Origin of the sequence: Streptococcus sp. 'group B', from assembly GCF_002073795.1 — a bacterium.
Classification (GTDB): Bacteria; Bacillota; Bacilli; order Lactobacillales; family Streptococcaceae; genus Streptococcus; species Streptococcus agalactiae.
The window spans coordinates 2,084,283-2,141,953 of the sequence record NZ_CP020432.1 but is presented as its reverse complement, the minus strand read 5'-3'; the positions used below and the strand labels follow the sequence as shown (position 1 = coordinate 2,141,953).

Annotated in this window: 52 protein-coding genes and 3 pseudogenes (2 of these 55 cut by a window edge); 46 read left to right on the top strand and 9 right to left on the bottom strand. The window is 35.6% G+C overall.

What is annotated here, in order from left to right; all coding sequences use genetic code 11:
• From pstA to A6J68_RS11130, 9 genes are all read left to right on the top strand, one after another.
• Positions 1-272: the 3' portion of a phosphate ABC transporter permease PstA gene (gene pstA, locus A6J68_RS11175; RefSeq protein ID WP_000427926.1), read on the top strand. 607 nt of this gene lie to the left of the window's left edge; only the last 272 of its 879 coding nucleotides appear in the window; its start codon lies off the left edge, out of view; its stop codon occupies positions 270-272.
• A complete protein-coding gene (gene pstB, locus A6J68_RS11170; protein WP_000041121.1) occupies positions 265-1,014 on the top strand; it encodes a phosphate ABC transporter ATP-binding protein PstB in 750 nt (249 codons plus the stop codon). Before pstA ends, pstB begins: the two co-directional genes overlap by 8 nt.
• Positions 1,011-1,667 (top strand): phosphate signaling complex protein PhoU, encoded by a 657-nt coding sequence (phoU, locus tag A6J68_RS11165; protein ID WP_000621376.1) that lies wholly within the window; start codon positions 1,011-1,013, stop codon positions 1,665-1,667. Before pstB ends, phoU begins: the two co-directional genes overlap by 4 nt.
• Positions 1,667-2,344, top strand: coding sequence for a winged helix-turn-helix domain-containing protein (locus A6J68_RS11160; RefSeq protein ID WP_000638645.1), 678 nt, complete (start codon positions 1,667-1,669; stop codon positions 2,342-2,344). The genes phoU and A6J68_RS11160 overlap by 1 nt, the downstream gene beginning before the upstream one ends.
• Positions 2,337-3,992 carry an ATP-binding protein gene (locus tag A6J68_RS11155; RefSeq protein WP_000162290.1) on the top strand — a complete coding sequence of 552 codons (1,656 nt, stop codon included), beginning with the start codon at positions 2,337-2,339 and terminating at the stop codon, positions 3,990-3,992. The genes A6J68_RS11160 and A6J68_RS11155 overlap by 8 nt, the downstream gene beginning before the upstream one ends.
• Before the next feature lie 154 nt (positions 3,993-4,146).
• The gene (locus A6J68_RS11150) at positions 4,147-6,330 is read left to right on the top strand and encodes a PTS transporter subunit IIBC (RefSeq protein WP_000795059.1); all 2,184 of its coding nucleotides are present in this window, start codon (positions 4,147-4,149) and stop codon (positions 6,328-6,330) included.
• Between the two features lie 53 nt (positions 6,331-6,383).
• Positions 6,384-7,199: an endonuclease/exonuclease/phosphatase family protein gene (locus tag A6J68_RS11145; RefSeq protein WP_001029871.1), complete on the top strand. Its 816-nt coding sequence runs from the start codon at positions 6,384-6,386 to the stop codon at positions 7,197-7,199.
• Between the two features lie 215 nt (positions 7,200-7,414).
• Positions 7,415-8,167, top strand: a complete 753-nt coding sequence (locus A6J68_RS11135) for a response regulator transcription factor (protein ID WP_001019938.1) — start codon at positions 7,415-7,417, stop codon at positions 8,165-8,167.
• Positions 8,164-9,498, top strand: coding sequence for a sensor histidine kinase (locus A6J68_RS11130; RefSeq protein WP_001089365.1), 1,335 nt, complete (start codon positions 8,164-8,166; stop codon positions 9,496-9,498). Before A6J68_RS11135 ends, A6J68_RS11130 begins: the two co-directional genes overlap by 4 nt.
• 88 nt (positions 9,499-9,586) lie before the next feature.
• Here A6J68_RS11130 and A6J68_RS11125 read toward each other — a convergent pair.
• Positions 9,587-9,751: pseudogene (locus A6J68_RS11125) on the bottom strand (cysteine peptidase family C39 domain-containing protein); the annotation flags it as partial.
• Between the two features lie 288 nt (positions 9,752-10,039).
• On the opposite strand from A6J68_RS11125, the gene A6J68_RS11120 reads away from it, so the two are divergent.
• The 3 genes from A6J68_RS11120 to A6J68_RS11110 all read left to right on the top strand — a co-directional run bounded on the left by A6J68_RS11120 (position 10,040) and on the right by A6J68_RS11110 (position 12,290).
• Entirely contained in the window at positions 10,040-10,213 is a 174-nt protein-coding gene (locus A6J68_RS11120) for a hypothetical protein (protein ID WP_000683602.1), read from the top strand.
• A gap of 68 nt (positions 10,214-10,281) precedes the next feature.
• On the top strand, positions 10,282-11,130 hold the full coding sequence (locus tag A6J68_RS11115; protein WP_000926585.1) for an ABC transporter ATP-binding protein: 849 nt from the start codon (positions 10,282-10,284) through the stop codon (positions 11,128-11,130).
• Between the two features lie 5 nt (positions 11,131-11,135).
• A complete protein-coding gene (locus A6J68_RS11110) occupies positions 11,136-12,290 on the top strand; it encodes an ABC transporter permease subunit (protein WP_000623424.1) in 1,155 nt (384 codons plus the stop codon).
• Here A6J68_RS11110 and A6J68_RS11105 read toward each other — a convergent pair.
• Positions 12,285-12,467 (bottom strand): hypothetical protein, encoded by a 183-nt coding sequence (locus tag A6J68_RS11105; protein ID WP_001869123.1) that lies wholly within the window; start codon positions 12,465-12,467, stop codon positions 12,285-12,287. The genes A6J68_RS11110 and A6J68_RS11105 overlap by 6 nt on opposite strands.
• A 51-nt stretch (positions 12,468-12,518) precedes the next feature.
• Between A6J68_RS11105 and A6J68_RS11100 the strand changes: the two genes are divergently transcribed.
• The 8 genes from A6J68_RS11100 to A6J68_RS11065 all read left to right on the top strand — a co-directional run bounded on the left by A6J68_RS11100 (position 12,519) and on the right by A6J68_RS11065 (position 19,996).
• The gene (locus A6J68_RS11100) at positions 12,519-13,553 is read left to right on the top strand and encodes an acyltransferase family protein (RefSeq protein WP_000369170.1); all 1,035 of its coding nucleotides are present in this window, start codon (positions 12,519-12,521) and stop codon (positions 13,551-13,553) included.
• A 246-nt stretch (positions 13,554-13,799) separates the two neighbouring features.
• Complete coding sequence (locus A6J68_RS11095; RefSeq protein ID WP_000823121.1) at positions 13,800-14,225, top strand: PTS mannose transporter subunit IIA; 426 nt, start codon at positions 13,800-13,802, stop codon at positions 14,223-14,225.
• A 17-nt stretch (positions 14,226-14,242) separates the two neighbouring features.
• Positions 14,243-14,746, top strand: a complete 504-nt coding sequence (locus A6J68_RS11090) for a PTS system mannose/fructose/N-acetylgalactosamine-transporter subunit IIB (protein WP_000632642.1) — start codon at positions 14,243-14,245, stop codon at positions 14,744-14,746.
• A gap of 3 nt (positions 14,747-14,749) precedes the next feature.
• The gene (locus A6J68_RS11085) at positions 14,750-15,559 is read left to right on the top strand and encodes a PTS mannose/fructose/sorbose/N-acetylgalactosamine transporter subunit IIC (protein WP_000605775.1); all 810 of its coding nucleotides are present in this window, start codon (positions 14,750-14,752) and stop codon (positions 15,557-15,559) included.
• The gene (locus tag A6J68_RS11080) at positions 15,556-16,383 is read left to right on the top strand and encodes a PTS system mannose/fructose/sorbose family transporter subunit IID (protein ID WP_000841957.1); all 828 of its coding nucleotides are present in this window, start codon (positions 15,556-15,558) and stop codon (positions 16,381-16,383) included. Before A6J68_RS11085 ends, A6J68_RS11080 begins: the two co-directional genes overlap by 4 nt.
• A 137-nt stretch (positions 16,384-16,520) precedes the next feature.
• Entirely contained in the window at positions 16,521-18,170 is a 1,650-nt protein-coding gene (locus A6J68_RS11075) for a sensor histidine kinase (protein WP_001215130.1), read from the top strand.
• Positions 18,171-18,173: 3 nt separating this feature from the next.
• A complete protein-coding gene (locus A6J68_RS11070) occupies positions 18,174-18,947 on the top strand; it encodes a response regulator transcription factor (RefSeq protein WP_000286068.1) in 774 nt (257 codons plus the stop codon).
• Positions 18,948-18,958: 11 nt separating this feature from the next.
• On the top strand, positions 18,959-19,996 hold the full coding sequence (locus tag A6J68_RS11065) for an extracellular solute-binding protein (RefSeq protein ID WP_000660650.1): 1,038 nt from the start codon (positions 18,959-18,961) through the stop codon (positions 19,994-19,996).
• A 221-nt stretch (positions 19,997-20,217) separates the two neighbouring features.
• Here the strand turns inward: A6J68_RS11065 and A6J68_RS11060 are convergent, their stop codons facing one another.
• From A6J68_RS11060 to A6J68_RS11045, 4 genes are all read right to left on the bottom strand, one after another.
• Positions 20,218-20,715, bottom strand: coding sequence for a kinase (locus A6J68_RS11060; RefSeq protein WP_000226643.1), 498 nt, complete (start codon positions 20,713-20,715; stop codon positions 20,218-20,220).
• On the bottom strand, positions 20,715-21,752 hold the full coding sequence (locus A6J68_RS11055) for a M42 family metallopeptidase (RefSeq protein WP_017644915.1): 1,038 nt from the start codon (positions 21,750-21,752) through the stop codon (positions 20,715-20,717). Before A6J68_RS11055 ends, A6J68_RS11060 begins: the two co-directional genes overlap by 1 nt.
• 10 nt (positions 21,753-21,762) lie before the next feature.
• Positions 21,763-22,218 (bottom strand): class Ib ribonucleoside-diphosphate reductase assembly flavoprotein NrdI, encoded by a 456-nt coding sequence (gene nrdI, locus A6J68_RS11050; RefSeq protein WP_001125401.1) that lies wholly within the window; start codon positions 22,216-22,218, stop codon positions 21,763-21,765.
• Positions 22,219-22,374: 156 nt separating this feature from the next.
• Positions 22,375-24,777 (bottom strand): bifunctional 2',3'-cyclic-nucleotide 2'-phosphodiesterase/3'-nucleotidase, encoded by a 2,403-nt coding sequence (locus A6J68_RS11045; protein WP_000033913.1) that lies wholly within the window; start codon positions 24,775-24,777, stop codon positions 22,375-22,377.
• 259 nt (positions 24,778-25,036) lie between these two features.
• Here A6J68_RS11045 and A6J68_RS11040 point away from each other — a divergent pair, with 259 nt between their 5' ends.
• The 4 genes from A6J68_RS11040 (at position 25,037) to A6J68_RS11025 (ending at position 31,493) form a co-directional block, all read left to right on the top strand.
• Positions 25,037-27,253, top strand: a complete 2,217-nt coding sequence (locus tag A6J68_RS11040; protein ID WP_000237872.1) for a RelA/SpoT family protein — start codon at positions 25,037-25,039, stop codon at positions 27,251-27,253.
• A gap of 9 nt (positions 27,254-27,262) precedes the next feature.
• Positions 27,263-27,706, top strand: a complete 444-nt coding sequence (gene dtd, locus A6J68_RS11035) for a D-aminoacyl-tRNA deacylase (protein ID WP_000691436.1) — start codon at positions 27,263-27,265, stop codon at positions 27,704-27,706.
• A gap of 254 nt (positions 27,707-27,960) precedes the next feature.
• Positions 27,961-28,884 (top strand): metal ABC transporter solute-binding protein, Zn/Mn family, encoded by a 924-nt coding sequence (locus A6J68_RS11030; RefSeq protein WP_000822455.1) that lies wholly within the window; start codon positions 27,961-27,963, stop codon positions 28,882-28,884.
• Between the two features lie 26 nt (positions 28,885-28,910).
• Positions 28,911-31,493 carry a pneumococcal-type histidine triad protein gene (locus A6J68_RS11025; protein WP_001080371.1) on the top strand — a complete coding sequence of 861 codons (2,583 nt, stop codon included), beginning with the start codon at positions 28,911-28,913 and terminating at the stop codon, positions 31,491-31,493.
• Between the two features lie 280 nt (positions 31,494-31,773).
• Here A6J68_RS11025 and A6J68_RS11020 read toward each other — a convergent pair whose 3' ends face one another.
• Positions 31,774-32,550, bottom strand: coding sequence for a DeoR/GlpR family DNA-binding transcription regulator (locus tag A6J68_RS11020; protein ID WP_000919187.1), 777 nt, complete (start codon positions 32,548-32,550; stop codon positions 31,774-31,776).
• 208 nt (positions 32,551-32,758) lie between these two features.
• On the opposite strand from A6J68_RS11020, the gene A6J68_RS11015 reads away from it, so the two are divergent.
• The 14 genes and pseudogenes from A6J68_RS11015 to galE all read left to right on the top strand — a co-directional run bounded on the left by A6J68_RS11015 (position 32,759) and on the right by galE (position 47,272).
• Positions 32,759-33,232: a PTS sugar transporter subunit IIA gene (locus A6J68_RS11015; protein ID WP_000458429.1), complete on the top strand. Its 474-nt coding sequence runs from the start codon at positions 32,759-32,761 to the stop codon at positions 33,230-33,232.
• A 1-nt stretch (position 33,233) separates the two neighbouring features.
• Positions 33,234-33,539, top strand: coding sequence for a PTS sugar transporter subunit IIB (locus A6J68_RS11010; RefSeq protein WP_000590541.1), 306 nt, complete (start codon positions 33,234-33,236; stop codon positions 33,537-33,539).
• 39 nt (positions 33,540-33,578) lie between these two features.
• Positions 33,579-34,024: pseudogene (locus tag A6J68_RS11005) on the top strand (PTS transporter subunit IIC); the annotation flags it as partial.
• A gap of 282 nt (positions 34,025-34,306) precedes the next feature.
• On the top strand, positions 34,307-36,757 hold the full coding sequence (locus A6J68_RS11000; protein ID WP_000176340.1) for a sialidase family protein: 2,451 nt from the start codon (positions 34,307-34,309) through the stop codon (positions 36,755-36,757).
• Positions 36,758-37,005: 248 nt separating this feature from the next.
• Positions 37,006-37,430, top strand: a pseudogene (gene lacA, locus A6J68_RS10995) (galactose-6-phosphate isomerase subunit LacA).
• Between the two features lie 20 nt (positions 37,431-37,450).
• Positions 37,451-37,966, top strand: coding sequence for a galactose-6-phosphate isomerase subunit LacB (gene lacB / locus A6J68_RS10990; RefSeq protein ID WP_000686152.1), 516 nt, complete (start codon positions 37,451-37,453; stop codon positions 37,964-37,966).
• A 141-nt stretch (positions 37,967-38,107) separates the two neighbouring features.
• Positions 38,108-39,453, top strand: a protein-coding gene (locus A6J68_RS10980; RefSeq protein ID WP_370657101.1) for an IS3-like element IS861 family transposase whose coding sequence is annotated in 2 segments (ribosomal slippage) — positions 38,108-38,564 and positions 38,564-39,453 — 1,347 coding nt in all. Because the reading frame shifts where the segments join, the coding sequence is not laid out codon by codon here.
• Between the two features lie 6 nt (positions 39,454-39,459).
• Complete coding sequence (locus A6J68_RS10975) at positions 39,460-40,344, top strand: tagatose-6-phosphate kinase (protein WP_001879117.1); 885 nt, start codon at positions 39,460-39,462, stop codon at positions 40,342-40,344.
• A 1-nt stretch (position 40,345) separates the two neighbouring features.
• Positions 40,346-41,323 carry a tagatose-bisphosphate aldolase gene (gene lacD / locus A6J68_RS10970; RefSeq protein ID WP_000524689.1) on the top strand — a complete coding sequence of 326 codons (978 nt, stop codon included), beginning with the start codon at positions 40,346-40,348 and terminating at the stop codon, positions 41,321-41,323.
• Between the two features lie 53 nt (positions 41,324-41,376).
• Positions 41,377-42,273: an aldose 1-epimerase family protein gene (locus A6J68_RS10965; protein ID WP_001018638.1), complete on the top strand. Its 897-nt coding sequence runs from the start codon at positions 41,377-41,379 to the stop codon at positions 42,271-42,273.
• Positions 42,274-42,367: 94 nt separating this feature from the next.
• The gene (locus A6J68_RS10960; RefSeq protein WP_000345944.1) at positions 42,368-43,219 is read left to right on the top strand and encodes a helix-turn-helix domain-containing protein; all 852 of its coding nucleotides are present in this window, start codon (positions 42,368-42,370) and stop codon (positions 43,217-43,219) included.
• 100 nt (positions 43,220-43,319) lie between these two features.
• Complete coding sequence (locus tag A6J68_RS10955) at positions 43,320-44,453, top strand: ABC transporter ATP-binding protein (protein WP_000229966.1); 1,134 nt, start codon at positions 43,320-43,322, stop codon at positions 44,451-44,453.
• 128 nt (positions 44,454-44,581) lie between these two features.
• Positions 44,582-46,189 carry a glycoside hydrolase family 13 protein gene (locus A6J68_RS10950; protein WP_000716721.1) on the top strand — a complete coding sequence of 536 codons (1,608 nt, stop codon included), beginning with the start codon at positions 44,582-44,584 and terminating at the stop codon, positions 46,187-46,189.
• A gap of 87 nt (positions 46,190-46,276) precedes the next feature.
• Positions 46,277-47,272: a UDP-glucose 4-epimerase GalE gene (galE, locus tag A6J68_RS10945; protein WP_000279628.1), complete on the top strand. Its 996-nt coding sequence runs from the start codon at positions 46,277-46,279 to the stop codon at positions 47,270-47,272.
• A gap of 20 nt (positions 47,273-47,292) precedes the next feature.
• Here the strand turns inward: galE and A6J68_RS10940 are convergent, their stop codons facing one another.
• Both A6J68_RS10940 and A6J68_RS10935 read right to left on the bottom strand, forming a co-directional pair.
• Positions 47,293-47,973, bottom strand: a complete 681-nt coding sequence (locus A6J68_RS10940; protein WP_000382776.1) for a response regulator — start codon at positions 47,971-47,973, stop codon at positions 47,293-47,295.
• Between the two features lies 1 nt (position 47,974).
• A complete protein-coding gene (locus A6J68_RS10935) occupies positions 47,975-49,501 on the bottom strand; it encodes a sensor histidine kinase (protein WP_000728122.1) in 1,527 nt (508 codons plus the stop codon).
• Between the two features lie 153 nt (positions 49,502-49,654).
• Here A6J68_RS10935 and A6J68_RS10930 point away from each other — a divergent pair, with 153 nt between their 5' ends.
• The 8 genes from A6J68_RS10930 to A6J68_RS10890 form a co-directional block, all read left to right on the top strand.
• A complete protein-coding gene (locus A6J68_RS10930; RefSeq protein WP_000786048.1) occupies positions 49,655-50,992 on the top strand; it encodes a 2-hydroxycarboxylate transporter family protein in 1,338 nt (445 codons plus the stop codon).
• Positions 50,993-51,016: 24 nt separating this feature from the next.
• On the top strand, positions 51,017-52,180 hold the full coding sequence (locus A6J68_RS10925; RefSeq protein WP_001293700.1) for an NADP-dependent malic enzyme: 1,164 nt from the start codon (positions 51,017-51,019) through the stop codon (positions 52,178-52,180).
• 190 nt (positions 52,181-52,370) lie between these two features.
• Positions 52,371-52,715, top strand: a complete 345-nt coding sequence (locus A6J68_RS10915; protein ID WP_000286789.1) for a thioredoxin domain-containing protein — start codon at positions 52,371-52,373, stop codon at positions 52,713-52,715.
• 76 nt (positions 52,716-52,791) lie between these two features.
• On the top strand, positions 52,792-53,133 hold the full coding sequence (gene yajC / locus A6J68_RS10910) for a preprotein translocase subunit YajC (protein WP_000056607.1): 342 nt from the start codon (positions 52,792-52,794) through the stop codon (positions 53,131-53,133).
• Positions 53,134-53,299: 166 nt separating this feature from the next.
• Positions 53,300-54,052, top strand: a complete 753-nt coding sequence (locus tag A6J68_RS10905) for an isoprenyl transferase (RefSeq protein WP_000469560.1) — start codon at positions 53,300-53,302, stop codon at positions 54,050-54,052.
• 14 nt (positions 54,053-54,066) lie between these two features.
• Entirely contained in the window at positions 54,067-54,861 is a 795-nt protein-coding gene (locus A6J68_RS10900) for a phosphatidate cytidylyltransferase (protein ID WP_000664686.1), read from the top strand.
• 30 nt (positions 54,862-54,891) lie between these two features.
• The gene (gene rseP, locus A6J68_RS10895) at positions 54,892-56,151 is read left to right on the top strand and encodes an RIP metalloprotease RseP (RefSeq protein ID WP_000900651.1); all 1,260 of its coding nucleotides are present in this window, start codon (positions 54,892-54,894) and stop codon (positions 56,149-56,151) included.
• Between the two features lie 91 nt (positions 56,152-56,242).
• A protein-coding gene (locus A6J68_RS10890; protein WP_000814042.1) for a proline--tRNA ligase crosses the window boundary here: on the top strand, positions 56,243-57,671 show its 5' portion. The gene runs 425 nt beyond the window's last position; only the first 1,429 of its 1,854 coding nucleotides appear in the window; it begins with the start codon at positions 56,243-56,245; its stop codon lies off the right edge, out of view.

Sequence of the window (57,671 nt, the reverse complement as noted above, 5' to 3'; positions counted from 1 at the left end):
GTATTTTTGCTGGTATTATTTTAGCGATAGGACGTATCATTGGTGAGTCAGCAGCACTTATTTTCACAGCTGGAACAGTTGCAAAAGTAGTACATTCGGTATTTAGTTCATCTCGTACTTTAGCAGTACATATGTATGCTATTTCGGGTGAGGGCTTATATGTTGACCAAACTTATGCGACTGCGGTCATCTTATTGCTTTTAGTTATTATTGTCAATTTTGTATCTGGACTAGTAGCCAAACGATTAGGAAGTGAGTCGAACAGTGAGTAAATTAGTAATTAATAATTTAGATTTGTATTATGGAGAATTTCACGCTCTGAAGGATGTTAATTTAGACATTGAAGAAAAAGAAATCACAGCCTTTATTGGACCTTCTGGGTGCGGAAAGTCTACTCTCTTGAAAAGTATTAACCGTATGAATGATTTGGTCAAAAATTGCAAAATCACAGGGGATATTACTTTAGAAGGCGAGGATGTCTATAGACAATTGGATATTAACCAATTGCGTAAAAAGGTTGGAATGGTGTTTCAAAAACCTAATCCGTTTCCAATGAGCATTTATGATAATGTTGCTTTTGGTCCAAGAACGCACGGTATTCATTCCAAAGCAGAGTTAGATGATATCGTTGAACGTTCCCTTAAACAGGCGGCTCTATGGGATGAGGTTAAAGATCGTCTTCACAAATCTGCTCTGGGTATGTCTGGCGGACAGCAGCAACGTTTGTGTATTGCGCGTGCTCTTGCTATTGAGCCTGATGTTTTACTTATGGATGAACCCACAAGTGCCTTGGATCCTATTTCAACAGCAAAAATTGAAGAATTGGTTATCCAACTGAAGAAGAACTACACTATTGTTATAGTGACACATAATATGCAACAAGCTGTTCGTATTTCTGATAAAACAGCATTCTTTCTGATGGGAGAAGTGGTTGAATATAACAAAACGAGCCAACTCTTTTCATTGCCACAAGATGAGCGTACAGAAAACTACATTACAGGGAGATTCGGATGATTCGTTCACGATTTGCAAGTCAACTTAATGACCTTAATAAAGAAATTATTTTTATGGGGGCATTGTGTGAGGACATCATTGGGAAGTCCTTAGGTGCTCTAACAAATAGTAATGATGTTTACCTTGACGATATTTCTGAAACTTATCACAAGATTGAACAAATGGAACGGGATATTGAGGAGAGATGTTTAAAACTTTTACTTCGTCAGCAACCAGTTGCCAAGGATTTACGCCGTATTTCTTCTGCATTAAAAATGGTTTATGATATGAAACGTATTGGTGCTCAAGCTTATGAAATTGCGGAAATTGTTAGTTTAGGTCATATTATCCAAGGTGCAGGTTCTGAAAGGGATCAACTTAACAGCATGTCTAATAATGTCATTAGTATGCTGACTAAGAGTATAGATGCTTTTATTTATGACAATGAAGAACAAGCGCATCAAGTAATTGAACAAGATAGGACAGTTAACCAGGAATTTGATACAATAAAGAAACAGTTAGTGTTATATTTTTCGGTACAGGATGTTGATGGTGAATATCCCATAGATGTTTTAATGATCGCCAAGTACCTAGAGCGTATTGGTGATCATACAGTAAATATTGCTAAATGGGTGCTTTTCTCAATAACAGGTAACCTAGATGGAGAAGCGTAATGATATATTGTGTTGAAGATGATGCTGATATTCGCGAAATGATGCTCTATACTTTGCAAATGGCAGGTTTTACAGCTCAAGGATTCTCGAGTTCAGAGCTTTTTTGGGAAGCTGTTCAGGAGAAAGTTCCAGACTTGATTTTACTTGATATTATGTTGCCGGGAGATGATGGTTTGACTATTTTAGAGCGTTTAAGGAGAAAACATCAAACGGAAATGATACCAGTAATCATGACAACTGCTAAAGGTAGTGAGTATGATAAAGTTAAAGGGTTAGATCTTGGAGCAGATGATTATCTCGTCAAACCTTTTGGGATGATGGAAATGATTTCACGAATAAAAGCAGTCTTGAGACGTAGCCGCCAAGTAGATTCAAAAGCTCATATTATCATTGGAAATTTAGAGATTGACCCGACTAATTATTGGGTCAAAAGGGGAACGGAAAAAATCCACTTAACCCTAAAGGAATTTGAGTTATTAGTATTATTCTTCCGTAATCCCAATAGAGTCTTTACAAGGCAAGAACTTCTGGATAAGGTTTGGGGAGAACAATTTTTAGGAGAAACTAGAACTGTGGATGTTCACATTGGGACACTGCGAACAAAACTTGGTGAGGATGGCTATTTGATCGCTACAGTAAGGGGAGTTGGATACCGTTTGGAGGAAAGACATGACTAAAAAAATTTTCCGTACAACTTTATCCGCTAGTTTGGGAATTGTTTTAGTTACAATTTTGATGATTATGGGATTTCTCTATAATTACTTCAATCGCATTCAGCGAGAACAGTTGAGAACACAAACGGCACTGGCGTCACAAGGAATTTCCTTTGAAGGTAAAGATTATTTTGAAAATCTTAAAACTTCAAATGTGCGTATTACTTGGGTAGATAATAAGGGACAAGTGCTTTATGATACCCAATCAGATGCAAAACATATGAAAAATCACGCCAATCGTCAAGAAATTAAAGAAGCTATCAAGAGTGGTTATGGTGAGAGCACGAGGTGGTCAGCGACACTTACTGAGAAGTCTATCTATGCTGCGCAACGTTTAAATAATGGAACGATAGTTCGTTTATCAGTTGCGCAACAAACTATTTTTTATCTTCTCCTTGGTATGATGAGTCCCTTAGCAATTATCATCTTACTTGCTATTATTTTATCTGTATTAATTGCACGATATATAGCAAAAAAAGTATCAGAGCCTTTAAACAATATTGACTTAGATCATCCTTTATCAAATGATAGTTACGAGGAGATAACACCATTATTAAGGCGTCTTGATAGCCATCAGGCTAAGATTCAACATCAAAAACTGTTATTACAAAAGCGTCAAAAAGAATTTGATACCATTATTTCTAAAATTAAGGAAGGAATGATTCTTTTAGATGATCAAGCAAGAATCGTTAGTATCAACGCAGAAGCTTTAAAGTTATTCCAAATTAATGATGATTGGCATGGGCGCTTTATGATGGAAGTTAGCCGAGATTTAACTCTCAAAGACTTAATTGATCAAGGACTAAAAGGGAAAAAGAAAGAGGCTAATATTGACATTGAAAATAATCATTACCGCGTCTTGGTAAGACCAACTACAGATAACAACCGAGTAACAGGATTGGTTGTTCTACTGTTTGATGTGACTGACCAACTCCAAATGGAACAACTTCAACGTGAATTTACTGCCAATGTCTCTCATGAATTGAAAACCCCGCTTCATGTTATTTCTGGTTACTCAGAACTGTTAGCTAATCAAATGGTTCCAAACGAAGAAGTCCCACAATTTGCAGCTAAAATTCATAAAGAATCTGAACGATTAGTTAAATTGGTTGAGGATATTATCAACCTTTCTCACCTTGATGAACAAGAAAAATTACCGCAAGAGACAGTAAATCTGTATGACTTAACACAAAAAGTTTTAGAAGGTTTACAAGCTAAAGCAGATAAGAAGCACATACAAATCAATTTTAATGGAGAAGAAGCTATTTTGCGAGGGAATCCAGTTTTATTGAATTCCTTGGTGTACAACTTGTGTGACAATGCTATCACCTATAATCATGAGAAAGGTCAAGTAAATGTGACTTTGAAAAATTCACCTGATACAATTACCTTAGAAGTTAGTGATACGGGACTAGGCATTGCAGAGAAGGACAAAAAACGTATTTTCGAACGTTTCTATCGCGTCGATAAAAGTCGCTCAAAAATAGTTGGAGGGACTGGTTTAGGTTTGTCTATTGTAAAGAGTGCTTTAGATTTTCACAATGGTAGTATAAAAGTGGACAGCCATTTGGGGCAGGGAACAACAATGACCGTTTTACTTCACAAACAATAAAAACTCACAAATAAAAGTCTAGATGATATTATCTAGACTTTTTTAGTAATTCAGAAAAAATATATAAGTAAGGGTTTACAAAAAACAAATAAGTGCTATAATAAAACCATAACGCAAACGTTTGCACTATTAAGTGCATAAAAGGAGATTGAAGATGAAAAATAATGTCAAACAGCTCTTTAGTTTTGAATTTTGGCAGAAGTTTGGGAAGGCTTTGATGGTTGTTATTGCTGTTATGCCAGCAGCAGGATTGATGGTTAGTATTGGTAACTCCATTAGGCTATTGGATCCATCAAATGTTTTATTAGGGCGCATAGCTAATGTTATTGCTCAAATTGGTTGGGGAGTTATTGGTAACTTACACATCTTATTTGCATTGGCTATTGGTGGTAGCTGGGCTAAAGAACGTGCCGGTGGTGCTTTTGCGGCTGGCTTATCCTTTATTCTTATTAACCTTATTACAGGGAACTTTTTTGGTGTGAAAACAGATATGTTAGCAAACAGTAAAGCAACTGTTCAAACGGTATTTGGTGCGACCATCAGAGTTTCAGATTACTTTGTTAACGTTCTTGGACAACCTGCTCTTAATATGGGTGTATTTGTCGGTATTATTTCAGGTTTCGTTGGTGCAACTGCCTTTAATAAATATTATAACTATCGTAAATTACCAGATGCTTTAACTTTTTTCAATGGAAAACGTTTTGTTCCATTTGTTGTTATTTATCGTTCAGTCATTGTTGCATTAATTTTATCAGTATTTTGGCCGGTTGTTCAATCAGGTATCAATGGCTTTGGTAAGTGGATTGCAAGTTCACAAGACAGTGCTCCAATATTAGCACCATTTGTCTACGGTACGTTAGAGCGTTTATTGCTCCCATTTGGTTTACACCATATGTTAACTATTCCAATGAACTACACGCAACTAGGTGGCACATACACTGTCCTTACAGGTGCAACTAAAGGAGCACAGGTGTTGGGACAAGATCCACTGTGGTTAGCATGGGTTGGTGATTTAATCAACTTAAAAGGCTCAAATTCAAGTCAATACCATCACTTATTGACAAGTGTCACTCCAGCACGTTTTAAAGTGGGGCAAATGATTGGTGCTTCAGGTATTTTGATGGGATTATCTTATGCTATGTATCGTAACGTTGATAAAGATAAAAAATTGAAATACAAGTCAATGTTTATTTCAGCAGCAGCGGCTACTTTCTTGACAGGTGTTACTGAGCCAATTGAGTACATGTTCATGTTTGCAGCAATGCCACTCTACCTTGTATATGCTGTCGTTCAAGGATGTGCGTTTGCTATGGCAGATATTGTTAACCTCCGCGTTCATTCATTTGGTAATATAGAATTTTTAACACGTGTTCCCATGGGAATAAAAGCGGGCCTTGGTGGTGATATTTTCAACTTTGTTTGGGTGACACTTCTTTTTGCAGTATTGATGTACTTTATTGCAAACTTTATGATTAAAAAATTCAATTTAGCAACAGCAGGACGTAATGGTAATTATGATAACGAAGAGGTTGATAATGCTCCTTCAACAGCTTCTGGTTCTGCTGATGCAAATTCTCAAGTTGTACAAGTTATTAATTTACTTGGTGGTCGTGATAACATTGAAGATGTAGATGCATGTATGACTCGTCTTCGTGTCACAGTTAAAGATGGGAATAGCGTGGGTTCTGAAGCAGCTTGGAAAAAAGCTGGTGCAATGGGATTGGTGTTAAAAGGTAATGGCGTTCAAGCTATTTACGGACCTAAAGCAGATGTCCTTAAATCAGACATTCAAGATTTGCTAGATTCAGGTACAGTGATTCCAATAGTTGATTTAGAAACAGGCCAGCCTGTAGCAGCAACCCAAGTTACAACTTATAAAGGAATAACAGAAGAAATTGTTTCGGTGGCTAATGGTCAAGTAGAAGCATTGGATGTTGTTAAAGACCCTGTCTTTTCTCAAAAAATGATGGGTGATGGCTTTGCTGTGGAACCAACTGATGGCAATATCTATGTTCCAGTTTCAGGTACAGTTACTAGTGTCTTTCCAACAAAACATGCTTTTGGTTTATTAACAGAAAGTGGCCTAGAAGTTTTAGTACATATCGGTCTAGATACAGTAGCTCTTGATGGTCAACCATTTGAGGTTAAAATTTCTAGTGGTCAAAAAGTGGTAGCAGGCGATCTTGCTGTAGTAGCAGATTTGGAAGCTATCAAAGCAGCTGGTAAAGAGACAAGTGTGATTATCGTCTTTACAAATGTTTCAGATATAAAAACTGTTAAACTTGAAAAATCAGGTCCACAAATAGCTAAAACAGTTGTGGCAAAAGTCGAACTGTAACAAACGATAGGAGCTGGGCAAGTCTCAGCTTCTTTCTGATGAAAGGATACTCTATGGCAAAATGCTTAACGTTAAATACTCATTCATGGATGGAAGTAAATGCTCTAAAGAAATTATTTGATTTAGCAGAGCATATCTTCCGTGAAAAATATGATATCATCTGCCTACAAGAGGTGAACCAGAGCATATCTTCCCCTCTTGCTACGAGTAGTCCAAATTATCATCCGATTGAAGGTACACCAGCTCTTCATCAAGATAACTTTGCCTTGCAATTAGTGCATTACCTAAATCTTCAAGGTCTACACTATCATTGGACATGGGCTTATAATCATATTGGTTATAGTAAGTACCATGAAGGGGTAGCGATACTTTCTCTGAAACCATTAAAGCCAGATGATATTTTAGTTTCAGCTGTAGACGATGAGACTGATTATCATACTCGTCGTGCTCTGGTAGCTGAGACCACTCTGAATGACAAAGTCGTTACAGTAGTTAGCCTCCATTTATCATGGTTTGAGAAAGGATTTGCGGAGGAGTGGAAACGACTAGAAACTACCCTACTTGAGGTAGAAACTCCACTTTTACTCATGGGTGACTTTAATAATCCTACTGGAAATCAGGGTTATGAACTTGTTCTTAATAGTCCATTAGCATTAAAGGATAGCCACCAAATAGCCAATCATGTATTTGGAGACCATACTATTATGGCTGATATTGATGGTTGGGAAGGGAATAAAAAGGCTCTTAAAGTTGACCATATTTTTACTAGCGAAGACCTTTCAATCAGTTCAAGTCAAGTAGTTTTTGAAGGTGGTGAAGCACCTGTCGTTAGTGATCATTACGGCTTGGAAATTACGTTAAATCTTTAGATTAATCTATTTAATATATTAAAAGCATCCTAAATTTGTCTATAAAACAAAACTTAGGGTGCTTTTTGAAAAATATGTCACATTATTTAACTTCTTACGAAGTTTGGAATGCATGAGAAAATATGATAAAATGATAATAACTATTATAGGTGATTTTAATAAATAATTTAATCAATTGGTTTATCTATTAGAACAATTAATACGAGGAGACGAGAGTGAATATTTTTATTTTAGAGGATAATTTTATTCAACAGGCACGTTTAGAGAGAATAATTGAGGAAGTTAAAATTAGGAGAAGTATACACAGTAAAATGGTAAATACCTTTGAAAAACCAGTTCAATTATTGGAATCAATCTGTGAAAAAGGTATGCATAATTTATATTTCTTAGACATTGAAATAAAAAATGATGAGCAGAGGGGCTTAGAGGTCGCAAAACAAATTAGACAAATTGATCCTTATGCTCAGATTGTTTTTGTTACAACTCATTCGGAATTAATGCCTTTAACCTTTCGTTATCAGGTATCAGCTTTAGACTATATCGATAAAGGACTTTCACAGGAAGCATTTAGCAGAAGGATTGAAGACGTTTTACTATATGCTAATAATGCTTGCAGTAAAAACTTACTAGAAGATTCTTTTTATTTTAAATCACGCTATAGTCAAGTACAAGTACCTTTTAACGATATCCTTTATATAGAAACGTCATTAAGGTCACATAGAGTTGTCCTTTATACTGCAAAAGACAGAATGGAATTCACAGCCACTTTGGGGGATATTTTAAAACAAGAACCTAGGCTCTTTCAATGTCATCGCTCTTTTTTAGTAAATCCCTTGAATATTTTTAAAGTGGATAGGTCAAATAAACTAATCTATTTAAAAAATGGTTCGAATTGTTTGATTTCTCGTAATAAAATAAAAGATATTATGGTAGTAATAGAGGAAAATCAAAGAGGTAGAGGAATATGAATTCTACTCTATCCATCTTAGAGATAGCTTTAACGATAATATTAACAATATTTCTCTTTTCTAAAATCAGTGGACGTCAATTGACTTTAATAGAGATTGGAATTTGTATTGCTCTGAGATTAGGACTTGTAATTTTATTTATAGCAGCTAATACTATTATTAATCTTTCATTTCTAAAGTACTGGCTTCTCCCCATCTATATGTTAAGTCTGGCTTTCTTGTTGCTAAGACCTATATCTAAAACTTTAGTAGTCTTTTATGGCTTGTTTCCAATTGTTCTCAGAAATCTTTGTTCACGTTCTTTAGCTTTTTTTGTCTTTCCTTTGTTTAATATTGATTTTCATACAACCAACCAGGGGTTTTGGGGATATTTTGTTGATGTCTTGTCTACTCTTTGTGTTCTCCTATTTTTAAGATGGATGCAATACGACTTTAAAACTTTGCGAAGTAGTGAAGTTTCGCCCATAGATAAGAGAATTCTCCAATTTACGAATGGTTGTATGGTCAGTTATTACTTACTGATGCAGTTTTCAACTTATTTGGAATATGAATTAGCCATCAATACTGTTATTTACCGGCAATTTTTGCTTGTTGTTTATTGGATTATATTTACGGGAGCAATAGCCAGTTTAGACCGGAGACTTCGAAATTCTTTACAGGAGAGGTTAGCTGTTCAAAGAGAACTCCAATTGGCTAATATGATAGATTATAGCCACCATATTGAGGGGTTGTATAAAGAAGTTAGGAGCTTCCGACATGATTATAGTAACATGTTAACGACCTTGAAACTAGGGATTGATAATGAAGATATATCTATTGTCAAATCAGTTTATCAGTCTATCTTTAAAGAATCTAATACACATTTCCGACATCCTAAGTATAATATAGACCGGTTGGTTAATGTAGATAACCCAGCCTTAAAAAGTCTTTTAGCAGCCAAGCTTTCACAAGCGATAGACAATCATATTATGGTATCTATAGAAGTACCAGACAGTATTAAACCTCAAGGGATGGAACTGATTGATTTTATTACCATTGTATCTGTTTTATGGGATAACGCTATTGAGGCATCTTTAGAGACAGACGATCCTAAGATAGCCATGTCTTATTTTACATTAAAACATAAACAAATTTTTATCATAGAAAATTCAACTAAGGAAAAGGCAATAGATACGTCAACGATATTCAATTATGAGATAAGTAGTAAGGGGCGGAATAGAGGAATAGGTCTTTACAATGTCAGGGGAGTTATCAATCGTTATCCAAATATTTCTATTGCAACAAGTAGCCAAGATTTTAGTTTCTGCCAAACTTTCGAAATCATATTATAGTTTTAAAAAGTTCAATTTATCTAAGTTTATTATTTTCTTAATACCATCAATCCAACCACCACCAGTGATATTATTTAGTTGTTCCGGCGATAATTCCTGAAGCTGTAGTTCCATCTCGATTAGTTTTGGCTAGTTCTCGTAAGTGGTTTAATAAATATTTTGAACCATAGAACTTTGCGATTGAAGCAAGTGCAGTTACTCCACAATCCTTAGTATCAACCTGACGCACCAATGCTTTTTTGTACGTCAACATTGTGTAATTCCTTTCTTCGTTATCGTATTAATATTTTGCCATAAAAATATATACTTATTAAAAATAGCTTAAACAGCTATTGCAACGCGTCCAATGGTTTCTATAAGGATATAAAGGTAGATAGTACTTTTCTGTTTTGAGGCGATTCAACGACATTTCAGGGAATAAACGTTTCTATTTTTATTTGAATGCTATATTAAATGTGTCAAGTTGCAACAGACAAAAATTTTATATAGGAGATATTCAAAATAAATGTAAAATCAATTGAACAATTAGAAGTTATGGATAATGAAGCATTATCACATGTTGAAGGTGGCCTTGGTCATAGATGGGTATACAGTAAGAACCGGTAAACATACTTATACAAGTGCATGGCATCTTTCTGAAAATACTGCTGCAGCAAATGCAAGAAATCGTATGGGCCTTTACCCTGGAAGCGTTTGTCGTGTCTATCTTGTATAATTGATTTTTTATTTAAGCGATAGGGAATCTTCCTTGCCGCTTAAGTTTGTATAGGGAGAGACAATACTATGTTATTACAGCTAGATAATATCACTAAAAGCTACGGAAAAAAAATAGTACTTAACCAGATTTCCTACCAGTTTACTCCTGGTTTGTATGGACTCTTAGGAGCAAATGGTACTGGCAAAACAACCTTATTAAATTTGATGAGCCACTTTACATTCGCAGATAGTGGGAATATTTATTGGAATGGACAGGAGCAGTCGGAAGAATTTTATCGTCACATTGGTTTTTTACCGCAACATTTTCGCTATTATGATCAATTTACTGGCATTGCTTTCTTAAATTATATCGCTACCTTAAAAGGTGTTGATAAAAAGAAAGCTAAACCAGAAATTCCTAGATTACTAGAGCTTGTTGGTTTAGGTGATGTAGGTAAAAAGAAGATTTCATCATATTCCGGTGGTATGAAGCAACGTTTAGGCATTGCTCAAGCACTTATCAATGACCCTGAAATACTTATTCTGGATGAACCAACTGTTGGACTTGATCCTAAGGAACGGGTTAAATTTCGCCATATTTTGAGTCAGTTATCCACCAATAAAATTATCATTTTATCAACGCATATTGTGTCGGATGTGGAAGCTGTTGCCAAAGAAATTATAGTATTAAAAAATGGTAAATTTATCGAACAGGGCAACACCGCACAGTTGTTGAAAACTATTGAGGGAAAAGTGTGGGAAATAACGACTGAACCAGATTTATCTCAGATACCCAATATTGCTATTGTTAATGAAAAAGTCATTTCAGATAGTCTGGTATTTCGTGTAGTGAGTGATATTTGTCCGAGTGATTCGGCACAGTTGGTTGTTCCGACTCTAGAAGATTTCTACATCTATCATTTTAGAGGGGAGTAAGTAAGATGATATCAATTTTTCCTTTTGAATTAAAAAAACTTCTACAACGTAAGGCAGCATTGGGGGCTTTTATTATCTTCCTTCTTGCTATTTTTGGTCTATTTTACCAGCATTTTTTTGTTGGGCAAATTAGTGGCTATTCTGCAGATAAAATACATGGTCGAGAAGCGGTTGCAATTAATCGTAGAATAGCTGAAAAATATTCAGGGGATTTATCTGAAGAACGAGTAACAAATATTATTAAAAACTATGTTAATCCGCCAGCAGGACGCCCCCCTATATTTGATGTTTTTAGTTATTATGTGGCAGACACTTTTGATCGTGATTTTTTAATTTACTATAACCAATTGAAAGATGATAAAACAATTGATTTTAATAAAATAAATATTAAAGATCAAAAACAGTTGGGTTCTGCGCTACCACTAAAACAACTAAAGCTAGGTAACTTTGCTCCTTGGAATCAACTTTTTGAAGTAAGTAATAGTACTTATATTTTAATTGTCTTATTTACTCTATTCTTATCAGCTCCTCTTTTTTCAGGAGATAGGGCTAAGAAGATTAATCCTATACTACTGACGACTCGGTATGGACGTGGTCAGTTGACCTGGGCTAAGTTAGCTAGTACAATGACCATCGGTATTTCCACATTTATCCTAGCATATGCCCTCATTCTGACGGTATTTGCAGATTATTTTGGTTTTAGTGGTTGGGAGACAAGTGTTCAACTGAATTTATACTGGACATCACCTTTGGCTAATATTATGGGATTTCCTGTACCTATGACAATATCAACTGCTTTTGTTCATATTATTGTCTTACAATTTGTTGGACTCCTTTTTATAGCCAGTCTTAATTTCTTTATATTAAGTATCACAAATTCGCCATTAACATCTTTTGCTGTTTCAACGCTTGCCTTTTTTGCTCCTAGCTTTTTAATGGCTATGTTTAATAAAGGTGTGATAAACAAGTTATTAACTATTTTCTCAGTATCAACGACAGACACTTCAGCTTTACTTTTAAAATTATCACGTAATGGTAGTCATGGCTTTTTCTTTGATAGTTTTTCTGCTAATGAAATCTGTCTGATTAGTCTACGTATGTTAATTGCAGTGTTATTGATAGCTTATACCTATCGTTTAATGCGACGAAGAAGTTTATAGTTCCCACTGGTTATCTGAACAAGAAATTATTCTAAGCTGATTTTCTTTTGCGAAATCAGCTTTTTTATTTCCTAATATGGTTGATAAGGTATTAACAATAATTATCAGATACCATTTAAGGCGTTTCAATGACTTTTGGGGATAATTGAGATATTCTTCTGAAGAGATTGGTATCATAGTAATGATAACTTATAGAAAGTAATGTTAAGGATGAAGAGAAGTCAGTGCATGGATAATAAGCAGCATAATACATCAATGATTAGCTTGCTACAATATCTTTTTTCCATACTGGTCATTTTAGTTCATAGTGGAAGGTTATTTAGTCAGGATGTCATTCATTTTACCTTTAAAAGTTTCCTAGGTCGGATGGCTGTTCCTTATTTTTTGATTTGTACTGCTTTCTTTTTGAGAGGTCGTATACAGCAAGGTTTGTGTAATCACTCCTACTTTCGTAAACTGATTAAAAAGTATAGCATGTGGACTATCATTTATTTGCCTTATGGTTATTTCTTTTTTGAATCTCTAAATATAGCGAAGATTTATTTGCTGCCGGGTTTTATTGTGGCATTTTTGTATTTAGGTATGTCACATACTCTTTGGTACATCCCTGCTGTTATTCTAGGTTGGTTCATTATTCAAGGATTATTGAAGTATGTAGGAACTAGGGGGACATTTATCACAGTTGTTGTACTCTATTGTATTGGAGCAGTAGAGACCTATTCTGTCTTTGTACAGTCAACAAAATTTTATCCCCTGATGTCCACTTATATGTCAATTTTTCAGACAACACGAAACGGATTATTTTACACTCCAGTTTATCTTCTAGCAGGATATTTACTCTATGATTATTTTAATACTGACCTATTTACCAAATCGCGTGGTCTTAAGTATATTCTCTTCCTTTTACTTCTAGCTTTAGAGAATGTTCTTATTTATTTTAATCAAGGGTTGGATAAAAATTTCTTCTTATTAGCTCCTTTATGTGCAGTATTCTTATTTAACTGGAGTATACGTACATCACTGTTTAAGGGCTATCGTTTAAGTCCTTTAAAACAGTTGAGTGTCTATTATTTCTTCCTTCACCCTCTTTTTGTTGGCATAGTGTCTTACTGTTTAAAATCAACTTCCTTAGTTGCACACCATCAAGGAAAAGTGATTTTTGTGGTGACCTTGGCATTAACACATGCTTGTGCTCTACTCATAATAAAGGTTGTTAATAAGATACCCTATCAAAAAATTATTCCATTATCTCTTTCGAAATAGTGATTCATATAAGAGAAAGTTTAAAGTTATAGTGATGTAAAGGTTGTGTAAACTATTAGGATACATGACCTTTTTATTGTTCTGTTTTTAAATATTAATTATATAGAATAGTCCACACATAGAGTAGAATAGTCCATTTTTAAACCGTTTTCATTTGTTAGAATGATAGTAAAGGTTATCTTATTCAAAGTATTGATAAAACTTTCAGAACTAATTTAGGGTAATGTAATAAATAGGAGGAGAAAGATGAAGCGGAAATTCCTAATCGGCAGTCACGGAAAACTTGCGAGTGGGTTGCAGAGTTCTATTGATATTCTGACAGGCAAGGGACAAGAGATTCAGACAATAGATGCTTACATTGATGATAGTGACTATACCAAGTCTATTGTAGAATTTATTGATGAGATTGCACCAGATGAACAGGGGCTTATTTTTACAGATTTGTTAGGTGGCAGCGTTAATCAGAAAATGGCGACTGCTGTAATGAATAGTGGGAAAAATAATGTTTTTTTAATAACGAACAGCAATTTAGCGACCTTGTTGTCATTACTATTTTTGAAACCTGAAGAGGAATTAACTAAAGAAGAAATTGTAACCGTTATCAATGAATCTCAAGTGCAGCTGGTAGATCTCAGCTTTAAAGCGTGTTCAGAAGATGACTTTTTCGATTAATAATTAGGAGGAAAAAAATGATTACTCAAATTCGTGTTGACGACCGTTTGATTCACGGGCAAGTGGCAGTTGTATGGACTAAAGAATTAAATGCACCACTTTTAGTGGTGGCTAATGATGAGGCTGCCAAAAATGAAATCACACAGATGACTCTTAAAATGGCTGTGCCTAATGGCATGAAATTATTAATCCGTTCAGTTGAAGAATCAATAGCTCTATTTAAAGATCCACGCGCAACTGACAAGCGCATTTTTGTGATTGTCAATTCTGTTAAAGATGCCTGTACAATTGCTAAAAATATAACCGATTTAGAAGCAGTAAACGTCGCTAATGTAGGACGCTTTGATAAGTCTGATCCAGCTACAAAAGTCAAACTAACATCAAGTCTCTTATTAAATCCAGAAGAGTTGGAAGCCGCAAAAGAATTAGCCAGCTTACCAGATTTAGACGTCTTTAACCAAGTATTGCCTTCAAATACTAAGGTTAACTTGAGTCAGCTAGTCAAACAAAGTGAGGTATGACATATGATAATGCCAGCGACGATGGCAGCTTTAGCTGTGTTGATTTGTTTTGGGGGAAATTACTTAACAGGTCAAAGTATGATGGAGAGACCACTTGTAGTTGGTCTTGTAACAGGAATGCTACTAGGTGATATTAAGGTTGGTATCTTAATGGGTGCTTCCCTAGAAGCGCTATTTTTGGGAAACGTTAATATTGGGGGTGTTATTGCCGCAGAGCCAGTAACAGCAACAGCGATGGCAACAACTTTTACCATTATTTCAAACATTGATCAAAAAGCAGCAATGACTCTAGCTGTTCCGATTGGAATGTTGGCAGCATTTGTTGTTATGTTTTTGAAAAACGTCTTCATGAATATCTTTGCACCGATGGTGGATAAAGCCGCAGCCGCAAACCATCAAGGTAAACTTGTGATGCTTCACTATGGTACATGGATTATTTACTATCTCATTATCGCTTCTATTTCTTTCATTGGTATTTTAGTAGGTAGTGGGCCTGTTAATAGTTTTGTCCATCATATTCCTCAAAACCTGATGAATGGCTTGAGTGCGGCGGGAGGCCTCCTTCCAGCTGTTGGTTTTGCCATGCTGATGAAATTATTATGGACAAATAAATTAGCTGTTTTTTACTTGCTTGGTTTTGTTTTAACAGCTTATTTAAAATTACCAGCGGTTGCAGTTGCTGCCCTAGGAGCAGTTATTTGCGTCATTAGTTCACAACGTGATATAGAATTAGACGCAATTACTAGAGGTGCGATCAGTAAACAGACAACCTTTGACTCTAAAGAATCAGAAGAGGAGGACTTCTTCGCATGAAATCACAGGATAATTTGACTAAAGAAGACCGTAAAATGCTTCGCTCAGTCTTCTGGCGCTCATGGACGATGAATGCCAGTCGTACTGGGGCAACACAATACCACGCAGTAGGAGTTATTTATACTTTACTACCAGTCATCAATCGTTTTTATAAGACTGATAAGGATAAAGCAGAGGCACTGGTCCGTCATACAACATGGTTTAATGCCACCATGCACATTAATAATTTTATTATGGGTCTTGTTGCATCTATGGAAAAGAAAAACAGTGAAGATCCTGATTTTGACGCTAGTGCTATCACCGCAGTTAAGGCTTCTTTGATGGGACCTATATCTGGTGTTGGTGATTCATTCTTTTGGGGAATTCTAAGGGTTATTGCGGCAGGTATCGGTATCTCCTTAGCAAGTACAGGCTCAGCCATGGGAGCTGTTGTCTTTCTACTCTTGTATAACATTCCAGCTTTTCTGATTCATTATTATAGTCTCTATGGAGGTTACTCTGTAGGTGCAGGGTTTATCAAAAAATTGTATGAATCAGGTGGTATTAAAATTGTTACTAAGACTTCAAGTATGCTTGGTTTAATGATGGTAGGCTCAATGACTGCTTCAAATGTTAAATTCAAGACAATCTTAACGGTAGCAGCTAAAGGAGCTAAGGAAGCAGCTTCCATACAAAGTTACCTTGACCAATTATTTGTTGGCGTAGTGCCACTGTTGGTAACGATATTAGCCTTCTGGCTTCTACGTAAAAAAGTCAATATCAACTGGATCATGTTTGGTATTATGGTGTTAGGTATTGTACTTGGTCTCTTAGGTATTTGCTAATAATCTCCTAGCATTAAAGGTAAGTGGAACAAGACGATACTTGTTTAGCTTATCTTTTTTTCTTTTGAAAGTTATTGTATGAAAGGAGTTGACTATCTTTATTGGATAGCTATTTGCTATAATAAAAGGAGATGGAAATGAGAGGATATAGAATGGAAGAACGCTTTAAGAAACGACTACAAGATGATATCTCTAAACATTTTTCCCGCCAGTCTTTAATTTTATCCTTGTTATTGATTGCACTTTTCGTCCTTTTTTCTTTAGCGCCTCAGCAGATAGGCCTTTATAAAGATGTTAATTCAGTTTCCTATAGTTATAAGCAATTGATTCAAAAACATGATACCTTATTAGATGACTTAGGTAAAAATAGTTTGAAACCATTTGTCTCAGGACACTTAGGAAGTGCTGATTTGAGTAAGCAATATTATCATTTAAGGAATCATTTACAAAGTCAAACAGAACTTTTAGTATTCTCACCTAATCAAGAACTTTTGTTTGCTAGTAATTCACATTTAGGTAATTTTTTTAGTAAGTCTATTTACATTAGTGAAGTTTTAGATAAGGCTAAAATAAATCAAAGGCTACTAAAAATTATTGTAGATAGTGAGGGAGGGCATTACCTTGCACTCATTAAGCCAATTATAGTTAATAAAAAAGTTTCAGGTTATGCCTTTTTATTGATGAATGGGAAAGACTTTTTACTTCCAACGAAGGCTATTAACTCAGACTTGATTATTGCCGATCAGCTAAATAATAGCTTTACTTTTACTAATCGTGATTTTATCTCCTCTAGTTTAGATAAGGTAGATAGTCAATTCTTAACTAGATATTTTAGTTTTCACGATCATCGAGCTTTTGTTGTTAGGAAAGTAGCTCTGCAAGATAATATCCTACTTTATATGTATCGTCCCCTGATACCAGTAACTCTGGTCGTCCTTTTTTCTCTAGTATCATCAGTTATTATTTTTGTGATTTTACGACGAAAATCTAGAGTTCTAGCCGATCGCATCGCAGTAAAAAATTCTGGCGCCATAAATCAAATGGTGCTAGATATGGATGCCATTTCCCGCCAAGAAAAATCTAGTATTGAGCTTGATAGTCAAGATGAATTTCAATATCTATCTGTTCAAATCAATCAGATGGTTTCACGGTTAAAAGATTTACATGAGAAAACTCTCGATTTGGAAACACAAAAGTTGCTGTTTGAAAAGAGGATGTTAGAAGCTCAGTTTAATCCTCACTTCCTTTATAATACCCTTGAGACAATTTTAATAACCAGTCACTATGATTCACAATTAACAGAAAGAATCGTTATACAACTAACAAAATTATTGCGCTATAGCCTTAGTGGTAGCACAGAGGCAGCTGTGCTTAAGGATGATTTAGCAATCATTGAATCCTACCTTTTGATTAATCAAGTGAGATTTGAAGAATTAACTTACACTATTTCAGTATCTCCTGAACTTGAACACATGCGTGTACCAAAACTTTTCTTGTTACCGCTAATTGAGAATGCTATTAAATATGGCTTAAAAGAACGTCATGATGTAGCAATAAACATAGATATTTGGCAAGATAGTGATGGAATTTGGTTTACTGTTTCAAATAATGGATCGGGTATTAGTTTGGCTAGGCAAAAAGCTATACGTACAATGTTAAGATCAAATCACTCGCATCATGGGCTTATTAATTCTTATAGACGATTACAATATCAATTTTCAACAGTATTGTTAGAGTTTACGAAGACAGATGATGCTTTTCGAGTTAGCTATATAGTAAAGGAGTGAGTTATGTATAGATTACTTATCGTTGAGGATGAGCACCTTATTCGTAAGTGGTTGCGCTATGCTATTGATTATCAATCATTGAATATTTTAGTGGTTGGTGAAGCAAAAGATGGTAAAGAAGGAGCTCAATTAATTCAGGAAGAGCAGCCAGACATTGTTTTAAGTGATATTAATATGCCAATTATGACAGCATTCGATATGTTTGAGGCAACCAAAGGACAATCTTATGCCAAAATTATTTTATCTGGCTATGCTGATTTTCCAAATGCGCAATCAGCTATTCACTATGGCGTTCTTGAATTTTTGACAAAACCACTAGAAAAGCAAGCTTTGATTGATTGTTTAAAAACAATTATGGCTAGAATTGAGGAACATAAGGAGAAGCACCTACAAGAGCATACAGAATTGTATTTACCTCTACCACAAGCTAATGACCAAGTTCCTGAAGTTATTAAAGATATGCTAGCATGGATTCATAGCCATTTTCATGGGAAAATTGTGATTAGCCAGTTAGCTCACGATTTAGGTTACAGTGAAAGTTATCTTTACACAGTCACTAAAAAGCACCTTCATATAACTTTGAGTGATTATATAAATCAATATCGTATTAATCAAGCCATTCAGTTGATGTTTAGAGAACCAGACCTAATGGTTTACCAAATTGCAGAAGCTGTTGGTATTTATGATTATCGTTATTTTGATAGGGTTTTTAAAAAGTACTTGGGTCAGACAGTAAAAGCGTTTAAGGAAGAACATATTTTTAAACAGATGGATTAGGTAGGTGAAAGATGAAAGAAAAACAGTCGAAAAGGCTTATTTATATACTACTGATTGTTCCCATTATCTTTATAAGTGTTTTTACATACAGTATTAGCCAGCCTTCTAAACTACTTCCACCAAAAGAATTAGTTATTCTAAGTCCAAATAGTCAAGCCATTTTAACAGGAACGATTCCAGCTTTTGAGGAAAAATACGGTATAAAAGTTAAGCTTATTCAAGGTGGGACAGGGCAACTAATAGATAGATTAAGTAAGGAGGGTAAGCAGTTGAAGGCGGATATTTTCTTTGGAGGAAATTATACGCAATTTGAAAGTCATAAGGCATTGTTTGAGTCTTACGTATCAAAGAATGTTCATACTGTTATTCCAGACTATATCCATCCGAGTGATACGGCGACACCTTATACTATAAATGGGAGTGTCTTGATTGTAAATAACGAATTAGCTAAGGGACTTACCATCAAGAGTTATGAAGATTTATTACAGCCTTCCTTAAAAGGTAAAATTGCCTTTGCAGATCCGAATACTTCCTCTAGTGCTTTCTCACAACTCACTAATATACTCTTGGCCAAGGGTGGTTACACCAATCCAAAAGCGTGGAACTATGTTAAAAAGCTACAACATAATATTAATGCTATCAAATCTTCTAGCTCTTCAGAAGTTTATCAATCAGTTGCAGAAGGAAAAATGATTGTGGGGTTGACTTACGAAGACCCTAGTGTCAATTTGCAAAAAAGTGGTGCCAATGTTTCTATTGTATACCCGACAGAAGGGACAGTTTTTGTCCCATCTTCGGTTGCAATTATAAAGAATGCTCCTTCTATGAAAGAAGCAAAGTTATTTATTAATTTTATGCTTTCTTTAGATGTTCAAAATGCCTTTGGGCAGTCAACGAGTAACCGACCTATTCGTAAAGATGCCCAAACAAGTAATGGCATGAAAGCTTTAAAGGATATCGCTACTCTTAAAGAAGATTATCGCTATGTCACTAAGCATAAGAGCCAAATCCTTAAAACCTATAATCGCATTCGTAGAAATGCTGATTAAATGAAAATATAGAAAAACTCCTCGGAATCATTGATTCCGAGGAGTTTAATCATCGTCCTCGTCGCTTTCGAAATCTTTTTTCCAATAACGATAAAGACTAATGCATGCCAGAAATCCGGCTATAATAGGAACGATAATAAATAAGAGGTCAATCACTGTATCCATGGGCAATATACTCCAATGATAAGAAGTCATTATTGTTTATAGTGCGTACAATAATGTTAAGGTAAAACGTCGGTCATTATAAGTTTTTTGACATCCTCTAAACTCATAGATTTTGTTAATATTTTTTCAGGTATCTCTTTTAAGAAGTCTTTCTCAAGCCACCACCTTGCAAGAGAATCTTCTCCAAATTCTAAAGATTTAAGTCGAGTTGAATGTCTTTTAACAGTTTCTTGAAAGCTTAAATCATAGTAATAAGCATAAGTATTGTTGGGGTTATGTTTTAAAATATGTTTCCAAACAGGCGTATACCAATCAGAACGAAGTATGCCTTCAAGGATGATGTAGGAACAGTTATGGTAACCATAATTTAGTAAATTGATCAAAAGGGGAATGGTAGTAGTATTTTCACCATCCTTAGTTCCTAACATCTCTCTACGAAGGTAATCCTGAGATAAGAGAAGGGTATCTTCCCCTAATTCGGCTTGAAGTTGTTTAGCTATTGTAGACTTTCCGCTAGCTGAATTTCCCCTGATAATAATGAGCGTGGCTACCATTAGTTCACCATATTGCTTTTGAGATAGGCATCCACTAAGAGTTCAGTTGCTTGAATAGAATCGATATGGGTACGTTCATAAGAATGACTAGATTCAATACCTGCACCAAGTAGCGCGTGTTTAACTTCCGCACCAGCACGCATGGCAGCGGAGTCGTCACTACCATAATAAGGATAAATATCAAGTTTATAAGGAATATTATTGTTTTCAGCTAGAGAAACAAGATGTTGACGTAATTCATAATGATAAGGACCAGAAGCATCTTTAACACAGATAGAGACAGTATATTCGTCAGTTTCTTGATCGTCTCCCATAGCTCCCATATCAACTGCTAGATATTCTACAGTTTCATTTGGGATGCTTGAATTTGCTCCATGTCCTAGCTCTTCAAAGGCACTAAAGTAGAAATGAGTAGTATAAGGAAGTTGAATGTCTTCTTTCTTGTAAACAGAAAGAAGTTCCATTAGGATACCAGCGGATACCTTGTCATCTAGGTAACGTGATTTAATAAAGCCGCTGCCTGTTATGATTGTACGCGGATCAAATGAAATGAAATCACCGACCTGGATGCCTAAAGCACGTGTTTCGTCAGCAGTTGTTACTTTCTCATCTAAACGAATTTCCATATTTGTTTGATTACGTTCAGCAGTTCCAGCATCTTTGTAAACATGGACACTAGTTTGATGAATAAGAGCAGTTCCAGAAATTTCTTTACCATTTTTTGAGAGGTGTATAGTACAGTTTTCTCCTTCAATGGCATTGTATGTGTATCCGCCAATAAGGTCAATTTTTAACCGACCATCTGGTTTGATGGCCCTAACCATAGCACCAAGTGTATCAAGGTGAGCAGTTATCATGCGATGTTTAGTATTATTTTTTCCTTTTAGAGAAACCATGACGCCTCCCTTGTTTGTGCGAATTGGTGAGTAGCCAAACGCTTCCAATTCTTTGATGATATAGGTCATGATTGTTTGGGTAAACCCTGTTGGTGAAGGGATTGATGTCAGGGTTTTAATGTAGTTTAATGTTGTTTCCATACTATTTCCTTTAGGCTTTAAAGTTCGATAATGTTTCAACGATAATATTTGCGATACGTTCAACGTCGCTAGAAGTTCCTCGCAATTCAAAGTCTCCTAACATAGGAAATCCAAACCGTTCAGAGTATTGTTTTGCAGTTAAACAGTACTGATTGTTAAAATTTCTATTTCCAGAGCCAACAATTCCGATACAATTTTTGACATTATTGTGTGCAGCTATAAAATCACCAAGTGGAATGGTAAGAATTTCTTGATCGCCATTGTCAATGCCATTTCCTCCCTCGAGGTAAGTGGGTAATAGTGCTACGAAAGGTTGGTCAACAGGAAAGGTTTGATGATTTTGTTCCTTGATATTAATAGTCGAAACCTGACAGTTATGCCAAGTTGACAGTTGTTCACTAAGACGTTTGACAAAGCTTTGAGTATTGCCGCTAAGACTGATATAGACTAGGGTTAATTTAGGCATTTAGTACTCCTTAAATCTAAATTTCTTGTTATCAGTTTAGCAAAATCATGTCAGATAAACAAGCTAGAGTGGTATCTCAATATCTGACTGTTTAGAGAGAAAATCTATTGTTGAGACTAAAAACTGAGGTTGATTGGCCTCAGTTTTTAGTGATGACTATATTTGTTTCTTTTTAAGTAAATTTCCCACGAGTCCAAGTATTGCGACGCCAAAGAAAGCCAGATAAGATTGTTTTTCTTGTCCAGTTTTAGGTAATGTTTTTTCTTTCTGTTGTGTATAGATAGTGCCTGCGATATTTGGAGAAGCTTTTGCTTTTGTATAAGCAGTTGCAACCATGTGGTGAATTTTTTGTTTCTCTATTTGGCTTAACTTTTCTTGATGTGATGGCTCAGTAAGGTCTACTTTTTCTTGTTCAGTATAGACAAATCGATAATCACCAAATCCTTCATCTTTGGTAGAACTAGCGATATACTGAATATCCTTGCTATTAGTAACAAGATTTTTAGCTTTATCGGCTGTTTGGAATCGTAAATCAAGGCCTTTAATAGACTCTGTGAAGCCCCAGTTATTATCAGCTGTAGGATTGATGGTTTTCTCTGAAATAATATAGTTTATAATAGTTTGGCGATTTTCTAAGTTCAGCAAACGGTTCATTGTGGCATTTTTAGCCCCAGGGAAGGTACCACTAGCACGGTAGTTATTGGTCACAATCATAAACTCTTGTTTGTCTGCAACAGGCTTACCATTGTACATTAAATCGCGTACTCGACTAGCTTGACTATTAACAACTTTTCCATCTTTGTTGTATTTATTAGGTTGTGTAATATCAAATTTATAAGTCAAGCCATCAATAACGTCAAAATTATAGGTACGATATTCGGTATTGATAATATTTTGCGGTGCTTTATTGTTAGGGTCAATTTGGTTAAATTGACCAGCGGACATTTCTAACCATTCACGTAAGTCTGCTCCGGTCACTTTTAAAAGTGCAGTAACATTATCATAAAGGTAAAGATCAGCTACGTTTTTAATTGCAACAGGTCCAGCTGGAATATCAGTATATGCGGTAGCATCGCCACGTGTTCCGGCTTTAAATGGTGCTGCAGCAGATAGAAGTGGTAAATTTGCCTCAGGTGTTCCTTTTAATTCATTTGCAACGTACCAACGTTGAGCGTTGTTAACAATTTGAACTGAAGGGTCATCTTTAACTAGTGCAAAGTAACTTGTAATTGGCGCAGTTGTTGTACCTACTTGTTGGCGAACATAGTTGATAGTGCCATCGTGTGCTTCCTTAGCCAATGCAATGATACGCTCGTCAGCAGTTGTTGAGTTCATATCAATTTTACGGATTTTAGCACTGCTTTCGGAGACTTGCCATTTTCCATTAGTATAACTAAGTCCTAAATCAATAATACCAAGGTGATCCCCGTACTTGCCTGCCATTGTAACAGGTGTTCCATTTATTTTTCCATTGATACCATCAACTCCAGTGTATTTTTCATAGAAGCCAGTACCGTTACCTGATGGAAATTCAGCGTGTGAGTGTCCCGTAACAACGGCATCCACTCCCTTGATGCTGGCAATTTGATAGCCAACGTTTTCTTCACCTTCTTCATATCGATCATCTCCAATGCCAGAGTGTGATAAAACGAGAATGACATCTGCTCCTTTAGCACGCATAGTAGGAACGATTTCTTCGATTGCTTTAACTGAATCTTTGACAATAACCTTTCCCTCTAAGTTAGCCTTGTCCCAGTTTAAGATTTGAGGAGGTACAATTCCTGTAATTCCAATATTTAGTGCAACAGCTCTTCCTGTTGAATCTTTGAAGGTTTTAGTAATGATGTCATAAGTTTTAAAAACTGGTTGATGTGTTTTGAAATCCAAAACATTTGCGTTGAGGATTGGAAGGTTGGCTGTAGCAATGATTTTTTTGAGGTAATCTAAACCGTAATTAAATTCATGATTACCTAGTGTTGATGCATCATAACCAAGAGCATTCATGGCTTGGTACATAGGATGTTCTTCATTTTCTGCGACAGGTTTAACGATTGCTTTATAAGTTCCTAAAGGTGTCCCTTGAATGACATCTCCGTTATCAACTAAGACGGTATTAGGATTTTCTTTTTTTGCTTCTTCGATAAGGACAGCAGTTTTTGCTAACCCTATTTTTTGAGATTCTTTATCTTGATAATAATCATAGTTAACTAAATTGGTGTGTAGGTCTGTGGTTGACATGATGCGAAGGTCAACTTTTTCACCTTCAATAGGTTTGAGATCACCAGTTGTGGTTTCTGTGGCAACAGGCTGTGGATTTTGATTATTGGCAGTGGTATTTGTGCTTGTGGCTGTTGAAGCATCAGTTATTGCAGTTGGAGTAGAAGTAACGTTTGACTTTTCCTCTGCAATTGTGCTAGTGGGGGTAGTTGATTCAACCTTTGTAGCGGTTGAACTTGGTGTTGTAACAATGTCTTCTGCTTGAACAGCTAAACCACTTGTTGTTGTAGCTGTTAAGACAGTTAAAGCGAATATGCTTTTTGAAAAATAATGTTTTGACATAAATCTCCTCCATTAAAACATTACATGTATATTATCCTAATCTAAAAACTATTATAGCTTATTGAAAACGTTTAATCAATCTCATTTACGAATTATTTTTAGTAATTACACTAAAAACAATCGTTTATTTATAAAGGATAACTTGGTTAGACACATTTACTTGGTATTTAATTCTTTTTGAGCCTCTAACTTCTTTTATTTTTAGGTTAAAAAGTGATAAAATAGGTACAATCTATCACTATGATTAAAGAGGATAACTATGGTCAAAGAAATTAATTTAACAGGAGAAGAGGTTGTTGCAATCACATCCCAGTACATGAGTGAGACGGATGTTGCTTTTGTAAAATTTGCCTTAAATTACGCAACCGCAGCTCATTATTATCAAGCAAGAAAGTCGGGCGAGCCCTACATTATTCATCCAATTCAAGTAGCAGGTATTCTTGCAGATTTACACCTTGATGCCGTTACGGTAGCTTGTGGTTTTTTACATGATGTTGTAGAAGATACGGAAATTACCCTTGATGAGATTGAAACTGATTTTGGCAAGGATGTTCGCGATATTATTGACGGTGTAACAAAATTGGGTAAAGTGGAGTACAAATCTCATGAAGAACAGTTAGCAGAAAATCACCGTAAAATGTTAATGGCTATGTCTAAGGATATCCGTGTTATTTTGGTTAAGCTCGCTGATCGCTTACATAATATGAGAACCCTTAAACACCTCAGAAAAGATAAACAAGAGCGTATTTCACGTGAGACTATGGAAATATACGCTCCTTTAGCGCATCGTTTGGGGATTAGTCGTATCAAGTGGGAATTAGAAGATTTATCTTTTCGTTACTTGAATGAGACGGAATTTTATAAGATTTCTCATATGATGAGTGAAAAACGTCGTGAACGCGAAGAGTTGGTTGATATAATTGTCGATAAAATCAGATCCTATACTGAGGAACAGGGTTTATATGGTGATATTTATGGTAGACCAAAACACATTTATTCTATTTACAGAAAAATGCGTGATAAAAAGAAACGCTTTGATCAGATTTATGATTTAATTGCGATACGCTGTATTATGGAAACTGCTAGTGATGTTTATGCCATGGTGGGGTATATCCATGAGTTATGGCGTCCGATGCCAGGAAGGTTTAAAGATTATATTGCGGCACCAAAGGCCAATGGTTATCAATCTATTCACACGACGGTTTATGGACCTAAAGGGCCAATTGAAATTCAGATTCGAACTAAAGAAATGCATCAAGTTGCCGAGTTTGGTGTTGCAGCCCATTGGGCCTATAAAAAAGGAATCACCAGTAAGGTTAATCAAGCAGAGCAATCGGTTGGTATGGGATGGATTCAAGAATTAGTTGAGCTTCAAGATGAATCAAAAGACGCCAAGGATTTTGTTGACTCTGTTAAGGAAGATATCTTTACAGAACGCATCTATGTTTTTACCCCAAATGGTGCTGTTCAGGAATTGCCAAGGGAATCTGGACCAATTGATTTTGCTTATGCTATTCACACGCAAGTTGGAGAAAAAGCTACTGGCGCTAAAGTAAATGGACGTATGGTTCCATTGACTGCTAAGTTAAAAACAGGAGATGTTGTTGAGATTATCACAAACCCTAATTCATTTGGACCAAGTCGTGACTGGATTAAGATTGTTAAGACCAATAAAGCTCGCAATAAAATTCGTCAGTTCTTCAAAAACCAAGATAAAGAAACTTCTATTAATAAAGGTAGAGAATTACTGGTTGATTATTTCCAAGAACAAGGTTATGTGCCTAACAAATATTTAGATAAGAAACATATTGAAGAAATCCTTCCACGTGTCAGTGTTAAAAGTGAGGAAGCTTTGTATGCAGCCGTAGGTTTTGGTGATTTGAGTCCGATTAGTATTTTTAATAAACTGACGGAAAAAGAACGCCGTGAGGAGGAACGTGCTAAGGCTAAAGCGGAAGCAGACGAACTTATTAACGGTGGCGAAATCAAAACCGATAAGCGTGATGTTCTCAAAGTTAAGAGTGAAAATGGTGTTATCATTCAAGGAGCTTCAGGTTTATTAATGCGTATTGCAAAATGTTGTAATCCCGTTCCTGGAGATCTCATTGAAGGCTATATAACTAAAGGTAGAGGCGTGGCTATCCATCGTTCAGATTGTCAAAATTTAAAGAGTCAGGAGAACTACGAACAACGTTTGATTGATGTTGAGTGGGATGATGATGGATCTAAAAAAGAGTACATGGCTGAAATCGATATTTATGGTTTGAATCGTAGTGGCCTCCTTAATGATGTTCTTCAAACCTTATCAAATGCAACAAAGCTAGTATCGACAGTAAATGCACAACCAACAAAAGATATGAAATTTGCTAATATTCATGTTAGCTTTGGAATTTCAAATTTAGCACAATTGACAACTGTGGTTGATAAAATCAAAATTATCCCAGATGTTTATTCTGTTAAACGTACGAATGGTTAGGAGAGCAAAATGAAAATCATTATTCAACGTGTTAGTCAAGCAAGTGTTTCTATTGAAGATGATGTAGTCGGATCTATTGAGAAGGGTTTAGTACTTCTAGTTGGGATTGCTCCAGAAGATACAACAGAAGATATTGCTTATGCAGTTCGTAAAATTACTAGCATGCGTATTTTTTCTGATGATGAGGGGAAAATGAACCTTTCAATTCAAGACATTAAAGGAAGCGTCTTATCTATCTCACAATTTACACTCTTTGCAGATACCAAAAAAGGAAATCGTCCAGCTTTTACTGGGGCAGCTGATCCTGTTAAAGCGAATCAGTTTTATGATATCTTTAATCAAGAATTAGCAAATCATGTTTCGGTAGAAACAGGTCAATTTGGAGCTGATATGCAAGTCAGTCTGATTAATGATGGACCAGTAACTATCGTTTTAGATACTAAAAATAAATAAAAAATCAAAGAGTTGGGCAAAATGCTTGGCTCTTTTTATTGTGGTTCTAATTATACTCCTTAACCCATTCATGTTTATAAAAAGATTCACTGTAGCTTGGAAAGGCATGAATAAAGGTTGTTGATATGAAATTAAGTGCACTTAACAATATTAAAAATAGAAAAATATTAGATTTATGGTTTTTCGTTGACACTAAAATAAGAATACTCTAAAACGTTAACTGGTTAAGTACTTTTTATTTTAAAGGAGGTTTAATGAAAAGGATACGGAAAAGCCTTATTTTTGTTCTCGGAATAGTTACCCTAATTTGCTTATGTGCTTGTACTAAACAGAGCCAGCAAAAAAATGGCTTGTCGGTCGTGACTAGCTTTTATCCAGTATATTCCATTACAAAAGCAGTTTCTGGTGATTTGAATGATATTAAAATGATTCGATCACAGTCAGGCATTCATGGTTTTGAACCCTCATCAAGTGATGTTGCTGCCATTTATGATGCTGATCTATTTCTTTATCATTCGCACACACTAGAAGCTTGGGCGAGACGTTTGGAACCTAGTTTGCATCACTCTAAAGTATCTGTAATTGAAGCTTCAAAAGGTATGACTTTGGATAAAGTTCATGGCTTAGAAGATGTAGAGGCAGAAAAAGGAGTAGATGAGTCAACCTTGTATGACCCTCACACTTGGAATGACCCTGTAAAAGTATCTGAGGAAGCACAACTCATCGCTACACAACTAGCTAAAAAGGATCCTAAAAACGCTAAGGTTTATCAAAAAAATGCTGATCAATTTAGTGACAAGGCAATGGCTATTGCAGAGAAGTATAAGCCAAAATTTAAAGCTGCAAAGTCTAAATACTTTGTGACTTCACATACAGCATTCTCATACTTAGCTAAGCGATACGGATTGACTCAGTTAGGTATTGCAGGTGTCTCAACCGAGCAAGAACCTAGTGCTAAAAAATTAGCCGAAATTCAGGAGTTTGTGAAAACATATAAGGTTAAGACTATTTTTGTTGAAGAAGGAGTCTCACCTAAATTAGCTCAAGCAGTAGCTTCAGCTACTCGAGTTAAAATTGCAAGTTTAAGTCCTTTAGAAGCAGTTCCCAAAAACAATAAAGATTACTTAGAAAATTTGGAAACTAATCTTAAGGTACTTGTCAAATCGTTAAATCAATAGGTAGTTATATAAAGAAAGGACGCAGGATGAATCGTAAAAAAACAGTTATTATTAGTGCTTTATCAGTAGCTCTATTTGGTACTGGTGTAGGTGCTTACCAATTAGGTAGCTATAATGCCCAAAAATCAGACAATAGTGTTTCTTATGTGAAAACAGATAAATCTGATAGCAAAGCACAAGCAACAGCTGCAAATAAAACGCCCGACCAAATCAGTAAAGAAGAAGGCATATCTGCAGAACAAATCGTTGTTAAAATTACTGATGATGGTTATGTAACTTCTCATGGAGACCATTACCATTATTACAATGGGAAAGTGCCATATGATGCCATCATTAGTGAAGAATTGATTATGAAAGACCCTAGCTATGTCTTTAATAAAGCTGATGTCATTAATGAAGTCAAAGATGGTTATATTATCAAAGTTAATGGTAAGTATTACCTCTATCTTAAAGAAGGTAGCAAACGAACAAATGTTCGTACAAAGGAACAAATCCAAAAGCAACGCGAAGAATGGTCTAAGGGTGGTTCTAAGGGAGAATCAGGAAAGCATAGTAGTGCAAAAACTCAAGCTTTATCAGCCAGCGTACGTGAAGCGAAAGCTAGCGGTCGCTATACTACAGATGATGGTTATGTTTTTAGTCCAACAGATGTTATTGATGACATGGGAGATGCCTTTTTAGTACCACATGGCGATCATTTCCATTATATCCCGAAAGCTGATTTATCTCCATCAGAGTTATCAGCCGCACAGGCATATTGGAACCGCAAGACTGGCCGATCAGGTAATAGCTCAAAACCATCAAATTCAAGTTCATACATTCATGCAAGTGCACCAAGCGGTAATGTATCAACAGGAAGACATGCTAATGCCCCTATTTCTATTCCAAGAGTCACTCACGCAAATCACTGGTCAAAACCAGCTGGTAATCATGCTACGGCACCAAAACACCATGCACCTACAACCAAACCAATCAACAAAGATTCTGCTTTAGACAAAATGTTGAAACGTTTATATGCTCAACCGTTATCTGCTCGTCACGTAGAAAGTGATGGTTTGGTTTATGACCCAGCACAAGTTAATGCTTTCACAGCAATCGGTGTTTCTATTCCGCACGGTAATCATTTCCACTTTATTCACTATAAGGATATGTCTCCATTAGAGTTAGAAGCAACAAGGATGGTGGCAGAGCATAGAGGACATCATATTGATGCATTAGGGAAAAAAGATTCTACAGAGAAACCAAAGCATATTTCTCATGAACCTAATAAGGAACCTCACACAGAGGAAGAACACCATGCAGTAACACCGAAAGACCAACGTAAAGGCAAACCAAATAGCCAGATTGTCTACAGTGCTCAAGAAATTGAAGAGGCAAAAAAAGCTGGTAAATACACAACATCTGATGGTTACATTTTTGATGCTAAAGATATTAAAAAAGATACAGGTACAGGTTATGTCATTCCACATATGACACATGAGCATTGGGTACCAAAGAAAGATTTATCAGAGTCGGAATTAAAAGCAGCTCAAGAATTTCTTTCAGGAAAATCTGAAGCAAATCAAGACAAACCAAAAACAGGTAAAACAGCTCAAGAAATCTATGAGGCAATTGAACCAAAAGCAATTGTTAAACCTGAAGATTTATTATTTGGAATTGCACAAGCGACAGACTATAAGAATGGTACATTTGTAATTCCTCATAAAGATCATTACCATTATGTGGAATTAAAATGGTTTGATGAAGAAAAAGATCTTTTAGCTGATTCAGATAAGACATATTCTTTAGAAGACTATTTAGCTACGGCTAAATATTACATGATGCACCCAGAAAAACGTCCTAAAGTTGAAGGATGGGGTAAAGATGCTGAAATTTATAAGGAAAAGGACTCTAATAAAGCAGATAAACCAAGTCCTGCACCAACTGATAATAAATCAACATCAAATTCTAGTGACAAAAACTTAAGTGCTGCAGAAGTATTCAAACAAGCAAAACCAGAAAAAATTGTACCGCTTGATAAAATTGCTGCTCACATGGCATATGCAGTTGGATTTGAAGATGATCAATTGATTGTTCCTCATCATGATCATTATCATAATGTTCCTATGGCATGGTTTGACAAGGGTGGTTTATGGAAAGCACCAGAAGGCTATACATTACAACAACTCTTCTCAACAATTAAATACTACATGGAACATCCTAATGAATTACCAAAAGAAAAGGGTTGGGGACACGACAGTGATCATAACAAAGGCTCAAATAAAGACAATAAAGCCAAAAATTATGCTCCAGATGAAGAACCTGAAGATTCAGGGAAAGTAACTCACAACTATGGTTTTTATGATGTTAATAAAGGTTCAGACGAAGAAGAACCAGAAAAACAAGAAGATGAATCAGAGCTAGATGAATATGAACTAGGAATGGCACAAAACGCTAAGAAATATGGTATGGATAGACAATCTTTTGAAAAGCAACTCATCCAATTATCAAATAAATATAGTGTAAGTTTTGAAAGCTTTAATTATATTAATGGTAATCAAGTTCAAGTTACTAAAAAAGATGGCTCTAAAGTGCTTGTTGATATTAAAACACTAGCAGAAGTGAAATAATAAAAGAGTTGAATAAACTTAGCTGACAACTAAAAACAAACAAGTCACCGCACTTGTTTGTTTTTTAGTTATGATTTCTAGCGTGCGAAGATTTTAATGATATATCTAATTCTTCTTTTGAACAACCATTGTTTTACGCTTAAAAGAGAGTTAATGTATTTTTGTTTGAGGAAGTTTTCTTGTTTTGACTTTTATAAAACGACTAAAGTTATAATCACTAAATAAAGAGCCACTACTAAAAGCTGTATAACAGGTTTCTAGTAGTGGCTCACTTGTTTTATTACATGTAATTGTTATTAGTTAAAATTTTGGTGAAGCTACTGTATTGCTCCTTAACAACATTATCAATATTATGATCTGTTAATACAAAATCAATATCGTCTAATTGATAAAAAGTATAAAAATCATATTTACCAAATTTTTGGCTATCAACTAAAAGGAATTTTTCAAAGGAATTATTAAGAGCAATGCGCTGGATTTCACCTTCTCCCTCGTCATAAGTAGCGATAGACTTTTCAAAAACACCATTACTACTAACAAAAGCTTTTGAAAAATTAAGTGATTTAATAGAGTTAATAGTAACAGAACCGACAAAAGCACCAGTAATTTCTCTGTACTCTCCTCCTACAAGGATAAGGTCAAGTGTTGAACTTTGATTCAGAATATTGAAAACAGGAAGGCTATTGGTTACTACCCTAATTTTAAAATCAAGTAATTGCGTAGCTAATTTCTCTAAGGTTGTTCCAGGCCCAATAAAGATTGTTTCACCATCATTGATGAATTGTTTTGCAAATTGGGCAATTTCTAATTTTTCATTTGTTTGAATATCGTATTTTTCAGTGTTTGATTTTTCATAATTTTGTGGAATTGGTGCTGCGTTTACTTTTTGTGCACCACCATGGATGCGTATTAACAGTCCTGCTTTATCTAATTCATCCAAGTCACGCCTAACAGTCATGTCTGATACATCAAGTTCTTCCATGATTTCATTAACAGTGACAATACCATTTATATTGACTTTTTCTATTATTTTTTGTAATCTTTCTCGCTTTAACATAATAATCTCTCCTACCTCTTCATTGTATATATCATACCATAAATAGAGCTAAAATAATAATAATTTTGAAAAAACAAACAATAATAAACAAAAATAAATAAAAAACGTCTTGTGATGTTTTATTTTGTTTTGTATAATATTGATGTAGATAAGTTGATAAGGCTTGTTTGCCTTACAACAAAATGTAACCGCTTAACTAAAAAGAAAGGTGTTTGCTGTGACTCAAGATATTTTATTTATTGATGCCCATTCTCAGGAAGAATTATTTGACTTAGTATCAAAAGCATTGATAAAACAACACTATGTTAGTCCTGACTACCGACAGGCAGTAAAAGAAAGGGAGAGAGAGTTTCCAACGGGGTTAAAAATTGATTTAAAAGATGGGACTCCTATTCAATATGTTGCTATTCCACACACTGAAACGCAGTATTGTCTAGTAGATAGAATCTTTTATGTCAAAAATAGTCAGCCAATTACTTTCAAACATATGATTAATCCAGAAGAGGAGTGTAGGGTTCAGGATTTTTTCTTCATCATTAATAGTAGGAATAGTAACCAAAGTGATATTTTATCTAATTTGATTACCTTCTTTATTACAAAAGGAAACCTAGATCGGCTACATGAGCTTGGCGACAATAAGGAAAAAATTAATCATTATTTAATAGAAAAAGGAGTGTTTTAACATGATCAAAATATTAGCAGCTTGTGGTGCAGGCATAAATTCAAGTCATCAAATTAAAGATGCTATCGAGACACAATTAGGAGATAGAGGTTACAATGTACATTGTGATGCTGTTATGGTTAAGGATATCACTGAGGAAATGGTCAACAAATATGATATCTTTACTCCTATTGCTAAAACTGATTTAGGTTTTAATGTACCAATTCCAGTTGTAGAAGCAGGATCTATTCTTTATCGCATACCAGTTATGAGCGAACCGGTCTTTACTGCTTTAGAACAAGTTATCAAAGAACACAACCTATCATAACATATTTAAAATTGGAATTAGTCTTAAAGGAGAAGGAACATGCAGGTATTTTTAAATATTGTCAATAAATTCTTTGATCCAGTTATTCATATGGGTTCGGGAGTTGTGATGCTAATTGTCATGACAGGTTTAGCCATGATATTTGGAGTGAAGTTTTCTAAAGCACTTGAAGGTGGTATTAAGTTAGCTATTGCTCTTACGGGTATTGGTGCTATTATTGGTATTTTAACTGGTGCTTTTTCCGAATCACTTCAAGCTTTTGTTAAAAATACAGGAATCAATCTAAGCATTATTGACGTTGGTTGGGCTCCATTAGCAACTATTACATGGGGATCACCATATACGCTTTACTTCTTATTAATCATGCTTATTGTCAATATTGTTATGATTGTTATGAAAAAAAAACGGATACCTTAGATGTTGATATTTTTGATATTTGGCATTTATCTATCACAGGTCTTTTAATTATGTGGTATGCTAAACAAATGAAACGCCGTAATGCAGAATATGCAGCTAATCAAAAATAAATAGAATAAACAAAAACCTAGGAAATATCACATTCTCCTAGGTTTTTGATATATTAAATATTTTAAAAATAATATATATAATTAATTTTCGCTCATTTTAATAATAAAAAACTAGTAAAATTATAAAAATATATTGAAAATAGTGATAAGTTGGTATACAATCCTTTTTGGAAACATTACTGAACTCCCATTTTTCTAGAGTTGATGTATGCAATCAATATTTTAAGACTTGGAGTTTCTATGACATTAACCTTTGGGAAACCTTCTATAACGATACGCCGTCTAGGAGTGATAACTAGTACATATATGATGCTAGGTTTTATCTTATTATGTGGACTTTTGCATCCTAGTACAATTTATAGTGAGGAAATAAAATCTGATATAAACTCTTTTATATCAATAGATGATGAAAAAACTACTGCTCCCATATTTGACTCTACTTTAGATAAGCTTACTAATTCAACAGAGGAGAGGCAGTTAGAATTAGATTCTGATACATCGGACGGTTTAATAGTAGATGATCAAAAAGATAAAGATATGGTAGTAGTCTTAGGTGATTCTGACAGTCAAGAAAAATTGTCACCTCCTCTAAAATCGGAAATAGCGACAGAAGAAAATCGTAAACAGGCAAATTTAGCAGAACTAAATGCAACTCAACCTAATAATAGAACTACCTATATTATACCCGAAAGCAGTCATTCCATTGCAGAACAACAGAGATTCCTGATAGAATCAAAGGGTTCTTCGGTTGCATTACTTAATAGCGATGAATTTAGAAAGACAGCGGGAGAGGATAGAGGTTTTGAAAGGGATAAGTTGAGGTCTTTGGATATCATTCCTAAGGGAGATTTATCGACAAGTAATGTCATAGGTAATACGGACATTGCTAGTCAGATATCGTTGGGCTTTAAAAAGAATGCGATGCAGGAACACCATCTTACTAAAACATTCTCTCAAAAGGATGGAAAGTTATCGTCTGTTATAGAGGGGATGCTTGCTATTGGCAAAGAGAAAGTAGAGAAAGAAATAAAATATAGTGGTAATTTATGGCAAAAATTAAAAGCTAAGGCACACTGCCTTGTTTGCTGTGTTGATAATTTGAATTTTGAAGATATAAAATCTTATTTTCAATATTATTGTCATCTAAACCATCAGCTCAAATTACCTAAAGGTGCTATACTTTCTGCTAAAACAGAAGTATATAGGGGAGGAGATTTTGGGAGAAAAAATAAAGATAATGTGTTTGGTTACCGTATCCCCTCATTATTGAAAACCCAAAAAGGAACTTTACTTGCGGGAGCTGATGAAAGAATTGAGCAAGCTTGTGATTGGGGAAACATAGGAATGGTTATTCGCCGTAGTGAGGATGATGGTGTCACTTGGGGAAAAAGAGAAACTATTGTCAATCTCCGTAATAACCCTAGAGTTCCGCTAGTTACTAGTGGTGACTATAGTGGCTCACCTATTAATATGGATATGGCATTAGTTCAAGATACTAGCTCCAAGACGAAACGTATTTTTTCAATATATGATATGTTTCCAGAAGGAAGAGGCGTTATTAGTATTGCTAACACACCTGAAAAAGAATATACCCAAATCGGAGGACAGTCTTATCTTAATTTATATAATAATGGAAAGAAATCGAAGGTTTTTACTATCCGTGACAAAGGTATTGTATATAATTTTAAAGGGAAAAAGACTGATTATCATGTTATAACAGAAACTACTAAAAGTGACCATTCAAATCTAGGGGATATTTATAAGGGAAAACAGCTACTTGGAAATATATATTTTACAAAACATAAAACGTCACCATTTCGTTTAGCAAAATCAAGCTATGTGTGGATGTCATATAGCGATGATGATGGTAGGACATGGTCATCACCTAGAGATATAACAGCAAGTCTTCGTCAGAAAGGCATGAAATTTTTGGGAATAGGACCTGGAAAAGGTATAGTTTTAAAATGGGGGCCACACGCTGGTCGTATTATTATTCCTGCCTATTCTACGAATTGGAAATCTCATCTAAGAGGTTCACAATCTTCACGCCTAATTTATTCAGACGACCATGGAAAAACGTGGCATACTGGAAAAGCAGTTAATGATAACCGTATACTTTCTAATGGTGAAAAAATTCACTCCTTAACAATGGATAATAAAAAAGAACAAAATACAGAATCCGTACCCGTTCAATTGAAAAATGGGGACATTAAGTTATTTATGAGGAATCTAACTGGTAACCTAGAAGTAGCCACAAGTAAAGACGGCGGGGAGACTTGGCAAAACCATGTTAAACGATATAAGGAAATTCATGATGCTTACGTCCAACTATCAGCTATTCGCTTTGAGCATGACAAAAAAGAGTATATTTTATTAGTGAATGCTAATGAGCCAGGGAAGAAGTGCCAAGATGGATATGCACGTCTAGCGCAAGTTAATCGAAATGGTAGTTTTAAGTGGTTATATCACCATCACATTCAAGATGGTTCGTTTGCTTACAACTCTGTTCAACAACTTAATAATGATCAATTTGGTGTCCTTTATGAACATAGAGAAAAACATCAAAATAGTTTTACTTTAAATTACAAAGTTTTTAATTGGAGTTTTCTTAGTCAAAATACAGAGAAGCAAGGCACTTTATGGGAGAAAATGGCAGCAAATTGGCATGTTTTGTTTAAATTTTATTTATGATTATGGCTTGCGGAATAACCGTTCCTACAAATAAAAATAATGAGAAGTATCAAACTTCGTGATAGCTAGCTAGTAGTGAATTCTAGTTGCCATAGTTATCACGGAGTTTTTTTGTTTATTTCAAACAAAAACAAAAACAAAACATTGACAAAAACAAAAATAAGATATATGATGATATTACAAACAAAAAACAAACAATATCTTCCAACTACATACAATTGTATTAAAAGTGAAATAAGGAGAAAGAAATGACAATTATTATTGGGGCGGATGCGCATGGTGTTGAACTTAAGGAAGTGATTAGACAACACCTTACACGTTTAGGTAAGGAAATTATTGATTTAACGGATACTAGCAAAGATTTCGTTGATAATACCTTAGCAATCGTTGCTAAAGTGAATCAAAAAGAAGATAACTTAGGAATAATGGTTGATGCTTACGGTGCTGGTCCTTTTATGGTAGCCACTAAGGTTAAGGGGATGATTGCAGCAGAAGTTTCAGATGAACGCTCAGCTTATATGACTAGAGCTCATAATAACGCTAGGATGATTGCTTTAGGTTCAGAGATTGTTGGTCCGGGGTTGCTAAACATATAGTAGAGGGTTTTGTTGATGGGACTTACGATGCAGGTCGTCATCAAATTCGGGTCGATATGTTGAATAAAATGTGCTAAGCGTAAGAGAGGTAAAGCAGATGAAAATTGCGGTCGGTTGTGATCATATTGTAACTTATGACAAAATTGCAGTTGTGGATTATTTAAAAACAAAAGGGTATGAGGTTATTGATTGTGGAACTTATGATAACATCCGTACTCACTATCCTATTTATGGTAAGAAAGTAGGAGAAGCTGTCGCTAGTGGAAAAGCCGACTTAGGTGTATGTATTTGTGGAACTGGAGTTGGTATTAATAATGCTGTTAATAAAGTTCCAGGAATTCGCTCAGCTCTGGTACGTGATTTGACATCAGCTATCTATGCTAAAGAAGAATTAAATGCTAACGTTATCGGATTTGGTGGGAAAATTACTGGTGGGCTGTTAATGACAGATATCATCGAGGCGTTTATAAGAGCTAAATATAAACCAACAAAAGAAAACAAAGTATTAATTGAAAAGATAGCCGAGGTTGAGACTCATAATGCCCATCAAGAAGAGAATGACTTTTTCACAGAGTTCTTAGATAAATGGAATCGTGGTGAATATCACGACTAAGGAGATATCTATGATTTTAACAGTAACTTTGAACCCTTCTATTGATATTTCGTACTGCTTAGAAAACTTTAACATGGATACTGTAAATGAACTGCACCCCAAAAGTTAGACAAAAAATCTAACGATTGGGGTGCTTTTCTGATGAAATTAAGTTATGAAGATAAACTAGAAATATACGAGTTAAGAAAGATCGGGATGTCCTGGTCTCAGATTAGTCAACGATATGATGTTCGTATCTCGAATCTTAAATACATGATAAAACTCATGGATCGGTATGGTGTAGAAATCGTCGAAAAAGGTAGAAATGAGTATTATCCACCTGAATTAAAGCAGGAAATGATAGATAAAGTCTTGATTCATGGTTGTTCTCAACTCTCTGTTTCTCTTGATTATGCTCTCTCTAATTGTTCTATACTCACAAATTGGCTTTCCCAATTTAAGAAAAATGGTTATACTATTGTTGAGAAAACAAGAGGGAGACCGAGTAAAATGGGACGTAAGCGTAAGAAAACTTGGGAAGAAATGACAGAGCTCGAGCGACTTCAGGAAGAAAATGAGCGCTTGAGAACGGAGAATGCCTTTCTAAAAAAGTTGAGGGATTTGCGCTTGAGGGACGAAGCCTTACAGAGCGAACGGCAGAAACAATTAGAGAAATGGTCACAGGAGGATTCCGACTAGACCTCTTACTTGAGATAACTAAGATAGCTCGTGCAACTTACTATTATCAACTAAAGAAACTGAATAAACCAGATAAAGACAAAGCAATCAAATCTGACATTCAATCCATTTATGATGAACATAGAGGAAACTATGGCTATCGTCGGATTTATTTAGAACTGCGAAATCGTGGCTTTGTCATCAACCACAAAAGGGTGCAAGGCTTGATGAAAAGTATGGGCTTGACTGCTCGTATTCGTCGTAAGCGCAAGTATGCCTCTTACAAAGGTGAGGTTGGTAAGAAGGCTGATAACCTGATTCAACGCCAGTTTGAGGGGTCGAAGCCCTATGAGAAGTGCTATACCGATGTGACGGAGTTTGCTTTACCTGAAGGGAAACTTTATCTATCGCCTGTTCTTGATGGCTATAACAGTGAGATAATTGATTTTACCCTGTCTCGGTCTCCTGCCTTGAAACAGGTTCAAACCATGCTTGAGAGGGCTTTTCCTGCGGCTTCATACAGCGAAACCATTCTCCACAGCGACCAAGGCTGGCAGTACCAGCACAAGTCCTACCATCAATTTCTGGAGGACAAAGGCATTCGTCCTTCTATGTCACGGAAGGGGAACAGTCCTGACAACGGTATGATGGAATCTTTCTTTGGGATTCTAAAGTCTGAGATGTTCTATGGCTTGGAGAAGTCTTACAAATCACTTGATGACCTTGAGCAAGCTATCACAGATTACATTTTTTACTACAACAACAAGCGAATCAAAGCAAAACTAAAAGGACTTAGTCCTGTGCAATACAGAACTAAATCCTTCACTTAAAATAAATTGTCCAACTTTTGGGGGTCAGTACAAAATCGGGTTACCGACGTCTCCAAAACACCTGGTGGTAAGGGATTAAATGTGACTCGTGTTCTTTCTCAACTTGGCGATAATGTAGTGGCAACTGGTCTATTAGGGGGGCATTTTGGAGATTTCATCCGAAGTGGCTTAGATGCATTGGAAATCAGACACCAATTTTTAAGTATTGGTGGAGAAACACGTCATTGTATTGCAGTTTTACATGAGGGTCAGCAGACTGAAATTCTAGAAAAAGGTCCACATATTACTAAAGATGAAGCAGGCGCCTTTTTGAATCATCTAAAACTTATCTTTGATGCTGCAACTATCATAACAGTATCAGGAAGTTTACCAAAGGGACTCCCCTCAGATTATTATGCTAGGTTAATCTCCCTAGCGAATCACTTTAATAAGAAAGTTGTTTTAGACTGTTCAGGAGAAGCATTACGTTCGGTTTTAAAATCTAGTGCTAAGCCGACCGTCATTAAACCTAACCTTGAAGAATTAACACAATTAATTGGAAAGCCAATTAGCTATAGTTTAGACGAATTAAAATCTACCTTACAGCAAGATATTTTTAGAGGAATTGATTGGGTTATTGTTTCCTTAGGTGCTAGGGGAGCTTTTGCTAAACATGGGAATCACTACTATCAAGTGACGATTCCAAAAATAGAAGTTATCAATCCAGTTGGTTCAGGGGATGCAACGGTTGCAGGAATCGCGTCTGCTTTAGAACATCAACTAGATGATATAAATTTACTTAAGAGAGCTAATGTCTTGGGTATGCTTAATGCACAAGAAACATTAACAGGGCATATCAATCTGACCTACTATCAAGAATTAATCAGTCAAATCCAAGTGAAAGAGGTATAGGATGGGATTAACGGAACAAAAACAAAAACATATGGAACAATTGAGTGATAAAAATGGTATTATTTCGGCCTTGGCTTTTGACCAACGTGGAGCATTGAAGCGATTAATGGCAAAATATCAATCTGAGGAGCCCACTGTTTCTCAAATAGAAGCACTTAAAGTTTTGGTAGCTGAAGAATTAACCCCTTACGCTTCATCAATGTTGTTAGATCCAGAATATGGGTTGCCAGCTACGAAAGTTTTAGATGACAATGCCGGTCTTTTACTTGCGTACGAAAAAACAGGTTATGATACCAGTAGTACCAAGCGACTCCCAGACTGTTTAGACATTTGGTCTGCGAAACGCATTAAAGAAGAGGGGGCAGACGCAGTTAAGTTCTTACTTTATTATGATGTTGATAGTTCGGATGAAGTAAACGAAGAAAAAGAAGCTTATATTGAACGGATTGGTTCTGAATGTGTTGCAGAAGACATTCCTTTTTTCCTTGAAATTTTGTCATATGATGAAAAGATTACGGATAGCTCAGGTATTGAGTATGCCAAAATTAAGCCACGTAAGGTTATTGAAGCTATGAAAGTTTTTTCAAATCCTCGATTTAATATTGATGTCTTGAAGGTGGAAGTGCCTGTCAATATGGACTATGTAGAAGGTTTTGCGCAAGGAGAGACTGCTTATAATAAAGCGACAGCTGCGGCTTATTTTAGAGAACAAGATCAGGCGACACTACTCCCCTACATTTTTTTGAGTGCAGGAGTTCCTGCTCAGCTTTTTCAAGAGACTCTTGTGTTTGCTAAAGAAGCTGGTGCTAAATTTAACGGTGTCCTTTGTGGTAGAGCAACTTGGGCTGGAAGTGTTAAAGAGTATGTTGAAAAAGGAGAAGCTGGTGCACGTCAATGGTTACGTACAATAGGTTTTCAAAATATTGATGAACTAAATAAAATTTTGCAAAAAACAGCAACTTCTTGGAAGGAAAGATAATTGCTAGAGAAAAGTTGGTAAAGCAATTATTGCTCTTTATGAAAGGAAAAATAATGGCTATTACGATACAAAATCATGAGTTGCAAGTGACATTAAAAGCGTTAGGTGCAACAATGACTTCTATTACAGATAGTCAAGGCGTTGAGTACCTTTGGCAAGGGGAACCCACTTATTGGGGTGGGCAAGCTCCTATTTTATTTCCTATATGCGGAAGTGTTCGAAATGATTGCGTCATTTACAGACCAGCTCAAGCTCCACATTTTACGGGTATCATACCAAGGCATGGCTTTGTACGTCACAAAACATTCGACTATGATTACATATCGGATTCTTCTGTTCGTTTTACAATTAAAAGTAGTGAAGAAACGTTGATAAATTATCCTTATCGTTTTAGTTTAGAAATAACTTACACCTTAAGAAATAAAAGCATTGCCATTACATATATTGTCAAAAACTTAGAATCAGAAAAAAATATGCCATATGCTATCGGAGCTCACCCAGGCTTTAATTGCCCTTTGTTTGAAAAGGAAGTATTTAGTGATTACTATCTAGAGTTTGAACAGTTTGAAACTTGCACAATTCCTGAGTCGTTTCCGGATACAGGCTTGTTAGATTTACAAGCTAGACATCCTTTTTTAGAAAATCAAAAACAATTATCTCTTAATTATGCTTTATTTGAAAAAGATGCTATTACTTTAGACCAACTACGATCTAAGACGGTCTACTTAAAATCTAGAAATCATGCAAAAGGAATCCAACTTGACTTTGATGATTTTGAGAATCTTATTCTTTGGACAAGTAACAATGGTGGTCCTTTTTTGGCTTTGGAACCCTGGAGTTCCTTGTCAACTTCTATTGAAGAGTCTGATATTTTAGAAGATAAACAAAATATCGTACGGCTTAATCCAAAGCAGTCGAAACAGCATTCTATTCGGATCACTATTTTATAACAGAAACTTTCTGAGGAGACATTCTCCTCTTTTTCTGTGCTCAAAAAGAGGTTATAAATATGATATAATGAACAAAACTGTAGTGGAGGATGCCATGGATTTTAAGGAACTGTTTCCAGAAGTTATTACTAAACAGGAAGTTAAACAGAGTGAGGATTATATCATCGTTGAGCAAGATGGTCATGTCCTCCACTTTCCAAAATCTTCGCTAACTAAGCGTGAACTATGCTTATTACAAATGACACAAAGCCTGGAAGAGGCGAGTTCAGTGGATTCTCAGAATCCTTGGTACCGCTATCTAGTTGAAGGTCGTGGAAGGTTGCCCCAATCTCATTCGGCAGTCCAATTTATTTTTATTGAGCATCAATTTACCTTATCAGAAGAACTTAAGGATTTCTTGTCGCCTTTAGTAATAAACGTAGAAACAATTATGACAATTAATCAAACCCAAAGTGTCATGATTTTAAATCAGGATAATTTCTTTAATGCTACGGAATTACTAACAGATATTTTACCAACGATTGAAAATGACTTTAACACGCGTTTAAGATGCTATTTTGGAAATAGTTGGACGCATCTACAAGCAGTGGACTGGAAAGAATTATATGAAGAAGAATATAAACTTTTTACGCTTTTTCTTAGTCACAAGGCCGAACAACATTACTGTCGATTTCCAAAGATGGCTTTATGGGCTTTGGCAAATCAATCGCCCATGCCTTCTATTAAAGCAAAATGTTTACAACATATCCTTGATACGAGTGATACTTCGGCTATAATAAAAGCCTTGTGGCAAGAGCAAGGGAACCTTGCTAAAACGGCTAAGGCACTTTTCATTCATCGGAATTCATTGCAATATAAATTAGATAAATTTACCCAATCTTCGGGGCTTAATTTAAAAATATTAGATGATTTAGCCTATGCCTATTTAATTTCGATGGATACCTAAAATTTAGTTAGTTTGCACAAGAAATTTAGGCAAGGTTACCATTATATGAAAACCCTTTCTTTGCTATAATAAAATCACAATAATAAAAGAGGTCAATCTAATGGTAGAATTAAATTTAAATCATATTTACAAAAAATATCCAAGTGCATCGCATTATTCTGTTGAAGACTTTGACTTGGATATTAAAGACAAAGAATTTATTGTTTTTGTTGGACCATCAGGTTGTGGGAAATCAACAACACTTCGTATGATCGCAGGTCTTGAAGATATTAGTGAAGGTGAGCTCAAGATTGATGGCGAAGTTGTCAATGACAAATCACCTAAAGATCGTGATATTGCTATGGTTTTCCAAAACTATGCTCTTTATCCACATATGACTGTTTACGATAATATGGCTTTTGGGCTCAAATTGCGTAAATTCTCAAAACAAGAAATTGATAAGCGCGTTCGTGAAGCAGCAGCTAATATTGGCCTTACTGAATTCTTAGAGCGCAAACCTGCGGATTTGTCAGGTGGACAACGCCAACGTGTTGCTATGGGACGTGCTATTGTGCGTGATGCCAAAGTGTTCTTAATGGATGAGCCTTTATCTAACTTAGATGCTAAATTACGTGTTTCAATGCGTGCTGAAATTGCAAAAATTCATCAACGTATTGGTTCAACAACTATTTATGTTACCCACGACCAAACAGAGGCGATGACTTTGGCAGACCGTATTGTCATTATGTCAGCTACTAAGAACCCTGATGGTGATGGTACAATTGGTAAAATTGAGCAAGTTGGTTCACCACAAGAACTCTATAATCTTCCTGCTAATAAATTTGTTGCGGGATTCATCGGTAGTCCATCTATGAACTTCTTCAAAGTTAAAGTTGAAAATGGTATGATTATTAGTGAAGATGGTCTTCGAATCGCTATCCCTGAAGGTCAAGAAAAACTTTTAGAATCACGAGGCTATAAAGGAAAAGAATTGATTTTTGGTATTCGTCCAGAAGACATTTCAAGCAATCTTCTTGTCCAAGATACTTATCCAAATGCCAATGTTGAAGCAGAAGTTTTAGTTTCTGAATTACTCGGTAGCGAAACTATGCTTTATGTTAAGTTAGGTCAAACAGAATTTGCTTCTCGTGTTGAAGCGCGTGACTTCCATAATCCAGGAGAAAAAGTTAACCTAACGTTTAATGTTGCTAAGGGGCATTTCTTTGATGCAGATACTGAACAAGCTATTCGTTAAGGTATAAGCGATATTCATAAAAAGGTTGGGTTCCAGCCTTTTTATAATGTTATTTGCGCAAACGCTTGCACTAAAAGAGGAAAAACGTTAAAATAAAAGATGAATGAATTATTGATAGGAGAAGAATAATGAAGAAACACTGGTGGCATAAAGCTACGATTTATCAAATTTACCCACGTTCATTTATGGATTCAGATGGTGATGGTGTGGGGGACATTAAAGGGATTACTAGCAAACTAGACTACCTTGAAAAATTAGGGATTACTGCTATCTGGTTATCACCTGTTTACCAAAGTCCAATGGATGACAATGGTTATGATATTTCAGATTATCAAGCCATTGCAGATATTTTCGGTGACATGAATGATATGGACCAACTGTTACAAGAGGCAAATCAACGCGGGATTAAAATCATCATGGATTTGGTAGTGAATCATACCTCTGATGAACATGCTTGGTTCGTAGAAGCGCGAGAAAACCCTAATAGTCCTGAACGTGATTTTTATATTTGGCGAGATGAACCTAACGATTTGACTTCTATTTTTAGTGGCTCAGCTTGGGAATATGATAAAGCATCAGGTCAATATTATTTGCACCTTTTTAGCAAACGTCAGCCTGATCTCAACTGGGAGAATGAAGCTTTACGTCATAAAATTTATGATATGATGAATTTCTGGATTGATAAGGGTATTGGTGGTTTCCGTATGGATGTCATTGATTTAATTGGGAAAATTCCAGATAAGGGCATTACTGGTAATGGACCAAAACTCCATGATTATCTTAAAGAAATGAACAGAGCTAGTTTTGGAAAGCATGACTTATTGACGGTGGGTGAAACTTGGGGAGCAACGCCAGACATTGCAAAACAATACTCAAATCCCGATAATGAAGAATTATCTATGGTCTTTCAATTTGAACATGTAGGTCTTCAACATAAACCTGACGCTCCTAAGTGGGATTACAGTGACGGATTAGATGTTCCAGCATTGAAAGATATTTTTACAAAATGGCAAACACAATTGGAGCTTGGCCAAGGTTGGAATTCTTTATTCTGGAATAATCACGACCTTCCTCGGGTGCTCTCGATTTGGGGAAATGATAGTGATAACAGAAAACAATCTGCCAAGGCTCTAGCAATCCTACTACATTTGATGCGTGGAACGCCTTACATCTATCAAGGTGAAGAAATTGGTATGACCAATTATCCATTTGAGTGTTTAGCAGATGTAGATGATATTGAATCCCTTAACTATGCTAAAGAAGCCATGGATAATGGGGTATCTGAAGCAACAATTTTAGATAGTATTCGTAAAGTCGGTCGTGATAATGCTCGTACTCCAATGCAGTGGAGTCAAGGACATCAAGCTGGTTTTACTAACGGTACCCCATGGCTAGCAGTCAATCCCAATTATCAGGAAATTAATGTGGAGGCAGCGTTAAATGATACGGAAAGTATTTTTTATACTTATCAAAAATTAGTTGCTTTACGTAAAGAACACGACTGGTTAGTTGATGCTGATTTTAAACTTTTGGAAACAGCAGATAAGGTATTTGCTTATGTTCGTCAAACAGATAAAGAACGTTATTTAATAGTTGCAAACTTATCCGATCAAAACCAATCTTTTGAATTTCCAGAAGCTGTTAAAGAAACTATTATTTCAAATACAGAGGTTCAAGAAGTACTATCAAGTAACACTCTCAAGCCGTGGGATGCCTTCTGCATAGAGCTATTCTAATTTCGGTAGATATTTGCAAAAAAAGCTTATTCTCAGTATAATGAGGTAACAAATGATGTTAAAAGAGTATTGAAATAGGAGAAAAATATGGCAGTTCTGATTTTAGGTGGCGCCGGTTACATTGGCTCGCATATGGTTGATCAGTTAATCACACAAGGAAAAGAGAAAGTTATTGTTGTTGATAACTTGGTAACAGGTCATCGTCAAGCGGTGCATTCAGATGCGATTTTTTATGAAGGAGATTTATCCGATAAAACGTTTATGCGTCAAGTTTTTAGGGAAAATCCTGATGTAGATGCTGTTATCCATTTTGCGGCATTTTCACTAGTTGCTGAGTCAATGGAAAATCCTTTAAAATATTTTGATAATAACACTGCTGGAATGATAAAACTTTTAGAAGTAATGAATGAATGTGATATCAAAAATATTGTCTTTTCATCAACAGCTGCAACATATGGTATTCCAGAACAAGTTCCTATTTTAGAAACAGCTCCTCAAAATCCTATTAATCCTTATGGCGAAAGTAAGCTTATGATGGAAACAATTATGAAATGGGCTGATCAAGCCTACGGTATTAAGTTTGTCGCTCTACGTTACTTCAACGTTGCTGGAGATAAACCGGATGGCTCAATTGGGGAAGATCATAAACCAGAAACACATTTGTTACCAATCATTCTTCAAGTTGCTCAAGGAGTACGTGACAAAATAATGATTTTTGGAGATGATTACAATACTCCAGATGGAACTAATGTTCGAGATTATGTGCATCCATTTGATTTGGCAGATGCTCATATATTAGCAGTTGATTACCTTCGCCAAGGGAATGAATCAAACGTGTTTAATCTCGGATCTTCGACAGGTTTTTCTAACCTTCAGATGTTAGAGGCGGCTCGTCGTATTACTGGGAAAGAAATTCCTGCTCAAAAGGCAGCTCGTCGTCCAGGAGATCCAGATACGCTTATTGCTTCCTCAGAGAAAGCTCGTCAAATGCTTGGGTGGGAGCCTAAATTTGATAATATTGATAAAATTATTTCATCGGCATGGGCATGGCATTCTAGTCATCCAAATGGCTACGAAGATTAAAAAAACTTAGGTCTACAGGCCTAAGTTTTTTTTATAAGCTTATAAACTTTGTAAGGACGACCGACCTTAGTATAAATTTGCTGACTTGTCAGAAGGCCTTTTTCTTCCATATAGGCAATATATTTCCTAACAGAGACATGAGAAAATTGACTGCATTTTGCTAACTCTTGGATAGTGAAAGGCTGCTCTAACTCTTGAATGGCATCAAGAATATGCTGATAGGTAATTTCAGAGAGCCCTTTCTCATCAAGTTTAACCTCTCCCTCTAGCCATCCAGAATCTATTTTTTGAAAGTGATCGATGTTGTCTTGATAGATTTTATCAGCTTCAAATGTATGATAATGATTTAGGAATTTTTCAATACTAGACTCAAAGCGTTCAAATGTAAATGGTTTTATCAGGTAATCTACAATACCTAAATGAAATGCTTCTTTGACAGTGTGCGCCTCGTTGGCTGCTGAAATAACAATGACTTCGGTATTTTGGTGTTGATTGCGTAATAACTTTAATAATTCTAGACCATTGCCTTCTTTAATATGAATATCTAAAAGAACAAGTTGGATTTTAATGTCATTAAGATAAGCAATAGCTTGTGTTTGACTAGCAGTTGAATAGATGTTTTGAAAATAATTGAGTTTTTCAAGGTAATTGCGGTGGATAAATTCCACCATAGGATCATCTTCGATAATTAATACGTCCATACTAAGACCCTTCTGAGTAGATAATATTTGTTCTTATAATAACCTTATTTTGTTTTAAAGAGATCTTATAAGTAGCTCTTGAATCTACAAGTAACTGTTGAAAATAAGCGTCGTTGAAATACTGATGGTAGTCATTGAGTAACCACTTCTCATTCTCCCATTGATAATCTGTTTCAATGAGGTTATTTTGATAATTTAAACGTAAAGAAACTAAAGTCGTTGAATTTAATAGCGTGAGTATCTTCGTATTAATATATCTGTGGAGCAAGAGATAGTTATTAACATCCTCAACAGTTGACTTGGTAGGGATTTCTACTAAAATTTCTGTGGATAGATTGATGTGTTTTTCTGCGAATTTTTCTCTTTCGCCAATAATGAAACTAGCCAGTCGAGGCTCTCTAACTAACATTGATAAGCGTGCTAAAAATTCATTTTGTGGCTCCAATAATTCTTTTAAATAAATTTTCAACTCGTCGTAGTATTCGATGTCTGCAAGTCCATAAATAACATGAAGTTGATTCATAAATTGATGTGTTTGGGCCTGTAGAGCAGAAGCATAAGCTGTAGTGTGTGCTAATTGATCCAAAGTGAAAAGTGTTTCAGTAACATTCCTTAAGAAGACAACATAGCCTCTATTTTGTGTTTTAACCGTAATTGGCGAGATAGATAGTAAATAGTCTTGTCCTTGAAAATGTAATACTTGTTCAGTTTTTTTTGAAAAATGATCCTGCTTGAGTTGAGGAATTAAAGATTCTAATAATTTACCTGAAAATAGGTCTCGTTGCCCCTCTTTTTTGAATAATAAACTAGCTGCAGGATTATTTCTTTTGATGATATGCCTCTGGTCAATAACAAATACAGCGGCTTGAATTTGGTCCAGTGTTGCATTGCGCTCTTCTAAATGTTGAAAAATATCACTTGGATGGAGGTTGTGAAGTTGTTTTTTTAAGCCATAAGAAATTATACTTGTGACGACTAAGCTAATCAAAATACTAATCAAGAGAGGCTTACTAAACTCTTTTATGCTGCTTTGAGATAAGTCTCCAAGTGTCGTTAATTTTAAGCCAACTGCAATTGCCCCAACCTGTTTTTGGTGATCATATACTGGAATTAAGTATCGTAAAGATTTTCCTAAAGAACCTTCTGCAGTAGACATAATAGCTTTTCCCTTAAAAACAGCTTGTTCATCACCGCCTTGAAATGGTTTACCAATCTTAGTGGAGTCAGGGTGGGTAAAACGGATCCCTTTTAAATTTATAAGGACAATATAGTCTAAATTTGATTTTTTGCTAAGGAATAGCATTTGTTTTTGGAGACTTTGATTATAGTGATTATCTTTGAGTGTTTGTATAACTTGTGGATTTCTCGATAAAGCATAACCAGTATTTTTTAAGATTTTTTCTTCCTGTACCCTTACCATACGATAGGACTGATGTATAGTGACATAATAAAAAATAGAAAATATACAAATGGTCATAGTGACTAAAATCAATGATAGAAATGCCCAAAGAGATAGTTTTTTTTTCATCAGCATCCTCCGAGTTTAGTATAACATAGCCTAAAAACTAGAATCCAGCTTAAATTAATTAAATAAGTTGAAATAATTCAATTACTTAAATAAACTTCCTTATCACTAAGTCCCAAAGTAAACTGTACATAAGAAGTAAAAGGAGGTGCTTTCATGGCAGACGTGAAGGTAGTGAATAATGAGGGTTCTAGAGGTCAAAAGCAAGACTTAAAGACTAAACTATTTCATATTAAGGTAGGCTCAGTTCCCTTACCAGTATATGTTTGTTTAGCATTATTGATTCTTCTAGCAGGCTTTTTACAAAAATTGCCAGTCAATATGCTAGGAGGATTTGCAGTCATCTTAACAATGGGATGGTTCTTAGGTACTATTGGAGCTAGCATCCCTGGTTTTAAAAACTTCGGTGGCCCAGCTATTTTATCTTTATTAGTACCATCTATTTTGGTGTTTTTCAACCTCATTAATAAAAATGTTTTAGAGTCAACAAATATGTTGATGAAGCAAGCTAACTTTCTTTATTTTTATATTGCTTGTTTAGTGTCCGGTAGTATTTTAGGGATGAATCGGAAAATGTTGATTCAGGGATTACTAAGAATGATTTTCCCCATGTTATTAGGAATGGTTTGTGCGATGATGGTAGGGACATTTGTCGGTGTTATTTTAGGCTTAGAGTGGCGACACACTTTGTTTTATATCGTAACACCCGTTTTAGCTGGTGGTATTGGTGAAGGTATTTTACCATTATCGTTAGGCTATAGTTCAATTACCGGTGTAGCTAGCGAACAACTAGTTGCTCAACTCATCCCAGCCACTATTATTGGTAATTTCTTTGCCATTTTATGTACTGCACTATTGAATCGTTTGGGAGAAAAGAAACCACACTTGTCTGGTCAAGGGCAATTAGTAAGGTTAAATAAAGGAGAGGACATGTCAGATATTATTGCTGATCATTCTGGCCCAATTGACGTTAAGAAAATGGGTGGAGGTGTTTTAACAGCATGTAGTCTCTTTATTTTTGGACATTTGTTGCAGCAATTAACTGGATTTCCTGGTCCCGTATTAATGATTATCGCAGCAGCTATTTTGAAATATATCAATGTTATTCCTAGAGAAACACAAAATGGAGCTAAGCAACTTTATAAATTTATTTCTGGTAATTTTACATTTCCTCTAATGGCAGGGCTAGGATTGCTTTATATCCCGTTAAAAGATGTTGTGGCAACGCTTAGCATACAATATTTCATAGTTGTTATTAGTGTTGTATTTACAGTTATTTCTGTTGGATTCTTTGTATCGCGATTCCTTAATATGAATCCTGTTGAAGCAGGTATTATTTCAGCTTGTCAAAGTGGTATGGGAGGAACAGGAGATGTTGCCATTTTAAGTACAGCAGACCGAATGAACTTGATGCCATTTGCTCAAGTTGCTACGCGTTTAGGAGGAGCTATTACTGTTATCACGATGACAGCCATTTTACGCATGTTATTCTAATATTTATCAAAAGGAGTTATCAAAATGAGTGAAAATTTAGGTCAATTAGCTATCAACCAAGCTAGAGAAAATGGTGGAAAATTAGAAGTAATTTCAAAAGTTAAGGTGGAAGATAAGAGGGATCTTAGTATTGCCTATACCCCAGGGGTGGCGTCAGTATCATCGGCTATTGCAGAGGATGTGGAGCTTGCATATGAGTTGACGACTAAAAAAAATACAGTAGCCGTAGTAAGTGATGGTTCAGCTGTTCTTGGATTAGGAGATATTGGTCCTGAGGCAGCAATGCCAGTCATGGAAGGTAAAGCAGCACTCTTTAAACGTTTTGCAAATGTAGATGCTGTGCCAATTGTGTTGAAAACAAATGATACAGAGGAAATTATTTCTATAGTAAAAGCGATTTCGCCGACTTTTGGAGGGATTAATTTAGAGGATATTTCAGCACCACGTTGTTTCGAAATTGAACAACGCCTAATTGAAGAATGTGATATACCAGTTTTCCATGATGACCAACATGGTACAGCAATCGTAGTATTAGCGGCTTTGTTTAACAGTTTGAAGTTAGTTAAAAAAGACATTGAAGATATCAAAGTAGTTGTTAATGGTGGAGGTTCAGCGGGCTTATCTATAACAAGGAAGCTTCTATCAGCAGGAGCAAAACATGTAACGGTAGTTGATCGATTTGGCATTATTAACGATAAAGATCGGGAGTCATTAGCCCCTCATCACAAAGCGATTGCAAAATTGACTAATAGAGAATTCCAATCTGGATCCTTAGAAGATGCTTTGGAGAATGCCGATGTTTTTATAGGTGTTTCTGCTCCGGAAGCATTACATGCAGAATGGATTTCCAAGATGGCTGATAAACCTATTGTATTTGCAATGGCGAATCCTATTCCAGAAATTTATCCAGATCAAGCCTTAAAAGCCGGAGCTTACATAGTTGGAACTGGTCGTAGTGATTTTCCAAATCAAATTAATAATGTTTTAGCATTTCCGGGTATTTTCAGAGGAGCATTAGATGCTAGAGCAAAAACGATAACTGTTGAAATGCAAATTGCGGCAGCGAGAGGCATAGCTAGTTTAATACCGGAGGAAGAATTAAGCACAACTCACATCATTCCAAATGCTTTTCAAAATGATGTGGCCGATGTAGTTGCTAAAAGCGTTAGTAATGCTGTACAAAAATAAGGTGTAAAATAAAAACTGAGCTATGCTCAGTTTTTTTGATGAGTCATTTAAATATGAGTGAGCATTTTTGAGGATAGTTTGAAGCGAGAAGTGAGTTAATGATTTTGATAGAATCGTTGTTACTCTTGCCTTGCAAGTTTTGCCATCATAGGTTATTCTTTAAATATAAGATTTAGAAAGTTGGTTAACTATGTATTCTTTTGAAGAACTTTTGGCAACCATGACTTTGATAACGGCTGCCGAAATTGAAGATAAAATTGATTCAAATCAAGATTTTGTACTGTTCATTGGTCGTATTTCTTGTCCATTTTGTCACCTCTTTGTTCCTAAAATTGTAGAAGTAGCTGATGAAGATGAATTTGAATTATTCCATTTAGATAGTGAAGATTTTGATCATTGGACTGCAAATAAAGATTTTCGAAATAAATATGACATTCCTACAGTGCCAGGTTTGATGGTTGTTAAAAACGGAACTATCAAGGTGAAGTGCGATTCAAAAATGACAAAAGAAGAAATCCGTGAATTTATTGGCTAAGAGACAGTATCTCCTTGCAGATATAGCATAAATCTGCTATAGTAATGATTACGTAGAACACGGAAAGGAGAATCAAATGAGCTTACCTATTATTATGCTTGTTGTTATGGTTGGTATGATGTTCTTCATGCAACGTCAGCAAAAGAAACAAGCACAAGAACGTCAAAAACAATTGAATGCTGTTCAAAAAGGTGATGAAATTGTCACAATTGGTGGTCTTTTTGGAGTAGTTGATGAAGTTAATACTGAAGCACAACGAATGGTTTTAGATGTTGATGGTGTCTACTTGACGTTTGAGTTGGCAGCTATCAAATCTGTTGTCTCTAAGGCAGCAACACCAACAGAACCAGTTGAAGATGTTAAGATTATTGAAGTCAATGAAGACGAAAATAAAGAAACAGCCATCGAAACTGAATAAGATATGTAGGACCAGATGATTGTTCTGGTCTTTTTAGTTTGCTGTCACAAATGGCATTTTAATACTCAAAAATAAGTTAAAATGTGGTAAAATGTTATAGTATGGGATATTTCCAGCTCTTTTAAAAGGGCTGATAAGAAAAACGATTGCTAAATTAAGGAACATTATGTTTATATTTAAAAGAAAAAAACAAGTAGAAATGCCTTTGGAGAAAATACCAGCACATATTGGTATTATCATGGATGGTAACGGACGTTGGGCAAAAAAACGTTTAAAACCACGCGTTATGGGACATAAGGCGGGGATGGATGCTCTTCAAGAAGTTACAATAGCAGCTTCAGAATTAGGTGTTAAAGTACTAACTGTCTATGCCTTTTCTACAGAAAATTGGTCACGTCCAGATGATGAAGTTAAGTTTATTATGAACCTTCCGGTTGAATTTTTTGATAAATATGTACCAGAGTTAGATAAAAATAATGTACGTGTACAGGTCATCGGAGATACTCATAAATTACCTAAGGCAACATACGATGCAATGCAACGCGCTTGTTTGAGGACAAAACATAATTCGGGGCTCGTATTGAATTTTGCGCTAAATTATGGCGGACGTTCAGAAATCACTAATGCCATTAAGGAAATTGCTCAGGATGTTTTGGAAGCTAAGTTGAATCCTGACGATATTACAGAGGATTTAGTAGCAAATCATTTAATGACAAATAGCTTACCCTATCTTTATAGGGACCCTGATTTGATTATCCGCACTAGTGGAGAGTTACGCTTGAGTAACTTTTTACCTTGGCAATCAGCTTATAGTGAATTTTACTTTACTCCCGTTTTATGGCCAGATTTTAAAAAAGACGAACTACATAAGGCCATTGTGGATTATAATCAACGCCATCGTCGATTTGGTAGTGTATAGAAAGAAGAGAGAAAATGAAAGAACGTGTTATTTGGGGAGCTGTCGCGCTTGCCATATTTATCCCTTTTTTAGTAATGGGTGGTTTGCCTTTCCAATTTTTAGTTGGACTTTTAGCTATGATTGGTGTTTCTGAATTACTTCGTATGCGTCGTTTAGAAATATTTTCCTTTGAAGGTGCATTAGCTATGATAGGAGCCTTTGTTTTAACAGTTCCTTTAGATAGTTATTTGTCCTTTTTACCAGTTGACGCTAGTTTATCAGCATACGGTATTGTTATTTTTATGATTTTGGCAGGTACTGTTTTGAACAGTAATTCTTACAGTTTTGAAGATGCTGCCTTTCCAATTGCGTCTAGTTTTTATGTGGGTATTGGCTTTCAAAATCTAGTCAGTGCTCGTATGGCTGGAATAGATAAGGTGTTGTTAGCTTTATTTATTGTCTGGGCGACTGATATCGGTGCTTATATGATTGGTCGTCAATTTGGACAACGCAAACTACTACCTTCAGTGTCTCCAAATAAAACAATTGAAGGGAGTCTGGGAGGAATTGCTTCAGCCATTGTGGTAGCTTTCTTTTTTATGCTTTTTGATAAGACCGTCTATGCGCCTCATAGCTTCCTAGTCATGTTAGTTTTAGTGGCTATCTTTAGCATTTTTGGTCAATTTGGAGATTTAGTTGAAAGTAGTATTAAACGTCATTTTGGTGTTAAAGATTCGGGTAAATTGATTCCGGGTCATGGGGGGATTTTGGATCGCTTTGATAGTATGATTTTTGTTTTCCCAATCATGCACTTCTTTGGCTTATTCTAAAATAATATATTGTATTTAGAGAGGAATTGAATGCTAGGAATTTTAACCTTTATTATTATTTTTGGTGTCATTGTAGTTGTTCACGAATTTGGGCATTTCTATTTTGCAAAGAAATCAGGAATTCTTGTTCGTGAATTTGCTATTGGTATGGGTCCAAAAATCTTTTCTCACATTGATAAAGAAGGAACAACCTATACTATTCGTATATTACCGCTAGGTGGTTATGTCCGTATGGCTGGTTGGGGTGATGATAAGACTGAAATTAAGACAGGGACGCCGGCTAGCCTTACTTTAAATAAAGAAGGCATTGTAACTCGTATTAATTTATCAGGAAAACAATTAGACAATACTTCTTTACCAATCAATGTAACAGCTTATGATTTAGAAGATAAACTAACTATCACAGGATTGGTCTTAAGTGAGACAAAAACCTATAGTGTTGATCACGATGCTACTATCATTGAGGAGGATGGTACTGAAATTCGTATTGCTCCCTTAGATGTGCAGTATCAGAATGCTTCTGTATGGGGGCGCTTAATTACCAATTTTGCAGGTCCGATGAATAATTTTATTTTAGGTCTTGTAGTCTTTATTGCACTTGCTTTTATTCAAGGAGGTGTTCAAGATTTATCAACCAATCAGGTCCGTGTATCAGAAAATGGTCCTGCTGCTAGTGCAGGTTTAAAAAATAATGACCGTATTTTACAAATAGGGTCGCACAAAGTTTCTAACTGGGAACAGTTGACAGCAGCAGTAGAAAAGTCAACTAGTCATTTAGAAAAAAACCAAAAACTTGCCCTTAAAATTAAGAGCAAAGAGGTGGTGAAAACGATCAACGTTAAGCCACAGAAAGTTGATAAATCCTACATCATCGGCATTATGCCAGCTCTAAAGACAAGCTTTAAAGACAAGCTTTTAGGTGGATTTAAACTAGCATGGGAAAGTTTCTTTAGAATTTTAAATGAATTAAAGAAACTTATTGCTCATTTTAGTATTAATAAATTGGGAGGTCCAGTAGCTCTCTATCAGGCTAGTAGCCAAGCTGCTAAAAATGGTTTCGTCACAGTTCTCAACTTAATGGGATTAATCTCTATCAACTTAGGTATTATGAATCTCATCCCTATACCAGCCCTTGACGGGGGTAAGATAGTGATGAATATTTTAGAAGCCATTCGTCGCAAACCACTTAAACAAGAAACAGAAACTTATATTACGCTCGCTGGGGTAGCAGTTATGTTAGTATTAATGATTGCTGTAACCTGGAACGATATCATGCGAGCTTTCTTCTAAAAGATAATAAAACGTGAAAGGAAATACGAATTTTTCAATTGCAATTCTCAATTGAAAAAGAATCAACTTTGATTAGTCGTATCTTATTGTAATGAAACAAAGTAAAATGCTTATTCCAACACTTCGCGAAATGCCAAGTGATGCTCAGGTTATCAGCCATGCTCTTATGGTTCGTGCAGGATATGTCCGCCAAGTTTCGGCTGGAATCTATGCTTATTTGCCTCTAGCTAACCGTACTATTGAAAAATTTAAAACAATTATGCGTCAAGAATTTGAGAAGATTGGTGCAGTTGAAATGTTAGCTCCAGCTCTTCTTACAGCAGATTTATGGCGTGAATCTGGGCGCTACGAAACATATGGTGAAGACCTTTATAAATTAAAGAATCGTGATCAATCGGATTTTATCTTAGGACCAACTCATGAAGAGACTTTCACAACTCTTGTTCGTGATGCAGTAAAATCTTATAAGCAATTACCACTAAACCTTTATCAAATTCAGTCTAAATATCGTGATGAGAAGCGTCCTCGTAATGGACTTCTTCGAACACGTGAATTTATCATGAAAGATGGATACAGCTTCCACAAAGATTATGAAGACCTTGATGTCACTTACGAAGATTACCGTAAAGCATATGAAGCCATCTTCACACGTGCTGGACTTGACTTTAAAGGCATTATAGGTGACGGAGGTGCTATGGGAGGTAAAGATAGCCAAGAATTTATGGCAGTAACTCCCAATCGTACAGATTTAAATCGTTGGTTAGTCCTTGATAAAACTATTCCTTCTATTGATGATATTCCAGAGGATGTTTTAGAAGAAATTAAGGCAGAACTCTCGGCTTGGCTAGTTTCTGGTGAGGACACTATTGCATACTCCACTGAATCAAGCTATGCTGCTAACCTTGAGATGGCAACGAATGAGTACAAACCATCTACTAAGGCTGCTACCTTTGAAGAAGTAACAAAAGTAGAAACTCCTAACTGCAAATCAATTGATGAGGTAGCTGGATTTTTATCAATTGATGAAAATCAAACTATCAAGACACTATTGTTTATTGCTGATGAACAGCCCGTGGTTGCTTTACTAGTTGGTAACGATCAAGTCAATGATGTGAAGTTAAAAAATTATTTAGCGGCTGATTTCTTAGAGCCTGCAAGTGAAGAGCAAGCAAAAGAGATTTTTGGTGCAGGTTTTGGTTCTCTTGGGCCAGTTAACCTACCTGAGTCTGTTAAAATTATTGCTGATCGTAAAGTTCAAGACCTTGCTAATGCTGTGTCTGGTGCTAACCAAGATGGTTATCATTTTACTGGAGTTAATCCAGAACGTGATTTCACAGCTGAATACGTTGATATTCGTGAAGTAAAAGAAGGGGAGATTTCTCCAGACGGTAAAGGTACTCTGAAATTTGCTCGTGGTATTGAAATTGGACATATCTTTAAACTAGGTACCCGTTATTCAGATAGTATGGGAGCAAACATCCTTGATGAAAATGGCCGCTCAAATCCTATTGTTATGGGGT

Excerpts from the sequence above, each read along its gene's own strand:
- phoU (WP_000621376.1), top strand. The coding sequence starts at position 1,011 with ATGATTCGTTCACGATTTGCAAGTCAACTTAATGACCTTAATAAAGAA.
- A6J68_RS11160 (WP_000638645.1), top strand. The coding sequence starts at position 1,667 with ATGATATATTGTGTTGAAGATGATGCTGATATTCGCGAAATGATGCTC.
- A6J68_RS11155 (WP_000162290.1), top strand. The coding sequence starts at position 2,337 with ATGACTAAAAAAATTTTCCGTACAACTTTATCCGCTAGTTTGGGAATT.
- A6J68_RS11150 (WP_000795059.1), top strand. The coding sequence starts at position 4,147 with ATGAAAAATAATGTCAAACAGCTCTTTAGTTTTGAATTTTGGCAGAAG.
- A6J68_RS11145 (WP_001029871.1), top strand. The coding sequence starts at position 6,384 with ATGGCAAAATGCTTAACGTTAAATACTCATTCATGGATGGAAGTAAAT.
- A6J68_RS11130 (WP_001089365.1), top strand. The coding sequence starts at position 8,164 with ATGAATTCTACTCTATCCATCTTAGAGATAGCTTTAACGATAATATTA.
- A6J68_RS11120 (WP_000683602.1), top strand. The coding sequence starts at position 10,040 with ATGAAGCATTATCACATGTTGAAGGTGGCCTTGGTCATAGATGGGTAT.
- A6J68_RS11115 (WP_000926585.1), top strand. The coding sequence starts at position 10,282 with ATGTTATTACAGCTAGATAATATCACTAAAAGCTACGGAAAAAAAATA.
- A6J68_RS11110 (WP_000623424.1), top strand. The coding sequence starts at position 11,136 with ATGATATCAATTTTTCCTTTTGAATTAAAAAAACTTCTACAACGTAAG.
- A6J68_RS11105 (WP_001869123.1), bottom strand. The coding sequence starts at position 12,467 with ATGATACCAATCTCTTCAGAAGAATATCTCAATTATCCCCAAAAGTCA.
- A6J68_RS11100 (WP_000369170.1), top strand. The coding sequence starts at position 12,519 with ATGGATAATAAGCAGCATAATACATCAATGATTAGCTTGCTACAATAT.
- A6J68_RS11095 (WP_000823121.1), top strand. The coding sequence starts at position 13,800 with ATGAAGCGGAAATTCCTAATCGGCAGTCACGGAAAACTTGCGAGTGGG.
- A6J68_RS11090 (WP_000632642.1), top strand. The coding sequence starts at position 14,243 with ATGATTACTCAAATTCGTGTTGACGACCGTTTGATTCACGGGCAAGTG.
- A6J68_RS11085 (WP_000605775.1), top strand. The coding sequence starts at position 14,750 with ATGATAATGCCAGCGACGATGGCAGCTTTAGCTGTGTTGATTTGTTTT.
- A6J68_RS11080 (WP_000841957.1), top strand. The coding sequence starts at position 15,556 with ATGAAATCACAGGATAATTTGACTAAAGAAGACCGTAAAATGCTTCGC.
- A6J68_RS11075 (WP_001215130.1), top strand. The coding sequence starts at position 16,521 with ATGAGAGGATATAGAATGGAAGAACGCTTTAAGAAACGACTACAAGAT.
- A6J68_RS11070 (WP_000286068.1), top strand. The coding sequence starts at position 18,174 with ATGTATAGATTACTTATCGTTGAGGATGAGCACCTTATTCGTAAGTGG.
- A6J68_RS11065 (WP_000660650.1), top strand. The coding sequence starts at position 18,959 with ATGAAAGAAAAACAGTCGAAAAGGCTTATTTATATACTACTGATTGTT.
- A6J68_RS11060 (WP_000226643.1), bottom strand. The coding sequence starts at position 20,715 with ATGGTAGCCACGCTCATTATTATCAGGGGAAATTCAGCTAGCGGAAAG.
- A6J68_RS11055 (WP_017644915.1), bottom strand. The coding sequence starts at position 21,752 with ATGGAAACAACATTAAACTACATTAAAACCCTGACATCAATCCCTTCA.
- nrdI (WP_001125401.1), bottom strand. The coding sequence starts at position 22,218 with ATGCCTAAATTAACCCTAGTCTATATCAGTCTTAGCGGCAATACTCAA.
- A6J68_RS11045 (WP_000033913.1), bottom strand. The coding sequence starts at position 24,777 with ATGTCAAAACATTATTTTTCAAAAAGCATATTCGCTTTAACTGTCTTA.
- A6J68_RS11040 (WP_000237872.1), top strand. The coding sequence starts at position 25,037 with ATGGTCAAAGAAATTAATTTAACAGGAGAAGAGGTTGTTGCAATCACA.
- dtd (WP_000691436.1), top strand. The coding sequence starts at position 27,263 with ATGAAAATCATTATTCAACGTGTTAGTCAAGCAAGTGTTTCTATTGAA.
- A6J68_RS11030 (WP_000822455.1), top strand. The coding sequence starts at position 27,961 with ATGAAAAGGATACGGAAAAGCCTTATTTTTGTTCTCGGAATAGTTACC.
- A6J68_RS11025 (WP_001080371.1), top strand. The coding sequence starts at position 28,911 with ATGAATCGTAAAAAAACAGTTATTATTAGTGCTTTATCAGTAGCTCTA.
- A6J68_RS11020 (WP_000919187.1), bottom strand. The coding sequence starts at position 32,550 with ATGTTAAAGCGAGAAAGATTACAAAAAATAATAGAAAAAGTCAATATA.
- A6J68_RS11010 (WP_000590541.1), top strand. The coding sequence starts at position 33,234 with ATGATCAAAATATTAGCAGCTTGTGGTGCAGGCATAAATTCAAGTCAT.
- A6J68_RS11000 (WP_000176340.1), top strand. The coding sequence starts at position 34,307 with ATGACATTAACCTTTGGGAAACCTTCTATAACGATACGCCGTCTAGGA.
- lacB (WP_000686152.1), top strand. The coding sequence starts at position 37,451 with ATGAAAATTGCGGTCGGTTGTGATCATATTGTAACTTATGACAAAATT.
- lacD (WP_000524689.1), top strand. The coding sequence starts at position 40,346 with ATGGGATTAACGGAACAAAAACAAAAACATATGGAACAATTGAGTGAT.
- A6J68_RS10965 (WP_001018638.1), top strand. The coding sequence starts at position 41,377 with ATGGCTATTACGATACAAAATCATGAGTTGCAAGTGACATTAAAAGCG.
- A6J68_RS10960 (WP_000345944.1), top strand. The coding sequence starts at position 42,368 with ATGGATTTTAAGGAACTGTTTCCAGAAGTTATTACTAAACAGGAAGTT.
- A6J68_RS10955 (WP_000229966.1), top strand. The coding sequence starts at position 43,320 with ATGGTAGAATTAAATTTAAATCATATTTACAAAAAATATCCAAGTGCA.
- A6J68_RS10950 (WP_000716721.1), top strand. The coding sequence starts at position 44,582 with ATGAAGAAACACTGGTGGCATAAAGCTACGATTTATCAAATTTACCCA.
- galE (WP_000279628.1), top strand. The coding sequence starts at position 46,277 with ATGGCAGTTCTGATTTTAGGTGGCGCCGGTTACATTGGCTCGCATATG.
- A6J68_RS10940 (WP_000382776.1), bottom strand. The coding sequence starts at position 47,973 with ATGGACGTATTAATTATCGAAGATGATCCTATGGTGGAATTTATCCAC.
- A6J68_RS10935 (WP_000728122.1), bottom strand. The coding sequence starts at position 49,501 with ATGAAAAAAAAACTATCTCTTTGGGCATTTCTATCATTGATTTTAGTC.
- A6J68_RS10930 (WP_000786048.1), top strand. The coding sequence starts at position 49,655 with ATGGCAGACGTGAAGGTAGTGAATAATGAGGGTTCTAGAGGTCAAAAG.
- A6J68_RS10925 (WP_001293700.1), top strand. The coding sequence starts at position 51,017 with ATGAGTGAAAATTTAGGTCAATTAGCTATCAACCAAGCTAGAGAAAAT.
- A6J68_RS10915 (WP_000286789.1), top strand. The coding sequence starts at position 52,371 with ATGTATTCTTTTGAAGAACTTTTGGCAACCATGACTTTGATAACGGCT.
- yajC (WP_000056607.1), top strand. The coding sequence starts at position 52,792 with ATGAGCTTACCTATTATTATGCTTGTTGTTATGGTTGGTATGATGTTC.
- A6J68_RS10905 (WP_000469560.1), top strand. The coding sequence starts at position 53,300 with ATGTTTATATTTAAAAGAAAAAAACAAGTAGAAATGCCTTTGGAGAAA.
- A6J68_RS10900 (WP_000664686.1), top strand. The coding sequence starts at position 54,067 with ATGAAAGAACGTGTTATTTGGGGAGCTGTCGCGCTTGCCATATTTATC.
- rseP (WP_000900651.1), top strand. The coding sequence starts at position 54,892 with ATGCTAGGAATTTTAACCTTTATTATTATTTTTGGTGTCATTGTAGTT.